Annotated in this window: 53 protein-coding genes, 1 tRNA gene and 1 riboswitch (1 of these 55 cut by a window edge); of the genes, 20 read left to right on the plus strand and 34 right to left on the minus strand. The window is 70.8% G+C overall.

The window, feature by feature from the left end; genetic code table 11:
- Positions 1–148 precede the first annotated feature (148 nt).
- A complete protein-coding gene (locus C1C97_RS05885; RefSeq protein ID WP_110918937.1) occupies positions 149–925 on the minus strand; it encodes a type 1 glutamine amidotransferase domain-containing protein in 777 nt (258 codons plus the stop codon).
- Between the two features lie 193 nt (positions 926–1,118).
- Between C1C97_RS05885 and C1C97_RS05890 the strand changes: the two genes are divergently transcribed.
- Both C1C97_RS05890 and C1C97_RS05895 read left to right on the plus strand, forming a co-directional pair.
- Positions 1,119–1,514 (plus strand): hypothetical protein, encoded by a 396-nt coding sequence (locus C1C97_RS05890; protein WP_110918936.1) that lies wholly within the window; start codon positions 1,119–1,121, stop codon positions 1,512–1,514.
- A gap of 159 nt (positions 1,515–1,673) precedes the next feature.
- Positions 1,674–3,200 carry an alanine/glycine:cation symporter family protein gene (locus tag C1C97_RS05895; RefSeq protein ID WP_121030623.1) on the plus strand — a complete coding sequence of 509 codons (1,527 nt, stop codon included), beginning with the start codon at positions 1,674–1,676 and terminating at the stop codon, positions 3,198–3,200.
- 201 nt (positions 3,201–3,401) lie between these two features.
- On the opposite strand, the gene C1C97_RS05900 is transcribed toward C1C97_RS05895, so the two are convergent.
- The 4 genes from C1C97_RS05900 to C1C97_RS05915 form a co-directional block, all read right to left on the minus strand.
- Positions 3,402–4,262, minus strand: coding sequence for a D-hexose-6-phosphate mutarotase (locus C1C97_RS05900; protein ID WP_121030625.1), 861 nt, complete (start codon positions 4,260–4,262; stop codon positions 3,402–3,404).
- Between the two features lie 51 nt (positions 4,263–4,313).
- A complete protein-coding gene (locus tag C1C97_RS05905; protein ID WP_110918933.1) occupies positions 4,314–5,774 on the minus strand; it encodes an amino acid permease in 1,461 nt (486 codons plus the stop codon).
- Positions 5,775–5,920: 146 nt separating this feature from the next.
- The gene (locus C1C97_RS05910; RefSeq protein WP_110918932.1) at positions 5,921–7,387 is read right to left on the minus strand and encodes an alanine/glycine:cation symporter family protein; all 1,467 of its coding nucleotides are present in this window, start codon (positions 7,385–7,387) and stop codon (positions 5,921–5,923) included.
- Between the two features lie 245 nt (positions 7,388–7,632).
- Complete coding sequence (locus C1C97_RS05915; RefSeq protein WP_121030627.1) at positions 7,633–8,853, minus strand: multidrug effflux MFS transporter; 1,221 nt, start codon at positions 8,851–8,853, stop codon at positions 7,633–7,635.
- A gap of 107 nt (positions 8,854–8,960) precedes the next feature.
- Here C1C97_RS05915 and trmB point away from each other — a divergent pair, with 107 nt between their 5' ends.
- Positions 8,961–9,806 carry a tRNA (guanosine(46)-N7)-methyltransferase TrmB gene (gene trmB, locus C1C97_RS05920; protein ID WP_121030629.1) on the plus strand — a complete coding sequence of 282 codons (846 nt, stop codon included), beginning with the start codon at positions 8,961–8,963 and terminating at the stop codon, positions 9,804–9,806.
- A 108-nt stretch (positions 9,807–9,914) separates the two neighbouring features.
- On the opposite strand, the gene C1C97_RS12710 is transcribed toward trmB, so the two are convergent.
- The 4 genes from C1C97_RS12710 to dnaK all read right to left on the minus strand — a co-directional run bounded on the left by C1C97_RS12710 (position 9,915) and on the right by dnaK (position 14,067).
- Positions 9,915–10,424 carry a heat shock protein transcriptional repressor HspR gene (locus C1C97_RS12710; protein WP_121030631.1) on the minus strand — a complete coding sequence of 170 codons (510 nt, stop codon included), beginning with the start codon at positions 10,422–10,424 and terminating at the stop codon, positions 9,915–9,917.
- Position 10,425: 1 nt separating this feature from the next.
- Positions 10,426–11,466: a DnaJ C-terminal domain-containing protein gene (locus tag C1C97_RS05930; protein WP_121030633.1), complete on the minus strand. Its 1,041-nt coding sequence runs from the start codon at positions 11,464–11,466 to the stop codon at positions 10,426–10,428.
- An 82-nt stretch (positions 11,467–11,548) separates the two neighbouring features.
- Positions 11,549–12,199 (minus strand): nucleotide exchange factor GrpE, encoded by a 651-nt coding sequence (locus C1C97_RS05935; RefSeq protein WP_233542776.1) that lies wholly within the window; start codon positions 12,197–12,199, stop codon positions 11,549–11,551.
- Positions 12,196–14,067, minus strand: a complete 1,872-nt coding sequence (dnaK, locus tag C1C97_RS05940; RefSeq protein WP_121030636.1) for a molecular chaperone DnaK — start codon at positions 14,065–14,067, stop codon at positions 12,196–12,198. Before dnaK ends, C1C97_RS05935 begins: the two co-directional genes overlap by 4 nt.
- 334 nt (positions 14,068–14,401) lie before the next feature.
- Between dnaK and C1C97_RS05945 the strand changes: the two genes are divergently transcribed.
- From C1C97_RS05945 to C1C97_RS05965, 5 genes are all read left to right on the plus strand, one after another.
- Entirely contained in the window at positions 14,402–16,393 is a 1,992-nt protein-coding gene (locus tag C1C97_RS05945; RefSeq protein ID WP_110918925.1) for a BCCT family transporter, read from the plus strand.
- A gap of 190 nt (positions 16,394–16,583) precedes the next feature.
- Positions 16,584–17,435, plus strand: a complete 852-nt coding sequence (locus tag C1C97_RS05950) for a TetR/AcrR family transcriptional regulator (protein ID WP_233542777.1) — start codon at positions 16,584–16,586, stop codon at positions 17,433–17,435.
- A 46-nt stretch (positions 17,436–17,481) separates the two neighbouring features.
- The gene (locus C1C97_RS05955) at positions 17,482–17,973 is read left to right on the plus strand and encodes a low molecular weight protein-tyrosine-phosphatase (protein WP_121030638.1); all 492 of its coding nucleotides are present in this window, start codon (positions 17,482–17,484) and stop codon (positions 17,971–17,973) included.
- On the plus strand, positions 17,970–18,593 hold the full coding sequence (locus C1C97_RS05960; RefSeq protein ID WP_110918923.1) for a uridine kinase family protein: 624 nt from the start codon (positions 17,970–17,972) through the stop codon (positions 18,591–18,593). The genes C1C97_RS05955 and C1C97_RS05960 overlap by 4 nt, the downstream gene beginning before the upstream one ends.
- Positions 18,594–18,634: 41 nt before the next feature.
- On the plus strand, positions 18,635–19,510 hold the full coding sequence (locus C1C97_RS05965; protein WP_233542778.1) for an aminotransferase class IV: 876 nt from the start codon (positions 18,635–18,637) through the stop codon (positions 19,508–19,510).
- 18 nt (positions 19,511–19,528) lie between these two features.
- Here C1C97_RS05965 and C1C97_RS05970 read toward each other — a convergent pair whose 3' ends face one another.
- From C1C97_RS05970 to C1C97_RS06015, 10 genes are all read right to left on the minus strand, one after another.
- Positions 19,529–20,332, minus strand: a complete 804-nt coding sequence (locus tag C1C97_RS05970) for an energy-coupling factor transporter transmembrane component T family protein (protein ID WP_110918921.1) — start codon at positions 20,330–20,332, stop codon at positions 19,529–19,531.
- Positions 20,329–22,002 carry an ABC transporter ATP-binding protein gene (locus C1C97_RS05975; protein WP_121030640.1) on the minus strand — a complete coding sequence of 558 codons (1,674 nt, stop codon included), beginning with the start codon at positions 22,000–22,002 and terminating at the stop codon, positions 20,329–20,331. The genes C1C97_RS05970 and C1C97_RS05975 overlap by 4 nt, the downstream gene beginning before the upstream one ends.
- Positions 21,999–22,625: an ECF transporter S component gene (locus tag C1C97_RS05980; protein ID WP_121030642.1), complete on the minus strand. Its 627-nt coding sequence runs from the start codon at positions 22,623–22,625 to the stop codon at positions 21,999–22,001. The genes C1C97_RS05975 and C1C97_RS05980 overlap by 4 nt, the downstream gene beginning before the upstream one ends.
- Positions 22,626–22,681: 56 nt before the next feature.
- Positions 22,682–22,788: riboswitch (TPP riboswitch) on the minus strand.
- Positions 22,789–22,890: 102 nt separating this feature from the next.
- Positions 22,891–23,163 (minus strand): DUF4235 domain-containing protein, encoded by a 273-nt coding sequence (locus C1C97_RS05985; RefSeq protein WP_110918918.1) that lies wholly within the window; start codon positions 23,161–23,163, stop codon positions 22,891–22,893.
- A 130-nt stretch (positions 23,164–23,293) separates the two neighbouring features.
- On the minus strand, positions 23,294–23,659 hold the full coding sequence (mnhG, locus tag C1C97_RS05990; protein WP_110918917.1) for a monovalent cation/H(+) antiporter subunit G: 366 nt from the start codon (positions 23,657–23,659) through the stop codon (positions 23,294–23,296).
- The gene (locus C1C97_RS05995) at positions 23,656–23,919 is read right to left on the minus strand and encodes a monovalent cation/H+ antiporter complex subunit F (RefSeq protein WP_407657265.1); all 264 of its coding nucleotides are present in this window, start codon (positions 23,917–23,919) and stop codon (positions 23,656–23,658) included. Before C1C97_RS05995 ends, mnhG begins: the two co-directional genes overlap by 4 nt.
- Before the next feature lie 2 nt (positions 23,920–23,921).
- On the minus strand, positions 23,922–24,569 hold the full coding sequence (locus C1C97_RS06000) for a Na+/H+ antiporter subunit E (protein ID WP_110918915.1): 648 nt from the start codon (positions 24,567–24,569) through the stop codon (positions 23,922–23,924).
- A complete protein-coding gene (locus C1C97_RS06005) occupies positions 24,566–26,203 on the minus strand; it encodes a Na+/H+ antiporter subunit D (protein WP_110918914.1) in 1,638 nt (545 codons plus the stop codon). The genes C1C97_RS06000 and C1C97_RS06005 overlap by 4 nt, the downstream gene beginning before the upstream one ends.
- Entirely contained in the window at positions 26,193–26,723 is a 531-nt protein-coding gene (locus tag C1C97_RS06010) for a Na(+)/H(+) antiporter subunit C (protein WP_121030644.1), read from the minus strand. The genes C1C97_RS06005 and C1C97_RS06010 overlap by 11 nt, the downstream gene beginning before the upstream one ends.
- Entirely contained in the window at positions 26,720–29,818 is a 3,099-nt protein-coding gene (locus tag C1C97_RS06015) for a Na+/H+ antiporter subunit A (protein WP_110918912.1), read from the minus strand. The genes C1C97_RS06010 and C1C97_RS06015 overlap by 4 nt, the downstream gene beginning before the upstream one ends.
- A 192-nt stretch (positions 29,819–30,010) precedes the next feature.
- Here C1C97_RS06015 and C1C97_RS06020 point away from each other — a divergent pair, with 192 nt between their 5' ends.
- The gene (locus tag C1C97_RS06020) at positions 30,011–31,432 is read left to right on the plus strand and encodes an MFS transporter (RefSeq protein ID WP_121030646.1); all 1,422 of its coding nucleotides are present in this window, start codon (positions 30,011–30,013) and stop codon (positions 31,430–31,432) included.
- A gap of 3 nt (positions 31,433–31,435) precedes the next feature.
- On the opposite strand, the gene dcd is transcribed toward C1C97_RS06020, so the two are convergent.
- The gene (dcd, locus tag C1C97_RS06025; protein WP_110918971.1) at positions 31,436–32,014 is read right to left on the minus strand and encodes a dCTP deaminase; all 579 of its coding nucleotides are present in this window, start codon (positions 32,012–32,014) and stop codon (positions 31,436–31,438) included.
- Positions 32,015–32,140: 126 nt separating this feature from the next.
- Between dcd and C1C97_RS06030 the strand changes: the two genes are divergently transcribed.
- The 7 genes from C1C97_RS06030 (at position 32,141) to C1C97_RS06060 (ending at position 38,413) form a co-directional block, all read left to right on the plus strand.
- Positions 32,141–32,211: transfer RNA gene (locus C1C97_RS06030), tRNA-Gly, on the plus strand.
- Between the two features lie 100 nt (positions 32,212–32,311).
- Positions 32,312–32,764, plus strand: a complete 453-nt coding sequence (gene panD, locus C1C97_RS06035; protein ID WP_110918910.1) for an aspartate 1-decarboxylase — start codon at positions 32,312–32,314, stop codon at positions 32,762–32,764.
- 43 nt (positions 32,765–32,807) lie between these two features.
- Positions 32,808–33,728: an AEC family transporter gene (locus C1C97_RS06040; RefSeq protein ID WP_121030648.1), complete on the plus strand. Its 921-nt coding sequence runs from the start codon at positions 32,808–32,810 to the stop codon at positions 33,726–33,728.
- A gap of 129 nt (positions 33,729–33,857) precedes the next feature.
- Positions 33,858–35,174, plus strand: coding sequence for an extracellular solute-binding protein (locus C1C97_RS06045; protein WP_199712203.1), 1,317 nt, complete (start codon positions 33,858–33,860; stop codon positions 35,172–35,174).
- Positions 35,171–36,142, plus strand: a complete 972-nt coding sequence (locus tag C1C97_RS06050; protein WP_110918908.1) for a carbohydrate ABC transporter permease — start codon at positions 35,171–35,173, stop codon at positions 36,140–36,142. The genes C1C97_RS06045 and C1C97_RS06050 overlap by 4 nt, the downstream gene beginning before the upstream one ends.
- 6 nt (positions 36,143–36,148) lie before the next feature.
- Entirely contained in the window at positions 36,149–36,985 is an 837-nt protein-coding gene (locus tag C1C97_RS06055) for a carbohydrate ABC transporter permease (RefSeq protein WP_110918907.1), read from the plus strand.
- Between the two features lie 48 nt (positions 36,986–37,033).
- Positions 37,034–38,413: an ABC transporter ATP-binding protein gene (locus tag C1C97_RS06060; protein ID WP_233542779.1), complete on the plus strand. Its 1,380-nt coding sequence runs from the start codon at positions 37,034–37,036 to the stop codon at positions 38,411–38,413.
- Between the two features lie 83 nt (positions 38,414–38,496).
- Here C1C97_RS06060 and C1C97_RS06065 read toward each other — a convergent pair whose 3' ends face one another.
- Entirely contained in the window at positions 38,497–39,147 is a 651-nt protein-coding gene (locus C1C97_RS06065) for a hypothetical protein (protein WP_121030650.1), read from the minus strand.
- Between the two features lie 111 nt (positions 39,148–39,258).
- Here C1C97_RS06065 and C1C97_RS06070 point away from each other — a divergent pair, with 111 nt between their 5' ends.
- Positions 39,259–40,239, plus strand: a complete 981-nt coding sequence (locus tag C1C97_RS06070; RefSeq protein ID WP_121030652.1) for a hypothetical protein — start codon at positions 39,259–39,261, stop codon at positions 40,237–40,239.
- A 231-nt stretch (positions 40,240–40,470) separates the two neighbouring features.
- Here the strand turns inward: C1C97_RS06070 and C1C97_RS06075 are convergent, their stop codons facing one another.
- From C1C97_RS06075 to malQ, 11 genes are all read right to left on the minus strand, one after another.
- Entirely contained in the window at positions 40,471–42,501 is a 2,031-nt protein-coding gene (locus C1C97_RS06075; RefSeq protein ID WP_233542780.1) for an NHL domain-containing thioredoxin family protein, read from the minus strand.
- 121 nt (positions 42,502–42,622) lie between these two features.
- Entirely contained in the window at positions 42,623–44,791 is a 2,169-nt protein-coding gene (locus tag C1C97_RS06080; RefSeq protein WP_121030656.1) for a cytochrome c oxidase assembly protein, read from the minus strand.
- Positions 44,792–44,882: 91 nt separating this feature from the next.
- Positions 44,883–46,151, minus strand: coding sequence for a Dyp-type peroxidase (locus C1C97_RS06085; protein ID WP_121030658.1), 1,269 nt, complete (start codon positions 46,149–46,151; stop codon positions 44,883–44,885).
- On the minus strand, positions 46,141–46,926 hold the full coding sequence (locus tag C1C97_RS06090; protein WP_110918901.1) for a copper chaperone PCu(A)C: 786 nt from the start codon (positions 46,924–46,926) through the stop codon (positions 46,141–46,143). Before C1C97_RS06090 ends, C1C97_RS06085 begins: the two co-directional genes overlap by 11 nt.
- 270 nt (positions 46,927–47,196) lie before the next feature.
- Positions 47,197–47,850: a copper resistance CopC family protein gene (locus C1C97_RS06095; protein WP_121030660.1), complete on the minus strand. Its 654-nt coding sequence runs from the start codon at positions 47,848–47,850 to the stop codon at positions 47,197–47,199.
- Positions 47,851–47,966: 116 nt separating this feature from the next.
- A complete protein-coding gene (locus C1C97_RS06100; RefSeq protein ID WP_121030662.1) occupies positions 47,967–48,563 on the minus strand; it encodes a PDZ domain-containing protein in 597 nt (198 codons plus the stop codon).
- A gap of 285 nt (positions 48,564–48,848) precedes the next feature.
- Positions 48,849–49,133 (minus strand): HU family DNA-binding protein, encoded by a 285-nt coding sequence (locus C1C97_RS06105; protein ID WP_055082754.1) that lies wholly within the window; start codon positions 49,131–49,133, stop codon positions 48,849–48,851.
- A 79-nt stretch (positions 49,134–49,212) separates the two neighbouring features.
- On the minus strand, positions 49,213–49,518 hold the full coding sequence (rpsN, locus tag C1C97_RS06110; RefSeq protein ID WP_012397436.1) for a 30S ribosomal protein S14: 306 nt from the start codon (positions 49,516–49,518) through the stop codon (positions 49,213–49,215).
- Between the two features lie 4 nt (positions 49,519–49,522).
- Positions 49,523–49,690, minus strand: coding sequence for a 50S ribosomal protein L33 (gene rpmG, locus C1C97_RS06115; RefSeq protein WP_012397435.1), 168 nt, complete (start codon positions 49,688–49,690; stop codon positions 49,523–49,525).
- Between the two features lies 1 nt (position 49,691).
- Positions 49,692–49,928: a 50S ribosomal protein L28 gene (gene rpmB, locus C1C97_RS06120; protein WP_012397434.1), complete on the minus strand. Its 237-nt coding sequence runs from the start codon at positions 49,926–49,928 to the stop codon at positions 49,692–49,694.
- Between the two features lie 500 nt (positions 49,929–50,428).
- Positions 50,429–52,660, minus strand: coding sequence for a 4-alpha-glucanotransferase (gene malQ, locus C1C97_RS06125; protein ID WP_121030664.1), 2,232 nt, complete (start codon positions 52,658–52,660; stop codon positions 50,429–50,431).
- Positions 52,661–52,764: 104 nt separating this feature from the next.
- Here malQ and C1C97_RS06130 point away from each other — a divergent pair, with 104 nt between their 5' ends.
- Entirely contained in the window at positions 52,765–53,475 is a 711-nt protein-coding gene (locus tag C1C97_RS06130) for an HAD family hydrolase (protein ID WP_121030666.1), read from the plus strand.
- Positions 53,476–53,566: 91 nt separating this feature from the next.
- Here the strand turns inward: C1C97_RS06130 and C1C97_RS06135 are convergent, their stop codons facing one another.
- Entirely contained in the window at positions 53,567–54,412 is an 846-nt protein-coding gene (locus C1C97_RS06135; RefSeq protein ID WP_110918896.1) for an HpcH/HpaI aldolase/citrate lyase family protein, read from the minus strand.
- Between the two features lie 379 nt (positions 54,413–54,791).
- On the opposite strand from C1C97_RS06135, the gene C1C97_RS06140 reads away from it, so the two are divergent.
- Both C1C97_RS06140 and C1C97_RS06145 read left to right on the plus strand, forming a co-directional pair.
- Positions 54,792–55,610, plus strand: coding sequence for a hypothetical protein (locus tag C1C97_RS06140; RefSeq protein WP_121030668.1), 819 nt, complete (start codon positions 54,792–54,794; stop codon positions 55,608–55,610).
- Between the two features lie 63 nt (positions 55,611–55,673).
- Positions 55,674–56,159, plus strand: a complete 486-nt coding sequence (locus C1C97_RS06145) for a MarR family winged helix-turn-helix transcriptional regulator (RefSeq protein WP_121030670.1) — start codon at positions 55,674–55,676, stop codon at positions 56,157–56,159.
- A gap of 397 nt (positions 56,160–56,556) precedes the next feature.
- Here the strand turns inward: C1C97_RS06145 and C1C97_RS06150 are convergent, their stop codons facing one another.
- Positions 56,557–56,629: the 3' end of a LysR family transcriptional regulator gene (locus C1C97_RS06150; protein WP_110920891.1), read on the minus strand. The gene runs 806 nt beyond the window's last position; only the last 73 of its 879 coding nucleotides appear in the window; the start codon falls outside the window, past its right edge; its stop codon occupies positions 56,557–56,559.

A 56,629-nucleotide genomic window follows, 5' to 3' on the forward strand; every position in this document is an offset into this window, starting at 1 on the left:
CAAGCAGACCGGTGTGGACTACGCCCAGCGGGGGATCCGCGTGAACGCCGTGGGCCCCGCGTACATCGACCCCCCGCCGGCGCGGAACCTCACCGCCGCAGGACGACGGGCAGGTGGTCCACGTGGCGAGCCACGCACCGGGGGGAGGTCAGTCCTCCTCGTCCGCCGCCTTCTCCGCGTCGTGCTCCGCGCGCAGCTCCTGGGCCGACTGCTCCTCCTGCGCCTTCTGCTCGCGGACCACCTCGGTGAGCAGCTTGGTCATCTCCTTGGCCACACCGGCCGCAGACTGCGGGTTCTGCCCGGTGACGAGGCGCTCGTCCACCTGGACGTTCTCCTCCCAGTTCTCCGCGACCTTGACGGTGGCACCCTGCTCCTCGAGCCTGTCCTGCAGCAGGTACGGCACCACGTCCTGTTTGCCCGCGGCGACCTCCTCGTCGTTGGTGAAGGCCGCCACCCTGCGCCCGGACAGCAGACCCACGCCGTTGGCAAGCTCCACGTCCAGCAGCCCGGAGGGGCCGTGGCACACGGCGCCCACCACGCCGCCGTCGTCGTAGACGGCGGCCACGAGCCGCTGCAGGTCCGCGTTGCCCGTGAAGTCCCACATGGTGCCGTGCCCGCCCACCAGGTACACGGCGTCGTACTGGGAGGGGTCCACCACCGAGACCTTGGGGGTGTTGTAGAGGGAGGCCTTGGCGGTCTCGTCCTGCGTGAACTCCACCTGGACGGGATCGTCCTGCTGCACCTCGTCCTGCGGGGGCTGCCCGCCGGCGATGGACGCGAAGTCCACGAAGTACCCGGCGTCGCGGAACACCTTCCACGGGTGGGAGGCCTCGGCCACGTTGTACCCGGTGGGCTCGCCCGTCTCACCCAGGGTGTCCTGGCTGGTCAGGACCAGGAGGATCTTCTTCATGGTGGTAATGTCCACGGGGCTCTCCTTTCATGAGCGCGCGGTGCGCGCAGCGTGGCACCACCCTAGGCACCGCGTTGCGCACCGGCCGGAGGCGTTCGCTGTGGGCATGGCGCACCGACGGGGCACCGGGAAAGGTGCCGCTGTTAGCATGAACGACGATCCGGACGGGTGCTCCGACCCCGTCCCACCACGACGAAAGGCTCTTCCCATGCGCATCTCCAACGCCGTCCTCCGCGGCATCCCCGGCGCCTACCTGCTGCAGTCCGGCTACGGCAAGCTCGGCATGGACGCCCAGGCGGCCGAGGGCCTCAAGCAGTTCGCCGCCACCGGTGTCCCCCAGTTCGCCGAGTGGGACTCCCGGACCTTCGCCACGTTCATCGCGGGCACCGAGCTGGCCGTGGGCGCCGCCCTGGTCACGCCGTTCGTGTCCAGGCGACTGGCCGGCGCTGGCCTGCTCGCGTTCAGCGCCGGGCTGCTCACCATGTACTTCCGCAACCCGGAGATGACCCAGGAGGACGGCATCCGCCCGTCCGAGCAGGGCATCCAGCTCTCCAAGGACGCCTTCCTCGCCGCGATCGGCGCGGCCCTCGTGGTGCAGAAGTAGCGCCCCACGCGCATCCCGTCACGACGACGCCGCAGGCCACCCTGCGGCGTCGTCGCCTTTTCCGCCCCGGGCGCAAAAGGCGGGGCACCGCGCCCCGAGGGGTACTGCTAGGTTTGGTCAGCAATCCGCATCACACCTCACGGAAAGCTCCGTACCCCCATGGACACCCTCCAAAGCACCTTGGACACCGTTCGCGATCTGATCTGGGGGCCGTGGCTGCTGCTGCCCCTCCTGTTCGGGACCGGCGTCTTCATGACGTTCCGACTGCGTGGCATCCAGATCCGATTCTTCACCAAGGCCATGAGCCTGGGCTTCGGGCGGCGATCCCGGGCCACCGGCGAGAAGGGTGACATCTCCTCGTTCGCCGCCATGTCCACCGCCCTGGCCGCCACCGTGGGAACGGGCAACATCGTGGGTGTGGCCGCGGCCATGTCGATCGGCGGCCCCGGTGCCCTGTTCTGGATGTGGATCACCGCGCTGTTCGGGATGGCCTCCAAGTACGCGGAGTGCTTCCTGGGCGTGCGCTTCCGCACCCGTGACACCGCCGGGCACCTCACGGGCGGCCCGCAGGTCTACCTGGCCCGCGGCATCCCCAACAAGTTCGGCCGCGCGCTGTCCGTGATCTTCGCGGTGTGCTGCGTGGTGGCCACCTTCGGCATCGGCAACATGACCCAGGGCAACGCGATCGCCTCCAACCTGGACCACACCTTCCACGTGGCGCCCATCATCACCGCCGTGGTGCTCGCCGTGGGAACGGGGCTCGCGCTGCTCGGCGGCATCCAGTCCATCGCCAAGATCACCACGTACATGGTGCCGCTGATGATCGTGCTCTACATCGGCTCCGGGCTGTACATCATCGGGGTCAACTTCCACGGCATCCCCGAGGCGCTGCGGCTCATATTCACGGGTGCCTTCACCCCCATGGGCGCCACCGGTGGTTTCGTGGGCTCCACGGTGCTGGTGGCCATGCGCATGGGTGCCGCGCGTTCGCTGTTCTCCAACGAGTCCGGCATGGGCACCGCCTCCATCGCCGCCTCCATCGCCCAGACCAGCCACCCCGTGCGGCAGGGCCTGGTGTCCATGACCCAGACGTTCGTGGACACCCTGGTGGTCATCTCCATCACGGGCTTCGTCATCCTCACCACCGGGATGTGGAACCAGGGCGACACCGCCACCATGACCTCCCGGGCCTTCGCCACCGGCCTGCCGGGTTCGTGGGGCGGCACCATCGTGACCATCTGCCTCGTGCTGCTGGGGTACTCCACCGTGCTCGGCTGGGCGTACTACGGCGAGCGCAACGTGGAGCGGCTCGCGGGCGCGCGGGCAGCCGTCGTCTACCGCGTGGTCTTCTCCATCGCCGCAGGACTGGGCGCCCTGGCCCCGCTGACGCTCGTGTGGACCTTCTCGGACATCATGAACGGGCTCATGGCCATCCCCAACCTGATCGGACTGATCATCCTGTCCGGCCTGGTGGTGCGGGAGACCAAGCTGTACCTGGAGCACGACCCCAAGTTCAATGCCACCACGGAGGAGATCGACGCCTTCATGGGCACCCACCCCGGGGCCCTGGACGCCCAGATCCACCACACGGTGGACCTCTCCTCCTCCACTCCCGCGCTCTCGGAGACCGGGTCCGCTCCCGCCCCGGCACCCGTCACGGGGCACGACGCCGCCGCGCGCTCCTGAGCCGCCCGGCCGCGCCCGGCCCGGTGTCCGCACACCGGCGGGGCGGACGCACGAGCACCGGCATGCCGGCCGGACCCCTCCGGGGGACAGTGCCGCCGGGGGACAGTGCCGCGGGGCGGTGGCACCGGGACACGATCCCGGCGCCACCGCGCCGCAGTTCGCGGCTCTTCCACTGCGGGCTGGAGAGCCGCTCCGGGCGGCTCAGGCCACCCCGGTCGGCAGCTCCCGCACCTCGATGACCTGGGCGATCGTGTGGCTCTCCCCCGCGGCGAGCCGGACCGGGGAGCCCATGACGTTGCCGGCCTCCACGCAGAGCATGCGCTGCCACTCGTCGTCCGCGAAGTCCGCCATGGCCACGGCCTCGTCCGCCCAGGGGTTCCACACCACGGTGCTGTCCGAGCCCTCCTTGGAGATCACCAGCTCGCGGCCCAGTGCGGGATCCGTGACGCGCACCTCTCCCCGGTGGGCGAAGACGGCGTCCGTCTCACCGGTGATCGTGAGCTCCCCGGACTGCGTGCGCTGCTCCTTGGAGACCTTGTCGAAGTAGGGGGCGCCCTCCAGGCCCGTGACGGTGACGCGCTGCGCATCCCCCACGTGCAGGTAGGTGTGCAGGGCCTCCTCGGCCTCGAAGGTCTCGGCGCCGGTGTTGGTGACCGTGAGCTCCAGACGCAGCCGCGAGCCCACGCTCATGCGCAGGCGCGCCTCGAACTCGTGGGGAAAGGACGCCCGCAGCTCCGCTGCCACGTCCGCGGGGGTCAGCGTGAACTGCGCGAAGGCGTTGCCCTCCCCGTCCTCACCCTGCTCCGTGAGCTGCCAGTCCGTGATGCGGGCGAAGCCGTGGGCGGGCTCCATGTCACCCGTGCGGCCCGGACCGAACCACGGGAAGCAGACGGGCACCCCGCCGCGGATGGCACGGCCCGTCTCGTTGTGGGCGCGCGAGGACAGCCACAGCACGGGCTCGTGTCCCTCGGGAGCCCAGGACACCGCGTGGGCACCGTAGCTCAGCACCGAGCCGGTGCCGTGGGGGCTGGTCAGGGTCAGGGGTTCGGGCAGTCGTGTCATGCCCCCACCTAAGCACGATCCCCGCCACGGGGCGGGGATCAGCGTGGCCGGTTACCGCCCGGTGTGTTCGTGCTCGACGGGCCGGGCCATCTCCTTCTTGAACCACTCGAAGGCCTGCCGGTGGGATGCGGTGCGCCGGACGAACGCCCACGAGATGCCCAGGAGCACCAGCCACACGGGCACCGCCACGAGTCCGGTGGCCGTCTCCGGCTCGGTGGTCAGCGTCCACACCACGAACGCGAAGAACGCCAGCACCACCACGCACATCACGATGCCCCCGGGCATCTTGTACTCGGACGCGGCGTGGCGCTCCGGGTGCCTGCGGCGGTAGCAGATGTAGGAGATCAGGATCATGGACCACACGAAGATGAACAGCATGGAGGCCACGGACGTGATGAGCGTGAACGCCTCGATGATCGAGTCCCCCGCGTAGAGCACCGGGACGGTCAGCAGCAGCACCAGGGCGGTGAGGAACAGCGCGCGCACCGGCACCCCCACCCGGTTGAGCCCGCGGAAGAACCGCGGGGCGCTGCCCTCGGCGGAGAGCCCGAACATCATGCGGGACGTGGAGAACACACCGGAGTTGGAGGAGGACATCGCGGAGGTGAGCACCACGAAGTTCACCACGGAGGCCGCACCGGCGAGCCCGGCCAGCGCGAACATGGCCACGAAGGGGGACTGCTCCGGATCGATCGACCGCCACGGCGTGACCACGAGGATGGCCAGCAGGGAGCCCACGTAGAAGATCAGGATGCGAACGGGCACGGAGTTGATGGCCCGGGGAAGGGTGGTGCGGGGGTCGCGCGCCTCGGCCGCCGTGGTCCCCACGAGCTCCACGCCCACGAAGGCGAACACGGCAATCTGGAATCCCGCGACCACTCCCATGGCGCCGTGGGGGAACCAGCCGCCGTCGTTCCAGAGATTGGAAACCTGCGCCACGTTCCCGTCCGGGGACGTGAAGTGCGTGATGGCCATGAAGGCGCCCACCGCGATCAGCGCGAGGATGGCCACGATCTTGATGAGTGCGAACCAGAACTCCATCTCGCCGAAGCTCTTCACGCTCGCCGCGTTCAGCAGGAACACCAGGGCCAGCACGATCACCGTGGGCAGCCACAGCGGCACCGCCGGCCACCAGAACTGCACGTACCCCGTGATGGCCACCAGTTCCGCGACCGCGGTGACGATCCAGCAGAACCAGTAGGACCAGCCCACGAAGAACCCGGCCCACGGCCCGATCAGGTCCGCGGCGAAGTCCGCGAACGTCTTGTAGTGCAGGTTCGAGAGCAGCAGCTCCCCCATGGCGCGCATCACGAAGAAGAGCATGAACCCGATGAGCATGTACACGAACACCACGGAGGGGCCCGCCAGCGAGATGGTGCGCCCAGATCCCATGAACAGCCCGGTGCCGATGGCACCGCCGATGGCGATCAGCTGGATGTGGCGGTTGCTCAGTCCCCGGGTGGGTCCCGAATGGACATGGGGCGGCGATACGGCGGTGGAGCTGTTGGTCATGGAGTCCGAGGGTACACGGCGACCACGGGAAATCGTGGTGTGGCACACACGTGCCGACAGCCCGCCGCTCACGTGGCGTGAGGGGCGGGCCGTCGGCATTCGTGCAGGTCAGTGCGGATCGAGGCGCCCGCGCGGTGGAACGCGGGTCAACGGGCGCGGGTGACGCGTGCCCGCTCCGGTGCCACGTAGCTGTCGATCGCCCCCGGGTGTCCTGCCATGAAACCGTCCACCTGCAGCCGGTCCGCGCGCAGGTGCGGATCGTTGCTCAGGTAGTGCCTGGTCTCGCGGGCGATCAGACCGGAGAGGATCAGCAGACCGATCAGGTTGGGGATGGCCATGAGCCCGTTCATCAGGTCCGCGAAGGACCACACCATGGCCAGCGGCACGCTGCAGCCCACGAACACGATGACCGAGAAGAACACGCGGTATGGCATCACCGCGGCCCGGCCGAAGAGCCGCTCCATGCAGCGCTCGCCGTAGTAGGCCCAGCCCAGGATGGTGGAGTAGGCGAACAGCACGAGCCCCAGGGTCACGATCAGGTGACCCCACCCACCGGGCAGGCCGTGGCTGAAGGCGTCACCGGTCATGGTCGCGGCGAAGTCCTCACCCTGGGTCCACACGCCGGTGGTGACGATCACGAGCCCCGTGCAGGTCACCACGATGATGGTGTCGATGAACGTCTGGGTCATGGACACGAGGCCCTGGCGCACGGGGTGCGTGGTCTGGGCCGCGGCCGCGGCGATGGCGGCCGAGCCCATGCCGGACTCGTTGGAGAAGATGCCGCGGGCCACGCCCATCTGCACCACCATGATGATGACCGAGCCGGTGAACCCGCCCACGGCAGAGTGGCCGGTGAACGCGGTGGAGAAGATGGCCCCGAACGCGGCCGGAACGGCGTCGATGTTGACCGCCAGGATGAACAGGGCACCCAGGACGTAGAAGACGATCATCACGGGGACGAGCGCCGAGGTGACCTTGCCGATGGACTTGATCCCGCCCACGAGCACGAGCAGCGTGAGCACGGCCAGGACGGCGCCGGTGAGCCACACGGGCACCCCGAACGAGGACTCCACGTTGGCGGAGATCGAGTTGCCCTGGGTCATGTTGCCAATCCCGAAGGACGCCAGCACGGCGGCCACGGCGAAGAACAGCGACAGGAACTTGCCGAACCCGTTGGGGATGCCGCGGAACAGGTAGTACTGGGGGCCGCCGGAGATCTCGCCCTTGGCGTCCCGGGTGCGGAAGCGCACGCCCAGGAACGCCTCCGAGTACTTGGACGCCATGCCCAGGATGCCGGTGACCCACATCCAGAACAGCGCGCCGGGCCCGCCGATGGAGATGGCCGTGGCCACACCCACGATGTTGCCGGTGCCCACGGTGGCCGCGAGCGCCGTGGTCAGCGCCTGGAACTGGGAGACGTCGCCGCCGGGGGCGTCCTTGTCCGCCCGCTCGAACAGCGCGAGACGCAGCGCGGGGATCAGCTTGGTGACCTGCAGCCCGGTCAGCCGGACGGTCAGGTAGATCCCCGTGCCCAGCAGCAGCGGCATCAGGATGAAGGGACCCCAGACGATGCCGTCGAGCGTGTCGAGGAGGGATTGGAGCGAATCGAGCATGGAGGTGTCTCTCGTTCGTGCGGGAGGCGGGACGCCACGGATCAACTGTGAACCACGTCATTGTTTGGGACAGTGAACCACATCGGGCCGTTCCCGCACGGCCCGGACGCTTGATTGCGCGGCGATGTCGCGCGCCTGCCCCGGACGACGTCGCCGCGCGGCCGGGCCGTCCCCGCCCAGGTGCGCACGGGCCCGCGACGAGCGCCCGGGGCCCACGGGATCAGCGGGGACCCGCGGGATCGCGACTACTTCCGCGCGGCCAGCGCCAGCAGCAGCGAGACCGCTGCGCACCCGGCCATGCACACCAGCATGGGCACCGCGGTGAACTCCCCGCCGAGCCCGGTCAGGGGCGTGACGAGCCCCGCCATGACGAACTGCGCCGTGCCCACGACCGCCGCACCCGTGCCCGAGAGCCCGCGGGCCTGCGCCCGGCGCTGCGCCAGGGCCACGGCGTTGCCCAGCACGAATCCCATGCAGGACTGAGCGAGGAAGATGAGCACGAGGGTGGGGATCCCCACGACCCCCAGCAGCACCAGGGCCAGGTTGAGCACGGAGAAGACCGCGAGTCCGGCCACCCCCGTGAGCAGCAGGGACTCCGGCGCCCTGGACCCCACCAGTTTGGTGTTGACCACGCCCGTGGTGATCGAGCCGCACGCGTTGAGCGCGAAGACCACCGAGTACCCCAGGGCACTGAACCCCAGGACGTTCCGGATCACGAACGAGGACGCCGAGATGTAGGAGAACAGCGCACCGAACGCGAACGCGAAGCTCAGCGCGTACAGCGTGAACGGCCGGTCGCCGACGACGCGCCCGGCGTTGCGCAGGATCCGGCCCACCCCGCCGGTGGAACGGGCCCCGCGGGGCAGGGTCTCGGGGATCACGAACACCGAGCAGGCGAGCATCACGGCCCCGAAGCCGGTGAGCACCACGAAGGCCGTGCGCCAGTCCGCCACGGTGGCGATCACCCCGCCGGCCAGGGGTGCCACCACGGGCGCCAGCGAGGTGATCAGGGAGAGCACGGAGTACAGCTGCGCCGCCCGGTGGCCGCGGGCGATGTCCGAGACCACCGCGCGCGCGATCACCACACCGGCCGCTCCCGCAATCCCCTGCAGCAGCCGCAGGGCCAGCACGAGGCCGATGCCCGGGGCCAGCACGATGCCCAGGGAGGCCAGCAGGAAGACCAGGTTGCCCCCGATCATGAGCCTGCGCCGCCCGAGCACGTCCGAGAGCGGCCCCAGCAGGAACTGCCCCAGCGCCATCCCCACCATGTAGGCGGTGAGGCTCAGCTGGACCATGCTCGCCGGGGTGTCGAACCACCGCGCCATCTCCGGCATGGACGGGAGGTACATGTCCGTGGCCAGGGGACTCACGGCGGAGAGCAGACCCAGGGCGCCCACGAGCACGATCCGGTCCGCGCGGGGACCGAGCCCCAGTCGGGTGCGGGCGGGCTCGGGGTTCTCGGACACGCGGGACCTCCTGATCACGCAGGGACGCGGCGGGCGGGCAGACCTTCATCGTAGGGCCGGGCCGGCCCGTCGTGACCTCCCATGACGGCCCACCTAGGATGGCCTCGATGGAATCCACCGATCAGAACCCAGATCCCGCCGCGCCCGACGCCGCCCTGCCGGACTCCCCCGCCGGAGCTCCCGCCGCCTCGCAGAACGCGGGTCCGGCGACTCCCGCGGCATTCCACCGGCAGCCCTTCTCCTTCGTGCGCCGCGGTGACCGGCTGTCCCCCAAGCGCCAGAAGGCGTGGGACGAGCACGCCGGGGACTGGGTCCTGGACATCCCCCGCGTCATGACGGACACCTCCGTGGACCCCTCGTACCGGCTGGACCACCGGGCGGCGTTCGGACGGGAGGCACCCCTGGTGGTGGAGATCGGCTCGGGACTGGGCGAGGCGATCGTCGCCCACGCCGCGGCCCACCCGGAGCTGGACCACCTGGCCGTGGAGGTCTACAAGCCCGGCATCGCGGACCTGCTCATGAAGGCCGCCCAGGCCGGGGTGGAGAACGTGCGCGTGGCACAGGCCAACGCCCCCGAGGTGCTGGAGCACATGCTCGAACCCGCATCCGTCCGGGAGCTGTGGGTGTTCTTCCCGGACCCGTGGCACAAGACCCGCCACCACAAGCGCCGCCTGGTCTCCCCCGGTTTCGCGGACCTCGCGGCCCGGGTGCTCGAACCGGGCGGGCTGTGGCGGCTGGCCACGGACTGGCAGGAGTACGCCGTGGTGATGCGCGAGGTGCTGGATGCCGCGGACGCGGACTTCGAGAACGTCCACCCCGGTCCCGCCGCGGACGAGGAGCATCCCGACGCCGGCTGGGCCCCGCGCTGGGACGGACGCGTTCTCACGAGCTTCGAGCGCAAGGCCACCGAGGCGGGGCGGGTGCCCCGGGACCTGACGTACCGGCGCCGCTGACCACGGCACGCCCGGGCCGGCAGCTCCCCTCCGGGCGCGCCGACGGGCCACCACGGCAACTGCTCCCCGCACCTCGTTCGTGGTGCGGGGAGCAGTTGTGCGAGGACGTCAACTTGCGGTGCGTCCGCGCGGCGCGCGTCGGGCGGAGGAGCTCGCAGGCTTCTCCTCGGCCCCCTGCGCTCCGGCGTCGGGCTTGGCCGGCCGGTACAGCATCAGTGCCTGGGACACCTTGCGCGGCGGACGGCGGGACCCGCGGGCGATCCGCACCACGTCCCCGCCGGAGCCGGCGGTGAAGATCATGTCCCGTTCCCGCCGGGCCCTCCGCTCCTGCTCCAGCTCCTCGGACAGCTCCGTGACACGGGACTGCAGTGCCTGCACCTGGTTCTCCAGCTGCATGATCCGCTTGATGCCCTCCAGTGAGACCCCCTCCTGGGAGAGCTCCTGGATCTGCCGCAGCTTCTGCACGTCCAGCTGCGAGTAGCGCCGCGCCCGCCCGGAGGCGCGGGACGGGGTCACGAGCCCCATGCGGTCGTACTGGCGCAGCGTCTGCGGGTGCATGTCCGCGAGTTCCGCGGCGACCGAGATCACGAACACGGGCTGGGTGAAGTCCAGTGGCATCTCAGACCGCCGCCTCCTCGTTCAGGGAACCGCGGGGGTCGAAGCCCTCCGTGGCCCGGGCGAAGGCGCGCAGGGCGTCCTGGGCGGCGTCGTCGAGGTCCGCGGGGAGCTGGATCTGCACGGTCACGATCATGTTCCCCGTGGTGGACCCGGACGTGAAGCCCTTGCCCTTGACACGCATCCGGTGCCCGGACGACGTCCCCGCGGGGACCCGCACGGTCACGTGGCCCTCGTCCAGCGTGGGCACCTGCACGGTGGTCCCGAGTCCGGCCTCCGCAGCGGTCACCGGGATGTCCACGTGCACGTCCTGGCCCTCGCGGGTGAAGAACGGGTGCTCCTTGACCTTGACGGTCACGAACAGGTCCCCGTGGCCACCGGGCCCCGAGTGTCCCTTGCCCGCGATCTTCAATCGCTGCCCATCCTTGACGCCCTTGGGCACGCGCACCGTGGTGGACTGGCCGTTGCCCCGGCGCAGTTTCACCGTGGTGCCGTTGTACGCGGAACGCAGCGGGATCGTGGTCGTGGTGTGGATGTCCTCACCCTTGGCGGGCGGTGCCTGGTAGCCACCGAATCCGCCCTGACCCCCACCGAAGCCGCCCTGGCCGCCACCGAAGCCCCCGCCGAACCGCGAATTGCCGCCCTGGCCGCCGAACTGCGCGAACAGGTCCTCGAACCCGCCACCCCCGGAGGTGGAGTAGCTCCTGCGGCCACCGCCGCCGTTGAACAGACCCCCGAAGAGGTCCTCGAACCCGGCGCCGCCAGCGTTGCTCGCGCCACCGGGGCCACCGGCGGTGAACCGCGCCCCGGAACCCATGGCCCGGATCGCGTCGTACTGTTTGCGTTCCTCGGGGTCCGACAGCACCGAATTGGCCTCGGTGATGTCCTTGAACTTCTTCTCCGCGGCCGCATCCCCCGGGTTCTGGTCCGGGTGGTACTTACGGGCCAGCTTGCGGTAAGCCTTCTTGATGTCCGCCTGGGATGCGTCCTTGGAGACGCCCAGGACAGTGTAGAAATCTTTGTCGATCCAGTCCTGACTGGCCATGACGCCTCCTTCCTCCTGGTACTTCCCTGTGGAACTCGGGGCGGGTCCCGTCATGCGGACCCGCCCCGAGGAATTTCTTGCGTTACGGCTTCGTGGCCACGGCCACCTGGGCCGCCCGGACCACTCGAGCGCCCACACGGAAGCCCGAGCGCAGCACCATGGACACGTGGTCCGGTTCCACCTCGTCGGTGGGTTGCTGCAGCACAGCCTCGTGGACGGTGGGGTCGAAGATCTCCCCCACCTCCCCGATCCGGGTGAGGCCCTTCTTGCCCAGGGCGTCCTCGAGCTTGGTCGCGATCGCGGCGAACGGGCCGTCCTCGAGGTCCCCGGCCTTGCGAGCGGCGTCGACGTCGTCCAGGACCGGCAGCAGCGCGGTGATCATCTCGCCGGAGACGAAGTCCCGCAGCTGATCCTTCTCACGCGCGGTGCGGTTCTTGAAGTTCACGAACTCCGCCTGCAGCCGACGCAGGTCCTCGAGTCGTTCGTCCGCGAGCTTATGCGCGGCGGACTGGCCCGCCGGGGCGGCGTCGTCCTGCGACGACGCCGCGTCCGAGGCCTGCGTGTCCCCGGCCTGGGCGTCCTGGGACTGAGGGGTGTCCAGGATGTCGTCCACGGTCAGCCCCTCCTGCTCCTGACCGGCACCGTCCTGCTGGGCGTCCTGCGCCGACCGGTCCGGGTCCTCCGGCACGGACTCGCCGTTGCCCTGGGGGTTCTCGGAGTCGCTCATGCTCACTTCTTCCCGTTGTTGTCGTCGTCCACGACCTCGGCGTCGACGATGTCGTCGTCGTCCTTAGCCTGGGCGCCCTCGGCTCCGGCCGCACCGGCCTGAGCACCGGCGGCACCCTCGTTCTGGGACTGGGCGTACAGCGCCTCACCGATCTTGGTCTGGGAGGCCTGCAGCTTCTCGAACGCGGCCTTCACGGCGTCGTCGTCGTCACCCTCGAGCGCGGCCTTGACGGCGTCGACGTCCGCCTGGACTTCGGTCTTGACGTCCTCGGGGATCTTCCCCTCGTCGTCCTTGAGCAGCTTCTCCACGGAGTAGGCCTGCTGCTCGGCGTTGTTGCGGCGGTCGGCGGCCTCACGGCGCTGCTTGTCCGCGTCCGCGTTCGCCTCGGCGTCCTTGACCATGCGGTCGATGTCGTCCTTGGACAGCGAGGTGCCGCCCGTGATGGTCATGGACTGCTCCTTGCCCGTCCCCTTGTCCTTGGCGGAGACGTGCACGATGCCGTTCGCGTCGATGTCGAAGGTGACCTCGATCTGCGGCATGCCGCGGGGAGCCGGGGCGATCCCGGTCAGCTCGAACGTGCCCAGGTTCTTGTTGTCCCGGGTGAACTCGCGCTCACCCTGGAAGACCTGGATGGACACGGACGGCTGGTTGTCCTCCGCCGTGGTGAACGTCTCGGAGCGCTTGGTGGGGATGGCCGTGTTGCGCTCGATGAGCTTGGTCATCACGCCGCCCTTGGTCTCGATGCCCAGCGACAGCGGGGTCACGTCGATCAGCAGCACGTCCTTGCGGTCGCCCTTGAGGACACCCGCCTGGATGGCGGCGCCGATGGCCACGACCTCGTCCGGGTTCACGCCCTTGTTGGGGGCCTTGCCGGCCAGCTCGGTGACCTTCTCCACCACGGCGGGCATGCGGGTGGAACCACCCACGAGCACCACGTGGTCGATGTCAGAGACGTTGATCCCGGCCTCGGCGATGACGTCCTTGAACGGCTTCTCCGTGCGGGCCAGCAGGTCCTTGGTGAGGTCCTCGAACTTGGCGCGGGAGAGCTTCTCGTCCAGGTGCACGGGACCCTCGGGGGTCACGGACAGGTACTGCAGGGAGATGGTGGTGGAGGTGGCCGAGGAGAGCTCCTTCTTGGCCTGCTCCGCCGACTCCTTCAGGCGCTGCAGGGCGATCTTGTCCTTGGACAGGTCCGCGCCGGACTTGGACTTCACCTGCTGCAGCAGCCAGTCCACGATGCGCTGGTCCCAGTCGTCGCCGCCCAGGCGGTTGTCGCCGGCGGTGGAGCGGACCTGGATGGTGGAGAAGTCGTCCTCGTCCTTGCCGACCTCCAGCAGGGAGACGTCGAAGGTGCCGCCACCGAGGTCGAAGACGAGGATGAGCTCGTCCTCCTTGCCCTTCTCCAGGCCGTAGGCCAGGGCCGCCGCGGTGGGCTCGTTGACGATGCGCAGCACGTTCATGCCCGCGACCTCACCGGCCTCCTTGGTGGCCTGACGCTCGGCGTCGTTGAAGTAGGCGGGAACGGTGATCACGGCGTCCGTGACCTTGTCGCCCAGGTAGGACTCCGCGTCCGCCTTGAGCTTCATGAGCGTGCGGGCGGAGATCTCCTGGGGGGTGTACTTCTTGCCGTCGATCTCGGTGGTCCAGTCCGTGCCCATGTGACGCTTCACGGATGCCACGGTGCGGTCCACGTTGGTCACGGCCTGACGCTTGGCCACGTCACCCACGAGGGTCTCGCCGTCCTTGGAGAACGCGACGACGGACGGGGTGGTGCGGTTGCCCTCGGCGTTGGCGATGACCACGGGCTCGCCGCCCTCCAGGACGGAGACCACGGAGTTGGTGGTGCCGAGGTCGATTCCTACTGCACGAGACATTGTCTATCCCTTCGTTGTTCCGACGTGGACCGGGGGTTCACCGCGGGGCGCGCCACCCGGCCCGTAAGCCTTGAGCTTTCAGGACTCAATTTTACACATTGAGCAGGGGCTGTCAAGCTAAGTTGAGCCGGGTCGACTCAGCCATGGTCCCTGAAGCGCCCAGAACCTGTTCCCGGGTTAGTCCCGCCACCGATACCGCGTTACAATCGTGAGTTTGTACGCCCAGGGCGAAACACCGCACGACGCCCGGGCCGGATCCGTCCACCACGTCCACGGGAGAAGCACCACCCAGTACGACATCGACCACTCCCCCACTGCCACCAGGAGAACTGCCCTGAGCACGCCACCCCATTCCTCGGACCGACAACCGTCGGACCAGCCGTCCACCCACCACGCCTCGACCGCCGGCTCCACCGCCCGCAGCAGGCCGCGCCAGATCATCGACGAGCTCACCTACCCCCACGGCATCCACCCCGCCCTGGTCCCGGGTGTGGGAGTGGAGGACCGCAGGGTCCGGTTCGGCACCGACAAGATGGTCTTCACGGTCACGGCACTGCTGATCGTCGCCTTCATCGCGTGGGGCATCCTGGGCACCGAGAGCCTCTCCTCGGTCTCCTCCACCGCGCTGTCCTGGGTGACCGCCAACACCGGGTGGTTCTTCATCCTGCTGTCCACCGCGGCGGTGTTCTTCATGCTGTTCATCGGCTTCACCCGCACGGGGCGCATCAAGCTGGGCCGTGACGACGAGGAGCCCGAGTACTCCTTCTTCTCGTGGCTCGCGATGCTCTTCGCGGCGGGCATGGGCATCGGTCTGATGTTCTACGGCGCCTTCGAGCCCATGACCTACTTCGAGACCGGGATCCCCGGGTTCTCCCACGTGGCCGAGGCGGGCAAGGACTCCATGGTGGTCTACGCCCTGGTGCAGTCCGCGTTCCACTGGGCCCTGAATCCCTGGGCCATCTACGCCGTGGTCGGTGTCTCCGTGGCCTACGGCGCCTACCGCCGCGGCCGCGCGCCCCTGATCTCCCGCGTGTTCACCGCGCTGCTCGGTCACAAGCGGGTGGACGGCACCCTGGGCAAGCTGATCGACGTGTTCGCGATCTTCGCGACCCTCTTCGGCACCGCCGCATCCCTCGGCGTGGGAGCCATGCAGATCGGCTCCGGCATCTCGATCGTGGGCGGGATCGGCGAGCTGGGCAACAACGCCCTGATCGTCATCATCGCCGTGCTGTCCGTGGGCTTCATCGTCTCCGCGGTCTCGGGTGTCTCCCGCGGCATCCGCTACCTGTCCAACATCAACCTGACGCTCGCCTTCGTGCTCGCGCTGTTCGTGTTCTTCGTGGGCCCCACCGTCTTCCTGCTGACGCTGATCCCGTCCACGTTCTCCACCTACCTCTCCGAGTACCTCTTCATGACCGGCCAGTCCGCCGCGTGGGGTCCGGAGAGCGCCACGTTCTCCAACACCTGGACCGTGTACTACTGGGCCTGGTGGCTGTCCTGGTCCCCGTTCGTGGGCATGTTCATCGCCAAGATCTCCCGCGGGCGCTCCATCCGCCAGTTCGTGACCGTGGTCCTCGTGGTCCCCGCCTCCGTGTGCGTGCTGTGGTTCATCGTCTTCGGCGGGTCCGCCATGTACTTCGCCAAGAACGGCGCGGACCTCTCCGTCGCGGACGGTTCCGAATCCATGCTGTTCGGACTCTTCGACCAGCTCCCGCTCACCGGTGCGACCTCGGTGCTCGCCATGGTGGTAATCGGCATCTTCTTCGTCACGAGTGCGGACTCCGCCTCCGTGGTGATGGGCACCATGACCCAGCGCGGGCGCCCGGATCCCAGCAAGTGGATCGTGATCTTCTGGGGTGTGTGCCTCGCGGGGATCGCGATCGTCATGCTCCTCGTGGGTGGTGACGACGCCCTGGCCGGGATGCAGAACCTGGTCATCGTCTCCGCGCTGCCGTTCGCGCTGATCCTGGCGCTGATGATGGTCGCCCTCTACCGCGACCTGCGCAGCGACCCGGCCACCCTGCGCACCCGGTTCGCGCTGTCCGCCGTGGAGAAGGCCGTGTCCACGGGGCTCGCCGAGCACGGCGACAACTTCGCCCTGCAGGTGGAGCACGCGGAGGGCCACCGCGCCGCCGGTGACTCCTTCGACTCCCACGACCCGGCCATCACCGAGTGGTACCGCCAGACGGACGAGAACGGCGACGAGACCGATTTCCGGTACAGGTCCCACTGGGTCTCCTCCGCCGTGGACGACATCGCCGCGGACACCCCCGAGGACGAAGCGCCGTGGGAGCAGACCACTCCCAAGAACGCCAACCAGAAGTAGCAGCAGCGGCCCTCGGGACCCCCGCACCGCACCCACGACGGGGTGCACGTCCACGGACGTGCACCCCGTCGTGCTGTCATCCCCGCAAGGGCGGCCGAAACGTGCCGCCCCCGGCCCCGGGACCACGAGCCACCAGCCACGCATGGAACAGTGTTTGATCCGGCACGGAGCCCTGCGTACGGTGAGCCGCATGGACCCCGCACCGCGCTACCCCGCCGCACCCACCGAGCGCCGCACCGACGCCCGCGACCCACGTCCCGGGGGGCGCGAACCGAGAACGCGCAGGGCGGGCGGGCGGCGTCGCGCGTCGTTGTCGGCGGACGCGATCGTGGACACCGCGATCGCCGTGCTGGACCGCGACGGCGCCCAGCGGCTCACCCTGCGCGGACTCGCCGCCGAGCTCGGCAGCGGCGTGGCCAGCCTCTACTGGTACGCGGCGGGCAAGGACGAGCTGATGGCCATGGTCGCGGACGAGGTGCTGGGGCGGGCCCTGCACGAGTTCCACGCGCTGCGGGACGCCGGGCGCACCGGACCGGAGCAGTTCGCCGACTTCCCCGCACCCGAACCCGACCCGCGGACCACCCGGGCCACGAGCGCCGCGCTGGCGGACCTGCGCCGCCTCTCCCTGTGCCTGTTCGCGCAGATGCTCGAGCACCGGTGGCTCGCCGGCCAGCTGATCAACGCCGGCCCGGACGAGGAGAACGCGCTGCGCACCTGGGAGTGCACGGGCCAGATCCTGCAGCAGATGGAACTGGACCCCACCCAGCAGTTCCACGCGTCCCTCGCGGTGACGAACTACGCCTCCGGCATGGGCGCGGAGATCTCCCAGCGCCAGGACCTGCGGGACGCGGAGGACGCCGAGCAGATGTTCCGCGAGCAGCTCGAGCGGTGGGACCGGGCCAGCACCCGCGAGTTCCCGTTCGTCCACTCGATCCTCGGGGAGTTCCGGCGCCACGACGACCGCTCCGAGTACATCGCGGGGCTGAACCTGCTGCTCTCTGGCATCGAGCGCCAGACCTGGGGTACAACCCCGGGTCCCTGACGGCCGCGCTCCTCGTTGCGAACGGATAGTCCGTACAGTGGAGACCATGTTCAACGTCGTCACCGTGTGCACCGGCAACATCTGCCGCTCCCCCATGGCCGAGGCCCTGCTGCGGGCCGAGGTGGAACGCGCGGGTCTCGCGCGGGAGGTCGAGGTCGCCTCAGCGGGTGTGAGCGACGAGGAGCACGGCAATCCCGTGGACCCCCGGGCCCGCACGGTGCTGGCACGCAACGACCTCGAGCTGCCGCAGCACAGTGCCCACCGCATCACGGACCGGGAGCTCGCCCAGGCCGACCTCCTGGTGGCCATGACGGCGTCCCACCAGGAGCAGCTGCGGCAGCGGCTGCCCGGTGCCGCTGCGGACAAGGTGCGCCTCATGCGCAGCTTCGACCCCGCCGTCGATCCCTCGGGTGAGGACCTGGACATCGCCGACCCCTGGTACGGCGGCGCCGAGGACTTCGACACCGCGTGGGAGCAGATCCGCGCCGCGACCCCCGGGCTCGTCACGTGGCTCGGCGAACGGGTGGCGACCCGGTGATCTCACCCGACGAGGGTTTCCACGACGACGAGATCACCCGGTTCCCGGACGGCCTCAACCTCGCGCGGCTGCTGCCTACCGTGAGCCGCAAGCCCTTCATCGTGGGCATCGACGGACGCTCCGGCGCGGGGAAGACCACCCTGAGCGATCAGCTCGCGGCGGTCCTGCGCCGTTCCCGCGACGTCGTGGTGTTCCGGCTCGAGGACGTCTACCCCGGCTGGAGCGGCCTGTCCGAGGGCATGGGAATGTACTACTCGCAGGTCCTCGAGCCGCTGCGCCGGGGGCAGGACGCGCACTGGACGGCCTGGGACTGGCTGACCAGCGAGCCGGGCACCCCGCGTCTGACCCGCCCCGCGGAGATCGTCCTCGTGGAGGGCGTGGGGGCGTGCCACCGTGAGGCCCGCACCCTGCTGGACACCTCCGTGTGGGTGGAGCTGCCCACCGCGCAGCGCAGGCAGCGGGCGCTGGAGCGCGACGGTGGCGCGTACGAGAGCCACTGGGAGCAGTGGGCCGCTCAGGAGGAGGAGTACCTCGCCGCCGACCCCGTGTGGGAGTGCGCGGACATCATCCACCCCGGCCCGTCGGCGGAACCCGCCGTGGAACAGCGGGAGACCCCGTGAGACCCGGCGCCGCGCGAATGGCGGCCGCGGTCATCGCCCCCGTGACGGGCGAGCCCCGTCTCGTGGACCCCGGACGGCCGCACGTGGGCCTGGAGGACCAGGCTCTCACGCGCGGCGACGGCGTCTTCGAGACCATGCACGTCCTGGACGGCCGGGCCTACAAGTTCGCCGCGCACCACGCCCGGCTGTGCACCTCCGCGGGCATCGCGGGGCTGCCCGCGCCGTCCGCGCAGACCTGCCGTGCCGCCCTCGCGATGGCCCTCGACGCCGCCGGGCCCGGTTCCCGGGACACCGCCCTGGATCTGGGCGCGGAGCACTCCGTGAAGCTCAGCATCAGCCGCGGTGAGCCCGGCGGCGAGCCCTGGGCGTGGCTCACCGTGTCCCCGGTGCCCGAGCAGGCCTTCGCCGCGCGGCGTGACGGCGTGAGCGTGCTGCTGCTGGACCGCGGCCACGACCCCGCCGAGGACGCCGAGCTGCCGTGGCTGCTCCCCGGCGTGAAGACCCTGTCCTACGCCGTGAACATGGCGGCCGTCCGGCACGCGCGCGCCCACGGCGCCCAGGACGCCGTGTTCACCACCTCCACGGACCGCAGGATCCTGGAGGGCGCCACGTCGTCGGTGGTCTGCGCCCGCACCCGCGACGACGCCGCACCCACCCTGCTCACACCCGAACCCTCCCGGGGCATCCTGCCCGGCACCTCCCAGGCCCGGATCTTCGACACCGCGCGGCGGCACGGCTGGGGCGTGGACCACGGTCCCCTGTACCCGGAGGATCTCTTGACGGCGGACGCCGTGTGGCTCACGTCGTCCGTGCGGCTGGCCGTTCCGGTGACCGCGGTGGACGGGCACGAGATCCCCACCGACCCGGTCCTGACCCGCACGCTCACGGACTTCCTGGTGGGCTCCCCGCGGGGCTGAGTCCCCAGCGCGCGGCTCTCACTGCCAGATGAAACGGTGGGTGCCCAGCGCGAGGGACACCGCGAGCGCCCCCGCCGCGATGGCCACGACCGCGACCCCCACGAGGACGTCCACCCGACCGTAGTGCGGTGTGCGCGCCCACGTGCGCGGCCCCGCCCCGAAGCCGCGGGCCTCCATGGTCATGGCCAGGCGGGTGGCACGGCGCAGCGACTGCACGAGCAGCGTGAACGCCTGGCCCCCGAACTCCACGAGCACACCCCACGGGCCGCGGCCGCCGCCGGCCCCGCGCGCACGCCGGGCGGCGGCGAGGACGCTCCACTCGGTGATCATGACCTCCACGAGCCGCATGGCCGCCAGCGCGGCGAGCACGAAGCGCGCCGGGAGCCCGAGGGTCTGGGCGAGCCCGTCCGCGAGGTCCGTGGGATCGGTGGTCAGCAGCACGGTGATTCCCGGCAGGGCGATGGCCAGACCGCGCAGCGCGATGGCCGCCCCCGCCCCCAGGGACCCGGTGGTGATGGTGATCCACCCGAGGTGCAGCAGCACGGGACCGCCCGCGTCCGAGAGCATGGCCGTGCCCCAGCCGCTGACCAGTGCGGCCAGCACCACCGGCCACAGCCTGGTGAGCAGGCGCCACGGGCCCAGCCCCACCCCGGCGAGCAGCACGAGCTGACCCGCGAGCGCCACACCGTTGGTCACGGGGTCCGCGCTGAGCACGATCACCAGGGTGATGAGCAGGGCGCCCAGCAGCTTCACCACGGGATTCGCGCGCGCCAGCAACCCGGAGCGGGGGCCGAACATGGTTGGTGCCGTCGTGGTGCTCATGTCCCCAGCCTCAGTTCCTCGGCCTCGAGTGCCGCGATCAGGTCCCGATCGTGCGTCACGGCCACCACGGCCGTCCCCCGGTCCAGCTCCGCGACGAGCAGGTCCACGAGTTCCCGCCAGGTCCGTGCGTCCTGCCCGAACGTGGGTTCGTCCAGGATCAGCACGCGGGGTGCCGCCGCGAGCACCGTGGCCACGGACAGCCGGCGCTTCTGGCCCCCGGACAGGGTGAACGGGTTGGCGTCCGCGAGGTCCGCGAGACGCAGGCGGCGCAGCAGGTCGGCCACGCGCGCGGCGTCGTCGGCCTCCGACGGCGTCCCACCGCGCGTGCGGGCGGAGCTGCGGCCCGCGCGGCGCCGCAGCTGCCGCGGTCCGAACTCCAGCTCCTCGCGCACCGTGGGTCGCAGGAACTGGTGCTCGGGGTGCTGGAACACGGTCCCCACACGGGAGACCAGTTCGCCGCCGTCCCACAGGGAGGGATCGGGCGCCGCGCCCGCCGCGAGGGCCTCGGCGGCCCGCACCGAGCCCTCCGCGGGGACCAGCAGTCCGGCGAGGGTGAGCGCGAGCGTGGACTTGCCGGCCCCGTTCACACCCGTCACGGCGAGGGCCCGCCCCGCGCGCACGTCCAGGTCGATGCCCGCGGCGACGGGTCGCAGCTGCGCGTCCGGCCCTGCCTCCGGCAGCGGCTCGCCGTGCCGCCAGGCCCTGAGCGCACGACGGCGCCTGCGGGCGATGGCGCGCCGCGGCGGCTGGACGCGGGAGACCGCAAGGCCCCGGGCGGACAGCAGCACCTCGCCGGCTCCCGGGGTGCTTCCCGCGGGGTCCGGTGCCCCGGCGTGGTCACGGGGAGAGGTTTCGGGCCCGGCCGGCCCCGCGCCGGTGCGCGCCGGCGGGCGTGTGGTGGGAACCCAGCCCGGGACCCACGTGCCCTGCTCCTGGAGCAGCTCACGGGCGTCGTGCAGGGTCTGCCGGGTGGGGCCGTCGAAGGCCACGCGCCCGTGGTCGTCCAGCACGATGACGCGCTCCACCACCGGTTCCCACAGCGCCACCCGGTGCTCCACGACCACCATGGTGATCCCGTCCGCACGGACGGCACCGGCCACGGCGGCGCACAGCTGCCGTGCGCCGTCGTGGTCCACGCTGGCCGTGGGCTCGTCCAGCAGCAGCAGGCGCGGCCGCATGGCCATGACTCCCGCGAGCGCCAGCCGCTGCTTCTGCCCGCCGGACAGTGCCGTGGTGGGGTGCTCGAGGGGCAGCTGCAGGTCCACGCGGTCGAGGGCCTGCCGCACGCGGGGCCAGATCTGCTCCCGGGGCACGGCGAGGTTCTCGAGCCCGAAGGCGACGTCGTCCCCCACCCGCGAGAGGATCACCTGGGTCTCCGGGTCCTGGTGCATGAAGCCCACCACGCCCCGCGCGTCGCGCGGATCCACGCCGTCCACGGTGACACGGCCCGAGCCGGACTGCCCGTCCGGGTCCTGCTCGACCCCCGCGAGCGCCTGCAGCAGGGTGGACTTGCCCGCACCGGACGGCCCGAGCAGCAGCACCCGCTCCCCCGGTGCGATGGTGGTGCTGATCCCGGTGAGACTGGGGTCCTGCCGGCCCGGGTAGTGCCAGCCGAAGTTCTCGAGCCCGACCGCGACACCCGTGGGCGCGGGATCCGCCCGTGGGGTCATCGACGCCGCGCGGCGCCGGACGCGAGCGCGCCGAGCACCCCGGTGGCCTGCAGGGCACGCATCACGAACCACATCAGTGCCCCGGCGATCACGGCGCCGGACAGGGTGGTGAACACGGCGTAGACGAGCTTCTGGTCCGTGGCCCACTCGTAGTTGTACATGAGGTTCTCGCCCACGGCGAGGAACAGGCCGGAGACGGCGCCCGCCACGGTGGCCGTGAGCAGCCCGAACCTGCGGTAGCGGGTCAGCAGGAACACGAGCTCCACGCCGAGGCCCTGGATCAGACCGGAGATCACCACGGTCCAGCCGAAGTGCGTGCCCAGGAAGCCCTCCAGCACGGCGGCCAGCAGCTCGCAGAACAGTGCCGCACCGGGCCGGCGGATGATGAGCGCGCCGAGGGTCCCGGCCACGAGCCAGCCACCGGCGACCAGGCCGCCCGAGGGCGGGTACGCCACCGCACTCGCCGAGACGAGCGGGTACAGCAGGTTGGACCACATCCAGAAGATCACCGCGCACACCGCGGCGAGGACCGCGGCCACCACGATGTCCACCACACGCCACGAGTTGCGCCGGGTGCCGCGCCCCTGCGACGTGCCGGCGGACGTGTTTCGGACCTGCGTCATGAGGAAACCTCCTGAAGATTCCAGGAGGGGAAGAGCGGCGCGCCGTTGCGCGCGAGCCCTTGAGATGCTCGACTCCCTAGCGCCGGTACGAGCCGGATCAGGTTCGAGGGTCTGCGCTCGCGCGCACTCTCAGCGCCGCTGCGGCGCTCCCCTGTCGTTGAGCCACCAGTCTAGACCACCGCGGCGGGTGGGCGGGCACGTTCCGTGCCCGCCCACCCGCCGCGGTGACGGTGCGAGGTGCCGCGCGCGACGGCGCGGTGGGACCTCAGATCTCGGACTGCGAGCTCTTGGTGGACTCGTTGTCGTCGGACTGCAGCTTGGAGACCTGGCGGGAGATGCCCACCTTGATGACGGTGCCGACCAGGCCCGTGAGCAGGGCCCAGAGGATGATGTCCCGCCAGGGCTCGTCCTCGTCCGGGTTCTTGGCGGGGGGCTCGTTGCCCGTGACCTTCTTCCACACCGCGGAGAGCGCCTTGTTGGACAGCGCCACACCGCCCAGGGAAGCGGCCGTGCCCAGCAGGTCCATCGCCTTGTTCATGATGTTCTCCTTCGGTTCTCGGGAAGTGCCGCCGGCACCGGTGGCCGACGGCGCAGTGTTTCCTCACCAGCATACGAACCCGAGCGCGTGCCCGGGAGCACGGGGGCGGGCAACGCCGGGAATTATGTCCTCAGCGAGATTCCTCGTCCCCCGCGCGGGCCACCACGTCCCGCAGCTCGTCCGTCACCAGGTTCTCCTCGTGCAGGTGCTTGGAGCGGTAGGCCGCCCGGCCCACCATGTGCGCCGAGACCGGGACGGTGAGCAGCTGGAAGATCCACGCCAGGACCAGCAGGGGGATCATCCTGGGTTCCCCGCTCTGCAGCGCCACCGCGGTGAGCAGCAGCAGCAGCCCGAAGACCTGGGGTTTGGTGCCCGCGTGCATGCGCGAGAGCAGGTCCGGGAAGCGCACCAGACCCACGGCCGCAGCCAGGGACATGAACGCCCCGGTTACGAGGCACACGAGGGACACGACGTCGAGCACGGTGTGCCAGTTCATGAGCGGTCCAGTCCCACGTTGCGAGCCACCGTGACCGAGCCCAGGAAGCCCACGAGGGACACGATGACGAGCAGCACGATGTTGTCGGTGTGGTGGTGGTACACCATGTCCACGGCCAGTGCCGCGCCCACGATCGCGAGCAGCACGTCCGTGGCGATCACCCGGTCCAGCAGGGACGGACCCTTGGCCAGGCGGTAGATGGTGCCCGTGGCCGCGAGCGCGAGGATTACGCCGCACGCCCACACGGCGACGTCGAACATCGTCATGACCGCTCCTGTCCGCGGCCGTCCTCGGCCGCCTCCATGTTCTCGGTGGGGGACTCCACGGCACCGGACACCTCGTTGTCGTCGGGATCCCCCCGGACCGGCAGCAGGGCCAGGTCGTCACGCGTTCCCATGATCCTGATCCAGGCCGCCTCCGTGTCCAGGACGGACCGGCGGAAGGACGCCGCCTGCTCCGGGGTGGCGACGTCCAGCACGTGGAAGTAGAGGATGCCGTTCTCCCGGTCCACCTCCACCACCAGCGACCCCGGGATCAGCGCCATGGTGTGACCCACCGCCGTCATCAGCAGGTCGTTGTTCTGCCGCAGCCGCACCCCGAGCACCGCGTTGTGCACGCGGGGACCCTGGACCACCGCCACCCGGAACACGTGGAAGCTGGCACTGGCCACCTGCCGGACGAACGTGGCCAGGAAGAGCGCGAAGTGCAGGACGTTGAAGCGCCCGGAGAGCCGCACCGGGGGCAGGATCAGGGTGCGGGTCACCGCGAGCGCCAGGAGCAGCCCGAAGACCAGGTTCCCCGGGCGCCAGTCACCCCACAGCGCACCCCACACCACCACGAGCCACAGGACGAGGGGCAGCTCCGCCCGCAGGGAGTTGCGGGACTGCCGCCGGATCGCGGACGTGCTCACTGGTCCTCCTCACTGACGCCGCCCTGGCCCACCGGGGCCAGCACGGCGCGGACGTACCGGTCCGGGTGCGTCAGGTTGTCCGCCGCGCTGCCGGCGAGGTCGAACAGCGGGCCCGCGAAGACGGTGAGGAGGACACCCACCCCCACGAGGGCCGTGGTGGCGCCCACCATCGTCTTGGGCAGTAGGACCACGGGAGCCGTCCCGGAGAACGTGCTTCCCGGTTTGCCCGACACCACGCGCGAGGTGCGGGGGCGGTGGCCCTGGGCCGTGGTGGCCCGCAGGACGGGGTCCGGGTACTCGGCGTCCTCCACACGGCGCAGGAACACGCGGTTCCACACGCGGACCATGGCCATGAGGGTCAGCAGGGACACGAACACGGACACCCCCACCAGCAGGTAGTCCAGCCACGTGCCCGCCGCCACGCCCGCCTCGATCAGCCCGACCTTGCCCAGGAACCCGGAGAACGGCGGGATCCCACCGAGGTTCAGCGCCGGGACCAGGTACAGCACGCCCAGCACGGGCGAGATCCGGTACAGCCCCGCGAGCCGGTCCACGTTCGTGGAGCCGCCGCGGCGCTCGATCAGCCCCGCCACCAGGAACAGGCTGGTCTGGATCACGATGTGGTGGGCGATGTAGTAGACGACCGCCGCCAGCGCCTGGGGCGAGCCCACGGCGATGCCGAAGATCATGTATCCGATGTGGCTGATGAGCGTGAACGAGAGCATGCGCTTGACGTCGATCTGGGCGAGGGCGCCCAGGATCCCCACGAGCATGGTCAGCAGGGCCACCCACATCAGGAGGCCGTTGATCTGACGGCCGGGGAAGAGCAGGGTCTCGGTGCGGATGATCGAGTAGACGCCCACCTTGGTGAGCAGCCCGGCGAAGACCGCGGTGACCGGCGCCGAGGCCGTGGGATAGGAGTCCGGCAGCCAGAGGGACAGCGGGAAGATGGCGGCCTTGACCCCGAACGCGACGAGCAGCATGAGGTGCAGCTGCAGCTGGGTGCCCTGGGGCAGGTCCGCGAGCTTCACGGAGAGGTCCGCCATGTTCACGGTGCCCGTGGCGCCGTAGATCATGCCCAGGGAGATCAGGAACAGGATCGAGGAGATCACGGACACCACCACGTACGTGACGCCCGCCCGGATGCGCTGCGCGGAGCCGCCCATGGTGAGCAGCACGTACGAGGCGGTGAGCAGGATCTCGAAGCCCACGTACAGGTTGAAGAGGTCCCCGGCCAGGAACGCGTTGGACACGCCCGCCACCAGGAGCAGGAAGGTGGGGTAGAAGATCGAGATGGGGCCCTCGTCGTCGCCGCCGGCCACGCCCTCGCTCACCGCGTAGACGAGCACCGCGAGCGAGACGACCACCGAGACCACGAGCATCAGCGCGGAGAGCTGGTCCACCACCATGACGATGCCGTACGGGGCCGCCCACCCGCCCAGGTGCACCACCTGCGGACCCTGCTGCCACACGTCCACGAGCATCAGCGCGTTCAGCACCAGGGTGAGCACCATGGCCCCCACCGTCACGCCGCGCTGCAGCCTGTTGCGGTGCACGACCACGAAGTTCACGGCCGCCCCCAGGAACGGGATCAGGACCGCCAGGGGCGCCAGCTGCGCCAGCTCAGAACTCATGCCTGTGCCTCCTCTCGTCCCGGTGCAGCTTCTCGACCCTGTGGTGACCCGGTGATTCCGCGGCCTCTTCCTCGTTGTGGCGGGACGGCGTGAAGCGCGCGTCCGCGTGGTCGAACTCGGACGTGTCCTGCGGCATGGCGTCGTCGTCCTCGGCGTCGTACGAGGACTGCTGGGCCACGCGGCGGTCCTCGAGGTCGTCCTGGATCTCGTCCCGGCGGGCCAGGACCCACGAACGCCAGATCATGCTGAGCACGAAGGCCGTGGTGGCCAGGGAGATCACGATGGACGTGAGCACGAGCGCCTGCGGCAGCGGGTCCGAGTACTCGGAGCCGTCCAGGGACTTGTCATGGAGCGGGGCGGCGCCGGGCACCCCGCTGGTGTGCAGGATGAGCAGGTTCGCGCCGTTGGTCAGCAGCATGAGACCCAGCAGCACGCGGGTCAGCGAGCGCTCCAGCAGGAGGTACACCCCCACGGAGAACAGCACCCCCATGACCACGAGCAGGGTGAGATTCACGGTCATTGCCGCACCTCCGAGGCTTCGTCGCCGGAGACCATGGAGCCCGTGGGCACATCGGGGTCGTCGGAACGGGTGGCGGACATCGTGCGCCCGTTGCGGGTCAGGCGGATCCGCGAGCCGCGCCCGGAACGCTGCTTCCGGGCCTCCGCGGCGGAGCGCTCGATCCGCTCGTCGATCCGGCCGCCGAGCGAGCGCAGGACGTCCAGGACGAGGCCCACCACGATCAGGTACACGCCCACGTCGAAGATCACGGCGGTCACGAACTTCACGTGGCCGAAGACCCACATGTCCCACTCGAACGTGTAGCTCTCCATCACCGCGCCGCCGAAGAACACGGGTGCCACGGCGTACAGGGACGCGACGGCCAGACCGGCCCCCAGCATCCATCCCGCATTGACCGGGGTGGCGCGCTCGAGCTCGTACCGGCCGCCGGCGAGGTAGCGCAGGGTCAGGGCGAGGGACGCCATGAGACCGCCCGCGAAGCCGCCGCCGGGATCGTTGTGCCCGGCGACCAGCAGGTACAGGGACACCAGCATGAAGGTGTGGAACAGCAGCCGTGTGATCACCTCGAAGATGATCGAGCGCCGCTCCGGGGCCAGTGTGCGACCGGCCAGCAGGAACGGGTCCGCGTCCGGGCGGGACGTGAACCGGCGCGCCACCTCGAGCTGCTGCGTGACGGCCTGTGGCGAGTGCGCCGCGGAGTCCGCGCCGCGCAGGGCCTGCAGCTGCCGGGTGTCGAGCTGGTGGCGTTCGCTGCGCAGCCGGTCCCCGCGTCCCTTGACGAAGATCAGGGACGCGATGCCCGTGGCCGCCACCGTGAGCACGGAGATCTCGCCCATGGTGTCCCACGCCCGGATGTCCACCAGGATCACGTTGACCACGTTCGCACCGTGGCCCATCTCGTATGCCATGTCGGGCATGTCCAGGGAGATCCGCTCGGTGCCGCGGGAGGAGATGGAGAACACCGCGAGCGCCATCATGAACACCCCGAAGACCACCGCGAACACGGCGCGGAACACGCGGTGCCCGGCCTTGCGCCGGTTCCAGAGGGGTCCCGGCAGGGAGCGCAGGGCCAGCACGAAGGCCACGAGGGAGATGGTCTCCACGAGCATCTGCGTGAGCGCCAGGTCCGGGGCGCCGTGCAGCGCGAAGGTGAGGGCGAGGCCGTACCCGGTGACGGACACCAGCAGTACGGCCAGGAAGCGCTTGCCCGCGGTGAGCACGAGCAGCGCGGCCACGACCATGGCGATCCCGGTGACCAGCTGGGCCGGCGAGTCCGAGAGCCGGAACCCGGCCAGGGGCGGGGTCTCGAACCAGAACAGGGCCACGAGCGGCACCACGATGGCCGTCACGAGGATCACCGAGAGGTAGAACATCAGTGAACCGCGCTGGGTGCGCCCGGTCAGCCACACAGCCACGATGTCCAGCACGTTGATGGTCCGCCGGTACACGTAGTCGCCGGTGGGCAGGGCGGGCAGCCGCCTCTGGAACCCGGCCACCGGGCGGCGCGCCGCGTGCAGCAGCAGTCCGGCCGCGATGACCAGCACCGACAGACCCAGGGCCGGGGTCAGCCCGTGCCACAGCTCCAGGTGCACGTGGGACTCGGCGGCGTGCGGGAACAGCTGCCGGTAGGGCTCGATCCCGGCCTCCAGCGGCGCCGGGAACACCCCCAGCACCACGGTGGCCGCCGCCAGCACGATGGGCGCCATCAGGAACGCCCAGGACGCGGGTGTGAACTCGCTGATCACCGACTGCCCGTCCGGGGCGGCGTCGAGCTCCGAGAACCCGGCGGACTTGCGGGCGAATCCCCCCCACAGGAAACGTGCGCTGTAGCCGACCGTGAGCACGGAGCCCAGCACCACACCCACCAGGGCGACGAGAGCCAGGGGCTCCGGGAGGTGCTCCACGAACGCCGTGAGCACCGCCTCCTTGGACACGAAGCCCAGCAGCGGCGGGAGCCCCGCCATGGAGGCGGCACCGATCACGGACACCGTGAAGAGCTTCGGCGCCATCCGGCCCACCCCCGAGAGCCGCCGGATGTCACGCGTGCCGGCCTGGTGGTCGATGATGCCCACGCTCAGGAACAGGGTGGCCTTGAAGAGGCCGTGCGCCATGACCATGGCCATGCCGGCCATGGCGGTGTCCGCCGTGCCGAAGGCCACCACGGCGGTGATGAACCCGAGCTGGCTCACGGTGCCGTAGGCGAGGATCAGCTTGAGGTCGTACTGCTTCAGGGCCACCCACCCGCCGAAGACCATGGTCCCGAGCCCCAGGGTGAGGGTCACGGGCAGCCACCACTGGGTCTGCGCGAACCCGGGGGCCAGGCGGGCCACGAGGTAGATGCCCGCCTTGACCATGGCGGCGGCGTGCAGGTAGGCGGAGACCGGGGTGGGCGCGGCCATGGCGGCGGGCAGCCAGAAGTGGGTGGGGAACAGTGCGGACTTGGAGACCACACCGGCCAGCACCAGCACCACGGCGACGTCCACCGTGGTGGATCCCAGCATCCCGGGAGCGGCCGCCAGCACACCGGAGATCCGGTAGGTGCCCGCGGCGTGGCCCAGCATCAGCAGTCCCACGAGCATGGCCAGCCCGCCCGCGGTGGTGATGATCAGCGCCTGCAGGGCCGCGCGGCGGGCGGCCAGCTTGGTGCGGGAGTAGGAGATCAGCAGGAAGGAGAGCACGGACGTGATCTCCCAGAAGACGAACAGGACCATGAGGTCGTCCGCGGTGACCAGCCCGAACATGGCCCCCGCGAAGGCCACGAGCTGCGCCGCGAACTGCCCGATGTCCCGGGCGTCCGCCTTGAAGTACCGGGCGCAGTACGCCAGCACCAGGGCGCCCACGCCCAGCACCAGCAGGGACATCATATAGGAGAGGGCGTCCATGCGGAAGGACAGCGTGATCTCCAACTGCGGGATCCACTGCAGGGTGGTGGACCAGCCGCCGCCGTGGTACACCCGGGGTGCCTGGGTGCAGAGCCAGCCGAAACCCGCCAGCGGGGCCAGTGCCACCGCGTAGAAGCCCGAGCGTCCGGCACGCCCCACGATCGCGGGTGCGCACAGGGCCATGAGCCCGTGGAGGAGCAGCACCGGGACCATGGAACCTTGCCTTTCGGGCCGCGCACGACCCACGGGTGCCCCTGGCGGCGACACCGCCGAACGGGGTGGTGGGGAGGAAGGATGGGGAGTCCATCCTACCAAGGCGTGCTGTTGACGCGTGCCCGCACCGTCATGATCGACACACACCCGCCCGGCCCCGCCGCACGTGACCCGCGCCGTAGGGTGAACCCCATGACCGGTGAGCACTCGTCCACGGCCGCGCGCGACAGCCCCCGCACCGCGGCGCCGCCCGAGGGCGGCTCCCGCGCGCGCGTGCTGATGTGGTGCCTGTGGGACACCGGCACCACCGCCTACAACTCCGTGATGCTCACCTTCGTCTTCACGGTGTACCTCACCAGTGCACCCTTCGGCTCCTCCGAGCACACCTCCACCGTGCTGAGCGCGGCAATGACGGTGGCCGGTTTCGCCATCGCCCTGACGGCCCCGATCATCGGCCAGCGCAGCGACACACCCCACTCCCGCGCCACGTTCCTCACCGGGAACACGTGGGTGCTCGTCGCGTGCACCGCACTGGCGTTCTTCGCCCGTCCCGAACCCGCGTTCCTGTACCTGGGAGTGGGTCTCGTGGCCGCGGGCAGCGTGGCCCAGGAGTTCTCCACGGTCAGCTACAACGCGATGCTCCCCGCGCTGGCCGGGCCGCACCGCATGGGCAAGGTCTCCGGATGGGGCTGGGGCGCCGGGTACGTGGGCGGGATCTTCGCCCTGGCCTTCGTCCTGTTCGGCTTCGTGACCCCGGGCTTCCTGGGCATCCCCACGCACGACGCCCTGAACTACCGCGCCGTGGCCCTGTTCAGCGCGGCGTGGATCCTCGTGTTCTGCCTCCCGCTCATGCTCAGGTCCCGGTCCATGCCGTTCCGCTCCCACGACGGCGCCGTCCACGGTCCCTCCCCGGCCGCGACCCCCACGCTGGGCGGGCTGGCCGGGCCCCCGGTCCCCGAACCGGACGCCCCGCGGCACCGCCACGGGGTCCTGGGCGCCTACCGGGAGCTGTTCGCCACGATCGCCGGGCTGTGGCGAGTCTCCCGCGCCACGGTGTTCTTCCTGCTGTCCTCCGCGGTCTACCGGGACGGGCTGGCCGGGGTGTTCACGTTCGGCGGGGTGCTCGCGGCGGGCTCCTTCGGCTTCTCCCTCACCGAGGTCATCCTCTTCGCCATCGCCGCCAACCTGATCGCCGCGCTCGGCGCGTTCGTGGGCGGCTCGCTCGACGACGCCCTGGGGCCCCGCACGGTCATCACCGGGTCGCTCGTGGGCGTGATGCTCGCGGGCACCGTGCTGCTGTTCTGGACGGGCAAGCCGGCCTTCTGGGTGTGCGGGCTGGCGCTGTGCCTGTTCGTGGGGCCGGCCCAGGCGGCGTCGCGCACGTACCTGGGCCGACTCATCCCGCCCGGGCACGACGGTGAGATCTACGGGCTCTACGCCACCACCGGCCGCGCCGTGAGCTTCATGGCACCGGGGCTGTTCGGGATGTTCGTGTCCCTGCTGGGCGCGCAGATCTGGGGCATCCTGGGGATCCTCGTGGTGGTGGCGGTGGGCCTCGCCCTGCTGCTGCTCACGCCCAAGCCCCCGGAGGGGTTCACCACGGCGCACGTGTGAGGGCTACTCCATGGCCGTGCGGTGGAAGTTCACGTGGCTGCGCGATGCCGTGGGGCCGCGCTGACCCTGGTAGCGGTTGTCGTAGGCGCCGCTGCCGTACGGGTGCTCGGTGGCGGAGGAGAGCTGGAAGAAGCACAGCTGCCCCACCTTGGACCCGGGCCACAGCGTGATGGGCAGTGTGGCCATGTTGGACAGCTCGAGCGTCACGTGACCGGAGAACCCGGGGTCGATGAAACCCGCCGTGGAGTGGGTGAGCAGCCCCAGCCGCCCCAGGGAGGACTTGCCCTCGAGGCGCGCCGCGACGTCGTCCGGCAGCGTGACCTTCTCGTACGTGGCACCCAGGACGAACTCCCCGGGGTGCAGCACGAACGGCTCCTCCGGGCCCACCTCCACCAGGCGGGTGAGCTCCGGCTGCTCCTGCGCGGGGTCGATGTGCGCGTACTTGTGGTTGTCGAACAGGCGGAACCAGCGGTCCAGGCGCACGTCCACGCTCGCGGGCTGGACCATGGCGGGATCGTACGGCTCCAGGCGCACGCGCCCGGAGTCCAGCTGGCGGCGGATGTCGCGGTCGGAGATGAGCACGTGCTCCACGGTAGTCCACGGACTCGTGCGCCGGCGGTCCGCGTGAAGAACCCCGGCACGGGAAAGGTGTTGTACAGTGGTGGGCGTTCGATCGACAGCCGGGGAAGCCCGGCACGGCCGGACGATGCGGCTGTAGCTCAATGGTAGAGCGCACGCTTCCCAAGCCTGATACGCGGGTTCGATTCCCGTCAGCCGCTCCGCATCGCCACAGACGCCCCGGGCAGCCGCAACGGTCCCGGGGCGTCTCGCTTCGGGGGACCGCACCGGGCCGCCTCAATGACCGCGTCAGGAGCACTCATGCTGCGCACCATGTTCACCGGCAAGATCCACCGGGCCACCGTCACGCAGGCGGACCTGCACTACGTGGGATCCGTGACCGTGGACCAGGACCTGCTGGACGCCGCGAACATCCTCCCCGGGGAACTCGTGGCCGTCGTGGACATCACCAACGGCGCGCGCCTGGAGACCTACACCATCGCGGGTGAGCGCGGCAGCGGGGTCCTGGGCATCAACGGCGCCGCGGCGCACCTGGTCCACCCCGGGGATCTCGTGATCCTGATCGCCTACGGACTCATGGACACCGCGGAGGCGCGCAGCTACCGGCCCCGCGTGGTGCACGTGGACGAGCGCAACCGGATCGTGGCGCTGGGCTCGGATCCCGCGGATGCGGTGGTCGGGGACATGGTGCGCCCGCCCCGGTCCCGGGAGCACGAGCGGGCCCGGGAGGACGCCGCCGTCACCGGCCCGTGAGCCCGCCGGCCTCTCGAACCCTCCCCCGGCCGGAACCGCGCGCATGAGCGCGGTGGCCTCGGGGTTCTTCGTCGTGTGGGCCGTGATCGGGGTGGGCTACCTCGTCGGGCGGCTGCGGCTGCTCGGGCCCGACGGTCAGCGGGTGCTATCCGGACTCGCGTTCTACGTGGCGTCCCCGCCGCTGCTGTTCACCACGCTCTCCCGCGCGGACATCCACCACGTCTTCTCCGTGCCGCTGCTCGTGGCGGCGGCCTCCGCCTGGCTCACGATGCTCGGCTACGGCCTGGTCTCACGCCTCGCCCTCCGCAGGGATGCCTCCACCGTGGTCATGGGCTCCCAGGCGGCGGGGCAGGTCAACGCCGCGAACCTGGGCATCCCGGTTGCCATGTTCGTCCTGGGGGACGCCTCCCAGGTGGCGCCCGTGATGCTGTTCCAGCTCGCGCTGAACACCCCCCTGTACCTCACCGTGATGGACACCCTCACGGGTGGTGGGCGCCCCACGGCCGGATCCGTGCTGAAGAACATCATGACGAACCCGCTCATCATGGGCTCGGCCCTGGGCATCGCGTCCTCGGCCACGGGCACCGCCCTGCCGGACCTCGTGATTCAGCCCGTGCAGATCGTCGCGGGGGCCGCCGTTCCCGCCATGCTCATGGCGTTCGGCATCTCCCTGGTGGGTTCACGCCCGCTGTCCGATCCGGGCGCACGGTGGGACACGCTGCTCGCAGCAGTCGCCAAGGTGGTGGTCCACCCCGCCCTGGCGCTGCTGCTCGCGTGGGCCCTCGGCCTCACGGGCCCGGCACTGTACGCGGCGGTCATCATGGCCGCGCTGCCCACGGCCCAGAACCTCTACGTGGCGGCCGTGCGCTACGACCGCGCCACCACGGTCTGCCGGGACTCGGTGCTGGTCACCACCGTGGTCTCCATGCTCACGATGGCCGTGGCCGCCGGCTTCCTCGCCTGAGCCCGAGTCACACGCCCCATGTGACCCACGACACCCGTAGACTGTGCGAATGCTGAGTCGGTCACCGTCCCCGACGGGGCACCCGGACCGGATCCACCAGCACATGCGCTCGCCAGGGGAGGAACCACTGTGAAGTCCACTCACCACTCACGCAGGACCGGGAAACCGCGTGCCGTCCGCAGCGTCGCGGCCGCCGCGGCCGCGTCCGCCATGCTGCTCACGGGGTGCAGCAGCGGGGAGTCCGGCCCGCCCACCCTCACGTGGTACGTCAACCCGGACGACGGCGGTCAGGCCGTCCTCGCGAAGGAGTGCTCCGACGCCTCGGGCGGCAAGTACCAGATCCAGACGTCCCTGCTCCCGCGTGACGCCTCCTCGCAGCGCGAGCAGCTGGCACGCCGCCTGGCCGCCGGTGACGCGTCCATGGACATCATGAGCCTGGACCCGCCCTTCGTCCCCGAGCTCGCGGAGCCCGGCTTCCTGGCCAAGCCCCCGAAGGACGTCGCCGAGGCCACCACCGAGGACACCCTCGAGGGCCCCCTCAAGGGCGCCACGTGGAACGGCGAGCTCGTGGCCGTCCCGTTCTGGGCCAACACGCAGCTGCTGTGGTACCGGGAGTCCGCAGCCAAGGCCGCGGGCCTGGACATGTCCAAGCCCATCACGTGGGACCAGATCGTCAAGGCCGCGAAGTCCCAGGACAAGTACCTGGGCGTGCAGGGCACCCGGGGCGAGTCCATGTCCGTGTGGGTCAACGGTCTCGTGGAGTCCGGCGGCGGCCAGATCGTCACGGACGGTGAGGCCGGCCAGGACGCGAAGGTCAGCCTGGACTCCGAGGCGGGCAGGAAGGCCGCGGAGGTCATCGGAACCATCGGCAAAGAGGGTCTGGGCGGACCGGGTCTCGCCACCCAGGACGAGAACGCCTCCATGATCCAGTTCCAGGGGGACAAGGGGTCCTTCATGGTCAACTGGCCCTTCATCTACTCGGCGTCCAAGGCCGCGGTCAAGGAGGGTTCGCTCAAGCAGTCCGTGGTGGACGACATCAAGTGGACCACGTGGCCCCGTGTGGCCGCGGACAAGGAGTCCGCTCCCCCGCTCGGCGGGATCAACCTGGGTGTGGGCAAGGCGTCCCAGCACCAGGACCTCGCGTGGGACGCCGTGCAGTGCATCGTCTCCTCCGAGCACCAGGCCCAGTACTTCGCGACCAACGGCAACCCGCCGTCCTCCGCCAAGGCCTTCGACGACCCCGAGGTGAAGAAGGCATACCCCATGGCGGACACCATCCGGAAGTCGCTGGACGCCGCCAAGCCCCGTGCGCAGACCCCGTACTACAACGAGATCTCCAGCGCGATCCAGCAGAACTGGACCCCGCCCAGCGAGGTCACCGAGGACACGCCTCGTGAGACCACCGAATTCATCCAGGAAGTCCTGAAGGGAGATGCGCTGCTGTGAGCACCACCGTCGATTCGCGCGCTCGCGCGGCCGCGCCCGAGAAGCCCCGCAAGAAGAAGGCGCAGCTCTCGGACCGGGCCCGCTCCGAGCGGAAACTGGGGTGGCTGCTGGCCGGCCCCGCATTCGTGATCATGCTCCTGGTCACCCTGTACCCGATCGTCCAGGCCCTGTGGGACTCCCTGTTCTCCTTCCGGCTCACCGCCCCCGGTGACAAGGAGTTCGTGTTCCTGGGCAACTACGCCACGGTGCTCTCGGACATCGTGTTCTGGCGGGACCTCGGCGTCACGCTGCTGATCACCGTGGTGACCGTGCTCGTGGAACTCGTCCTCGGTCTCGCGCTCGCCCTGGTGATGCACAGCGCCATCAAGGCCACGCGCGGGCTGCTGCGCACCGCCATCCTGGTGCCCTACGGCATCATCACGGTGGTCTCCGCGTTCGCGTGGTTCTACGCCTTCGACATCACCACCGGCTACGTGAACCACTGGCTGTCGTGGCTTCCCATGATCGGTCCCGACTTCAACTGGTTCGCCTCCGCCGGGCCGTCCCTGTTCGTGATCATGGCCTCCGAGATCTGGAAGACCACCCCGTTCATCTCCCTGCTGCTGCTCTCCGGCCTCGCCCAGGTCCCCGGTGAGCTCTCCGAGGCGGCCCGCGTGGACGGCGCGTCCTCGTGGCAGCGTCTGGTCCGGGTGATCCTGCCGAACATGAAGGCCGCCATCATGGTGGCCGTGGTGTTCCGCGCGCTGGACGCCTTCCGGATCTTCGACAACGTCTTCATCATGACCCAGGGGCAGTACGGCACCGAGACGCTCTCGCTGCTCGCGTACCGCACGTCCATCGGTCGGCTCGAGATCGGCCTGGGCTCGGCCATCTCGGTGATCCTGTTCATTTGCGTGATGATCATTGCGCTCGTGGCCATCAAGGTCTTCAAGGTGGACCTCACCGGTGGCTCCGGAGAGGGGAAGTAACCCGCCATGTTGAGCACGAAACAGAAAATCGGCTGGACCGTCGTCTCGGTCCTGGTGCTGGTGTACGCACTGTTCCCGGTGCTGTCCATCCTGATGACCTCGTTCAAGTCCCCCGCGGACCTGAACGCCGGGACGTTCCTGCCCAGCAAGTTCGTCACCGAGAACTACGAGCAGATCTTCGTGGGTGACGCCAAGGAGCTCTTCCTCCCGGCGCTGCGCAACTCGATCGGCATCTCGCTGATCGCCACGTTCATCGCCGTGGTGCTCGCGACGCTGTGCGCCTACGCGATCGCCCGCCTGGACTTCCCGGGCAAGAAGCTCGTGCTGACCACCGCGCTTATGGTCTCCATGTTCCCGGTGATCTCCATCGTCACGCCGCTGTTCAACCTGTGGCGCCAGGTGGGTCTGTACGACACCTGGCTCGGCCTGATCATCCCCTACCTCTCGCTGACCCTGCCCATCTCCATCTGGACACTGGCGGCCTTCTTCCAGCAGATCCCGTGGGACCTGGAGCGGGCCGCCCAGGTGGACGGCGCCACCACGTGGCAGGCGTTCCGCAAGGTGATCGTCCCGCTGACCCTGCCGGGTGTGTTCACCACGGCGATCATCGCGTTCTTCATCGCGTGGAACGACTTCGTGTACGGGATCGGCCTGACCTCCACCTCGGCGGCCCGCCCGGTGCCCGCCGCGCTCGCGTTCTTCACGGGAGCCTCGCAGTTCGAGGACCCAGCCGGCGCCATCTCCGCGGCGGCGATCATCGTGACCATCCCGGTGGTGCTCCTCGTGCTGGCGTTCCAGCGCCAGATCGTCTCCGGTCTGACCCAGGGCGCGGTCAAGGGCTGAGCCCGGCCCTGCCCATTCCCGCTTAGACACAGTTAGGACTGACTCAACATGGCAGCAATCACCATGGAGCACCTCGTCAAGAAGTACGACGACGGCTTCCCCGCGGTCAACGACATCTCCATCGACATCGCCGACGGCGAGTTCCTGATCCTCGTGGGCCCCTCGGGCTGCGGCAAGTCCACGCTCCTGCGCATGGTCGTGGGCCTCGAGGACATCACCAGCGGCGACCTGCTGATCAACGGCGAGCGCGTGAACGAACGCCAGCCGCGCGATCGCAACCTGTCCATGGTGTTCCAGAACTACGCGCTGTACCCGCACCTGTCCGTGTACGAGAACATCGCGTTCCCCCTCCGGCTGGCCAAGGGCCAGTTCAGCGAGGACGAGATCGACCGCAAGGTGCGCGAGGCCTCCGCGACCCTCGACCTCGACGAGCACCTCGAGCGCAAGCCGGCCAACCTCTCCGGCGGTCAGCGCCAGCGCGTGGCCATGGGCCGGGCGATCGTGCGGGACGCGGACGCGTTCCTCTTCGACGAGCCGCTGTCCAACCTGGACGCCAAGCTGCGCGGCCAGATGCGCACCGAGATCGCCCAGCTGCAGCGCCGGATGGGGATCACCTCCCTCTACGTGACCCACGACCAGACCGAGGCCATGACCCTGGGGGACCGTGTGGCGGTGCTCAAGCGCGGTCAGCTGCAGCAGATCGCCTCACCGCGGGAGCTCTACGAACAGCCCGTCAACCTCTTCGTGGCGGGGTTCATCGGCGCACCGTCCATGAACTTCATCCCGGCGCGGGTCGACGGCGCGGTGTTCCAGACGCCCATCGGGGACATCGAGATCCCGGAGCGTGTGCGGGAGCGGATGGGCGGCGCCCCGGAGATCGTGCTGCTGGGGCTGCGCCCGGAGCACTTCGAGGACGCCAAGTTCGTGGACGAGGCCAAGGCGGGTCACGGCACCGTGTTCGAGGCCGAGTTCACGCACACCGAGTGGCTGGGCAACCAGCAGTACGGGTACATCCACTACCAGCAGGACGAGACCGTCCAGCACAAGCTCAACGAGCTGGCCCAGGAGCTGGACGCGGACGAGATGCCCGCCCAGGTCATCGTGTCCCTGGACGCCTCCTCCCGGATCCGCGGCGGGTCCACCTCCAAGATCTGGCTGGACAGCCGCCGGATGCACGTCTTCAACCCGGAGACCGGTGAGAACCTCACGCGCGACGCCGAGGCCGGCGCCGAGCTGACCCGCGAGGCCAACGAGGAGCGCAAGTCCGAGATCGAGCGCGCGCGGCAGCGCGACGGCGCCCGGACCTCGGAGCGCCGCTCGGGTCAGACGACGCGGACGGGCACCGCCGACCGCGACCGGGCGGGCGCCGTCGGCCACGACCGGGCGGGCACCGCGGACGGCGCGGGCGGCAGCAGCTCGGTGCGCTGACGGGCGGACCCGGCACGGAACGGAATGGCGGCCGGTTCCCCCGAGGGGGAGCCGGCCGTCGTCGTCCGCACGGGCGCCGCACCTCAGGGGGCGGTCGAGGCGAACGCCCACCACCCCAGCAGCCCGATGACCGCGACCAGAGCCAGGGAGGACACGGCGTAGCGCACCCGCGGGTAGCGCACGCGCCACGACACGAGCCGCGGCCAGTGCTCGCCGACCTGGGCTGGCGTGGCACGCTTGAAGTTCACGTGCTGCGCCCCGCTCGCACGGGCCAGCTCCTGGAGGGACTTCCCGTCCCACACGGTCCCGTCCAGGACCAGGGCGCAGCGGCCCTCGGCGGTCGCGAACCACAGCTGGGGGCGGCCCCGCGTCCGTCCCTCGCGGGGACGCGGCGGCAGCAGCGTCTCGACCGTGACCACCCGGGCGATCCGCTCGCGGGGCACCGCACGGAAGCCCACCCACCGGGAGACGAGCACGTGGTGGGCGGTGAGCACCGCGAGCGCGGGGCGCAGGTAGGCGTAGGACGCCACGAGACCCACGAGTGCCAGGAACCCCAGCACCGCCGTGGCGGGCCCCGCCGGGCGGCGGTAGTAGACGGCGGCCACGGCCAGCACCACCATGAGCAGCGGGGGCAGCGCCGCACCGATCCGGCGTCCGTACGAGCCGATGCGGGGGTGGAACACGTACTGTGGTTCCCCGTACCGGGGTGGGATCTGTCGGACGGTCTCTGCCATGCGCTGCCTTCGCGTTCTCCGGTGGGGGCGGGGCGGTCTCCGCCCGGTTCAGCCTACCCACCGCCGGATCCGGCGCGGGCCCGTCCCGAGCAGCAACCAACGTGAGGACCCATGGAACGCAGTGATCGCATCGTCAGGGCCGTGGGCGCGTGGTTCTTCCTGATCGTGCTGGCCGTGGCGGCCGCGGCGGTGACCATTGCGCTCGTGAACAAGTACCAGTACGGACCGGAGACGGACGTCCGCGAGTACTTCCGTGCGTTGCAGGACGGGGACGGCGGCAAGGCCCTGGGACTGCTCAACGCCCGGGTCCCCGACTCCAACGCGGCGCTGCTGGACGGGGAGCCCCTCGCGGAGGCGGGCCGGCACCTCGAGGACGTCTCGGTGTCCACGGTCTCCTCGGACGGCGACCGCGCGGTGGTGCGGGCGAACTACCTGCTGGACGGCAAGGCCGCCTCCTCCGAGTTCACCCTGCACCCCGCCGAGACCCAGTGGGGCTTCTTCACGGTGTGGGACTTCGATCCCTCCACCCTGCCCACCATGACCGTCTCCATGCCGGGGTCCACCGCGGTGGACATCAACGGCGCGTCCGTGGCGCTGCCGGGATCCGCACGGGACTTCGCGGTCTTCTACCCCGGGATCTACACGGGCTCCTACAGCTCCCCCATGATCACCGCGGACGCCACGGAGGTGGCCGTGAGCGACGAGGACGCGCGCACCACCATGAAGCTCACGGCCGTCCCGTCCGAGCAGCTGAAGCAGCAGGTGGCGCGGCAGATCCACGCCCGCCTGGACTCGTGCGCGTCCAAGGACAGCCGCTACCCCGCCGGGTGCCCCTTCTCCTACGACTTCCCGGGGCGCATTCAGGGCAGGGTCTCCTGGAGCATCACGGACTACCCGACGCCGCGGCCGCGCCTGGGCGGGCCCCGCGCGGACCAGTGGTCCCTCCCGGACGCCGGCGGCACGGCCCACATCGAGTTCACCGCGGTGGACCTGTACGACGGCAGGACCAGCAAGGTCTCCCGGGACGTCCCGTTCACCTTCTCCGCGGACCTCGAGGTCACCGGGGACAGGGCCACGGTCACCCCGAAGTGACGCGCGGGGGCACCACGTGCCGGGTCCTCCGGAGCCCTGACGTCCGAGGCCCCGGCGCCCGAGGTCCCTGGTACCGGGGGTCCCAGCCACCGGGGGCCACAGCGTCAGGGGTCCCCGGTGCCGGGGATCGCAGCGCCAGGGGTCTCAGCGCCAGGGGTCGCACCGCCGGGGTCTTGTCCGCTGGAACGGCCGCGGCCCGGAGCTGCGCGGCCGGGGTCCCGGCTCCGGGACTCAGTCCAGTCCGCGCAGCTCCAGGGTCAGCGAGGCTGCGGCCGCGGGATCCACGGTGAAGGGGATCCCCCAGTCCTGCTGGTAGAGGTGGCACGCGGCGTGCTCAGGGATCTCACCGTCCGGGGAACCGTCGCAGGCCGCGGCGCGGGCGGTGACGTGCAGGACGCCCTCCGTGACGCCGTCGGCGATCCGCAGCGTGCGGGAGAGCCCCTGTGCCGTGCCGCCGCCCGCCACCAGGGCGTCCTCGGGCGAGGACGAGATCTTCAGCTGCGTGGGGTCCCCCCACCGGGTGTCGAGCTTCTGGCCCGCAGGGGCCGCGAAGCGCACCGCGAGCTCCACCTCGCCGGGTGCCACCGGGGTGCGCTTGCGCTGCATCCGCGCCGCGCCCTCGTCCACCGTCTGGGCCTGCTTCGGGACGGCCACCCGCACCAGCCGGTGGGCGTTCGTCTCCACGACCACCAGCACGGGCTCCTCGTGGCTCGTGTCCAGCAGCACGTCCGAGGGCTCGGCCAGTCCGCGGGTGAGCGTGGTGACCTCACGGGTCACCGGGTCGTAGCGGCGCACGGCCCCGTTGTAGGTGTCGGCCACGGCCACGGAGCCGTCCGGGAGCACGGTGACACCGAGGCAGTGCTGGAAGCGCGCCTCCTGCGCCGGACCGTCACGGAAGCCGAAGTCGAACAGGCCCAGGCCCACGGCGGATTCCACGGAGACCTCGCGGGCAGCATCCTGCGCGGAACCGGTGCCCCCCGCTGAAGACGCCGCCGCAGCGGTCTCCGCCGTGACGTCCGTGGCCGCGACGTCCCAGGCGGGGGCGGCCGCGGCGCGGGGCGCACCGGGTCCGGAGGGCGACGCCGCGGCGTCGTTCCCCGGGAAGCTCACCCTGCGCAGCGCGGAGGACTCGGAGTCCGCGACCCACACGGCGCCGTGGGCGTCCTGGACCAGCCCCGAGGGCTGGGCGAACCAGGACTCGCGGGCCGCACCGTCGCGCAGCCCCTCGTCCCCCGTGCCGGCGAGGACGGCCAGCGCCCCGGTGCGCGGGTCGAAGGAGAACAGCTGGTGCGTGCCGGCCATGGCGACCACGAGGGCGTCCGCGGCGTCGGACCACACCAGGTCCCACGGCGAGGACAGCGCCACCTCCGTGGGATCGGTCCCGGTGATGGCGTTCGGGTCCACCCCGCGGGCGCGTGCGTCGTCGAGCAGCCGCTGGACCCCGCTGCCCGCCAGGGTGCGCACGGAGCCGGCGCCGAGGTCCACGCCCCGCAGCCGGTGGTTGACGGTGTCCGCGACCACGAGGTCGTAGCCCACCGCCGAGCGCACGTGCCCGGGCAGCACAGCGATGCCCTGCGGCTCGTTGAACCGTGCGACGTCGCGGGGTCCGTCCGCCCAGCCGCGGGTGCCGGAGCCGATCGTGCGACGCACGGTCGTGAGGTCCGACTCGAGCTGCACGAGGCGGTGGTGGCCGGTGTCGCTGACCATGAACGAGCCGTCCGGCAGGGCGACCACCTTGCCGGGGAAGCGCAGGTCCCCCTCGGGCTGCGGGCGGGGCACGTAGGGGCCGTCCCCGCGGTGCAGGGTGCCCTTGGCGTCGTGCTCGGCCACGAGCTCCGCCACGAGTGACACGAGACCGGGCACGTGACCCTCCCCGGAGAGGTGCGCCACGATGTAGCCCTCCGGGTCCACGACCACCAGGGTGGGCCACGCCCGCGCGGTGTAGGCGTCCCAGGTCTGCAGCCGGGGGTCGTCCAGCACGGGGTGCGTGATCTCGTAGCGGTCCACGGCGGCGGCCAGGGCGTCCGGGTCTGCCTCGTGCTCGAACTTGGGCGAGTGCACGCCCACGGTCACCACCACGTCGCCGTACTCCTCCTCGAGCGGACGCAGCTCGTCGAGCACGTGCAGGCAGTTGATGCAGCAGAAGGACCAGAAGTCCAGGATCACGATCTTCCCGCGCAGGGCCTGCAGGTCCAGCTGCTCACCACCGGTGTTGAGCCAGGCCCGCCCCGTCAGTTCCGAGGCGCGAACGGGGGTCTTCATGCGTGCAGCTGTCACTGGGGTCCTTCCAGGGGGGTCAGAGTCGTCCACCTCGTCCAACACCGACCGCTCGGCTGTGCTTCCCATCGCGCGCATGACACCCCGCACACTGCGCGGGAGAGGATCAGCGGCGGGTCTCCTCCTGCTCCGCGAGCCGGGCCATCATCTCGTTGTAGGCGCGCAGCTCGGCGTCGTCCGTGCGCTCGGCCTGCCGGTCCACGCGGCGGTTCTCCTTGCTGCCCTCCATGGCCCACAGCACGGCCATGATGACCGCCAGCAGGAACGTGGGGAACTCCCCGATGCCCCACATCAGCATGCCGCCCAGCTGCTGGTCGTCCAGGGCGTTCGGCCCCCAGGGACGGCCCATGTTGCCGAACCACGAGGCCTGCAGCACCGAGGTCAGGCTCATGATGCTGATGCCGATGAACGCGTGCGCTGCCATGGTCACGAGCAGCAGCACGAGGCGCATGGGGTAGGCGGGCCGCCGCGGGATGGGGTCGATGCCGATCAGCACGAGCGCGAACATGTACCCGGTGAACAGGAAGTGCATCATCATGAACTCGTGGCCCACGTGGTAGCGCAGCGTGAACCGGAAGAGGTCCGTGAAGTAGAACAGCACGATCGAGAACGCGAAGTTGGCCGCCGCGAAGATCGGGTGGGTCACGATCTTGCCCCACGTGGAGTGCACCAGGCGCAGGATCCACTCACGCGGTCCGCGGGTGCCGTCACGGCGGGGTTCCAGGGCCTTGAGGATCACCGTCACGGGCGCCCCGGAGACCAGGAACAGCGGCACGATCATGGTCAGCGACATGTGCTCCACCATGTGCGCCGAGAACAGCACCCGCGCGTAGACGGAGACGCCGCCGCACGTGGCGTAGAGCAGCGCGCCCAGTCCCACGAGCCACGACGCGGTGCGCAGCGGGGACCAGGTGTCCCCGCGCCGCCACACCTTGACAGCGGCCCACAGGTACACGATCGCCAGGAACGCGATCACGGCCACCCAGAACCAGTCCCAGCGCCACGTGGTGAACCAGCGGGCGAGGGTGGGCTCCGGGGGCAGCTCGTACCAGGTGAGGATCCGCGCGGGGGAGGCGTCCGGCTCGAGCTCCTCCGGGACGGGCGGGGCGGTGCGGCTCAGGGCTGTGGCGATCCCCATGAGCAGCCCCATGAGGACCACTTCCACCACGATGACGCGCCAGAAGGTCGCGGCGCGGGAGCGGGAGCCGTCCGCCACACCGGGGATCAGCCACTGCCGGTGCGCGAAGCCCACCGCCGCCAGCACGAGGGTCAGGACGAGCTTGGTCAGCGCCAGCAGCCCGTAGGAGGACGTCAGCTGCTCCCACGAGCCGATGCGCACGGCGGCGTTGACCACCCCGGACAGCAGCACCAGCACGTAGCACCCCAGCGCGAGCACCGAGTAGCGGCGCAGCACCACCGCGAGCAGCGGCTCACTGTGGGTGGTGCCGCCCCGGCGGCTGATCACGGTGGACTCGCGGGACAGCAGCGGCCCCACCCACACGAGCACGATGATCCCGCCCACCCACAGGCTCACACCCAGCAGGTGCAGGCCCAGGGAGTTCACCGCTCCCATGTGGTCCGCTCCCCCGGCCGCGTGCCCGTTCAGAGCGAGCGCCACGAGGGCCACGAAGGACAGCGCCAGCGTGCAGAGCAGCCCGAGCAGCGCGCGCACCCCGAACACCAGGGTGGTCACCACGGCGGCGACCATCACGAGCACGGCCTGGGACTGCCCCGTGGAGATCCCGGTGATGTAGTGCAGCAGCTGCTGGGTGTAGTTGCCCCCGGTCCCGATGCCCGAGCCGGAGACGTCCGAGTACGTGAACACCAGCACCGCCACTGCGGAGACCGTCCACACCACGGCGGCCGCCTCCACGAGCTGCAGCACGGCGCGGAAGACCGGGTGCTCCGGCTCCCCCGCCTGGTCCCTGCTGTTGCGGGGCGGGCGCCTGCGTGCGGGGTCCGCGTACCGCGGGACCACGCCGATGGCCAGCAGCAGCCCGCCCATGACCACGGTCATGGCGATGTTGTGCACGGTCTCCACCAGGGGCAGACCCCAGCGCACGAACGTCCCCGGGTCCGCCACCTGCCGGGGAGCCGCGGCCCCACCGAAGAGCAGCGCCGCGGTCATCCCGATCAGCGCCGCGACCAGCACCACGGACACGGTCCACGGGCTCACGCTCACGCCGGGCGACGGCGCGGTCCCCCGCCCGGAGGGGCCGGCGGGCCCGCTCGTCCGGTCCGGGTGGCTGCCCCTGGTCCGTGCGGTGGTGCTCATCGTGGTGTTCCTCCGGCCCGTCGACTGCTCGCTGTGGTGTGCCCGCGCGGTTCGCGACCGGACGCGTGCGGGGTGGTGCTGCTGCTGGGGATCACGTGAACAGCGCGTCCCCGATGAATCCTCCCGGGCGGCAGCCCGGCGGGATGGCGAACACCGCGGAACCGATCGGGACGGTCCACGTGTTGAGCATGTCCAGCTCGTCCAGCCGCTTCTGGATGGGCACGAACTGCTTCTCGGGGTCCGACTGGTAGGACGCGAAGATCAGTCCCGTGTTGGACACACCGCCGCCGACGTCCCCGGAGCGGCTCCGCCCGGACGCGTCGCTCACCGCCAGATCATAGTTGTAGACCCTGCGGAAGATCTTCTCGTCCGGGTTGTCGCTGCGGGAGCGCCGCACATGACTGTAGGAGGAGATCACGGGGAAGCCCAGGGGGCCCTTGGCCGCGAAGTCCGGCTCGTCGTGCTCCTGCCGGCCGGTCAGCGGGGCGCCGTCGGAGAGTTTGCGCCCCACGGCGTCCTCGCGGGCGGGGGTGTCCGCCTCGTCCCACGTGTCCAGGTTCATGTGGATGCGCCGGATCACCACGGATGTGCCGTCCTGGACCCACGGGGTGAACCCGCCCTGGCCGTACACCACGCGGTCGTGGTCCGCCTCCCCCGGGTACGGGTTGACCGTGCCGTCCACCTGCCCGAACAGGTTCCGCATGGTCTGGCCGTCCTCGGTGGCCCCCACCGTGTTGCGGAACCCGTCCTGCACCCACCGCACGGCCGCGAACGAGCGGACGTCCTTGAGCAGCACCCGTTGCGCGTGGGCCAGGGTCAGCTTGTCGTCGCAGCACAGCTGCAGCAGCAGGTCCGCCTGGCCCCACTTCTCCTGCAGCCTGTCGATCCCGAACGCCGGCAGCGGCCGCAGCCACCGCGGCGCCCGGCTCCGGTCGACGAGCCGCACCGCGCGCGGACCGAAGCCCACGGTCACGGTCAGCCGGGACGGGTTGCGGGCGAGCCAGGGCTCCTGGTCGTTGAGGGGTGCCTCCCCCTGGGTCAGCGCGGCGGCGTCGTCGGTGAGGATCCGCAGCAGGCGCCGCAGGGACTCCCGGGTGGCGGACGCGTTCAGGTCCAGCCCGATGAACGCACTGAACGCCTGGGGCAGCGTGGCCACGCCCGCCTGCCGCGCGCCGTGGAACGGCTCGGTCCTGAGACCGGGCCGGGGTCCGTCCTGCGCCGCGGACAGCCGGGGGTCGGTGGCGCCCAGGGCCGCGGCGGACACCGCGCCGATGCCCGTGGCGCCGGCGCCGGCGACCGCTCCCGCGAGGAGCGATCGCCGGCTCCACCCCGTGGGTGAGGGGTCGTGGTCAGCGGCCATGACATTCCGGCAGGGCCGAGGCGGACGGCGAGTCGGCGTGTCCGCCGTGGGAGGCGTGCTCGTGGGCGGGCGCGGAGGAGGACATGTCCATCCCCTCGTGGGAGGAGTGCTCGCCGTGCTCGTGGGACCCGTGCGAGGAGTGCTCGTCCGAGGACCCGCTGGCACCGTCCCCGGGTGCGTAGTTCTCCTTGGCGCCGGAGTAGTCCCGCACCGGGACCGTCACGTCCTGCGCACCGGCGTCGGTACTCAGCCGCAGCGTCAGGTCGCTGCCCGGCTGCAGGGAGCACGTGAGGCCCATGAGCATGATGTGGTTCCCACCCGGTTCGAGCGTGATGCTCTGCCCCGCGGGAATGGTGAACCCGCCCTTCTTCTCCTTCATCCGCGTGGAACCGCTCTGTCCGTCCTTGGCGGTCTCGTGCAGCTGGACCGAGTCCGCGGTGCCGTCGGCCGCGGCCCCGGTGAGGGTGACGTCCTTGTCGGACGTGTTCGTGACCTTGCCGAACACGGCCGTCATGCCCGAGTCCGCGGCCTTGGCCCAGCCGTCTCCGAGTTCGAGGGGCGCGGCCGCCGCGGTCTGCGACGCCGAGCTCTCACCCCCGTTCGACGCCGCCTGCTCACCGTTCTGGGAGGAGCAGCCGGTCAGGGCGGCCATGCCCAGGCCCAGCGCCGCCACGGCGGCCAGGGCCCGGTGCGCGGGCCGCACCGCGCGAGGGAGGGACCGCGGCTCGGTGGTGTGCGGCGCGGTGCGGTCGGTGGTGTGGCTGTGGTTGTTCATGGTGTGAATCCTTCGGAACGTTGCTGGTCCGGCCGCGTGGCGGTGCCCCGGGAGCCGCAGGACGTGCCCCGCGGCGTCGAACCCGGTGGCCCGGCGCGCAGTGTGCGCGTGTGGACATTCACCGGGTCGTGCCCGGGAGGTGGTCCGTACCGTCGGCACCGGCCGCGGTCGTCGGCCGGTGGGTCCGGACGGTCACGGGAGCCTCGTGGCGCGGACCGGAATGGGCGTGTGCCGGTCTCCGCGTGCGCGGTGCCTCGCGGGACCGGAGGTTCAGCGCTGCTTCGGCCGGGTGGCGAACGCGAGGACCACGAGAAGCAGGACGAGCGCGACCACGCCGCCGACGACCGGCAGCACCCAGCTGGGGATGCCCGTGCCGCTCACGTTCTGGCGGCCGTCCTCGGACTTCTCCGCGCTGCCGCTCCCCTGGGACGCCTCGGCCACGGGTGCGGGGGAGGCCGTGGTCCCGGAGCCCTCACCCACGGAGTAGGTGAAGGTTCCCTCGATGGGGTGGCCGTCCTGGGACACCACCCGCCACGTCACGGTGTAGGTCTCGTCGGTGTCCCCGCCCTCGCGCAGGGGCTGGGAGACCTTCGTGTTCTGCACCGCGAGCGTGCCGCGCGTGACGTCCGTGCCCCGCGAGTCCGTGACCCGCACCTCGCTGCCGATGTCCTGGATACTGCCCGAGAACGTGAGCTCGAGCGTCGTGGGGGCCTTCGCGATGGTGGCCCCGGCCTCCGGATTCATGCGCACGAGTTCGTCGTGGGCCCGGGCGGGCCCGGCCGTGGACAGCAGCAGCGTCAGCGCGCACAGCGCCGCGATCAGGGCCGGAAGCACGGCTCGCACGGGGACGGCCCGGTGGGGGACGTCGCCGGCCACCGCGCGGATGCGGGCGCCGGGGACCGAGGGTGTGGTGATGTGGGACATGGAACTTCTCTCCTGCGCTCCGTGGCGCGGACGTGCCGCAGTGGTCGCGGCGAAGTGGATGCGATGGATGCTGTCAGCGGCATCGGATCCACGGAATGCTCCACTCCGGGCGATGCCTAGGCGATGGCCGGTGGCCCGCGGTAGGCGCAGACGGAGGAGAGCAGCAGCTGGTCCGCGAGGGAACGAGGAGAGGTCCACGAGATCCGCCGGGGCACCACCGCGGTCACGGGGCGCACCACGGCCGTGAGCAGCCGCAGGACGCGCAGTGACAGGGCGTCCAGCAGCCGGAACACCGCCATCTCGCCGTGCCGCAGCAGGAGGTAGGTGGCCAGGGCGGCCACCCCGTGCGCCACGAGCATCCCGGTCCCGTGGTGGGCGCTGCCGGGCAGCACCGAGACCACGACGGCGGGTCCGTCCGCCGCGGCCGCGAGCTGGTGGTGGGAGTGGTCCACGGCGTGCGCCACGCCGCCGGACTGCGCGAACAGGGTGTGCAGCAGCGTCTGGGAGACCACCACCGCGCAGACCACGCTGCCGCGGGACAGCACGCGCCCCGCGAGCAGCATGCACACCGGTGCGGCCAGGCACGTGGACAGCGCCACAATTATCGGGGAGGGCCAGGTCCCGTCCATGGCCGCGTGCGAACCGGCGGCGAGGGTGGTGGCCACGAGGGCCGCCACCCAGCCCCGGGCGAGCCGGCGGGCACGAGGGGACACCGAACACCTCCGAGGCAGACGCGATGGGACTGGGCTTCTATTATGCGCCACCGCGCGTTCCGCGGCGACCCGTGACGGCCGGCGCGCCCCGGGGCCGGCACGTCCCGGGGCGGGGCCGCCGTGACCGCACCCGCGTCACGGCTGTCCCACGAGGGCACCGGGGCCCCCGGGGTGGGCGCCGGAAGGACCGCCCGGAATCACCCCGGACATGCAGAGGGACCGCTCACGCGATGCGTGAACGGTCCCTCGAGCGGTGCCGGGTGCTGTGACCCGGTCAGACCCATCTCACTTGGAGGAGACAGCAGCCTTGAGCTTGGAGCCCGCGGTGAGCTTGACACCGTGGCCGGCCGGGATCTGGATGGCCTCGCCGGTCTGCGGATTGCGGCCCTGACGAGCGGCACGGTCGGTGCGCTCCACGGACAGCCATCCGGGGATCGTGATCTTCTCGCCCTTGGAGACGGAGCTCTCGAAGACCTCGAAGAGGGAATCCAGCACGCCGTTGACGGCGGCCTGGGTGTTGCCGGACTTCTCGGCAACCTCGGCAACGAGTTCGCTGCGGTTCATAGCCATGTGCTTGTCCTCCTGGACTCGGGTGGCGTTCGCTGGGGAAGGCGTGACCGGGAGTCACACGGGCCTTCCGGTGCAGAAATTACCAGCTGGACTTGTAGATGCCGGGCAATTCGCCGCGGTGAGCCATGTCGCGGAAGCGCACGCGGGAGATGCCGAAGCGCTGGAAAGTGCCGCGGGGCCGACCGTCGATCTGGTCGCGGTTGCGCACGCGGATGGGGGATGCGTCGCGGGGGAGCTTCTGCAGACCCAGACGGGCCTCCTCGCGGGCCTCGGGGGACGCGTTCTCGTCCACGAGGGTCTTCTTCAGCTCGGCACGCTTGGCCGCGTAGCGCTCGACGATGACCTTGCGCTGCTCGTTCTTGGCGATCTTGGACTTCTTGGCCATGGTTTCAGCGCTCCTCGCGGAAATCGACGTGCTTGCGGACCACCGGGTCGTACTTCTTCATGACCAGGCGATCGGGGTTGTTGCGGCGGTTCTTGCGGGTGACGTAGGTGAACCCGGTGCCGGCCGTGGACTTGAGCTTGATGATGGGACGTACGTCCTTGTCCTTTGCCATCTCAGATCTTCTCCCCACGTGCGATGAGTTCATTGACCACGGCGTCGATGCCGCGGGCGTCGATGACCTTGATGCCCTTGGCGCTCAGGTTGAGCGTCACGTTGCGGCGCAACGAGGGTACCCAGTAGCGCTTCTTCTGGATGTTCGGGTTCCAGCGCCGCTTGGTGCGGCGGTGCGAGTGCGAGATGCTGTGGCCAAAGCCCGGCTGGGCCCCGGTCACCTGGCAGTGCGCTGCCATAGTGTTCTCCTCCAATGTCCAATGTCGACGAAATGACGGCACGCATGGTGGCCGCCGGGCAGTGTCCTGCCGGCAGCCGCAGCCAAGAGTGATCCGCCACCTCAAGAAAATGCCACCGTTCGCGCGCCGGGCGTGATGGGTATTTACCCCGCGGCAGTACCGGTCAGGGCACTCGCTACGACGAAGACGGTGAAGATCAAGGCGCCGGTAGATGGACTCCACCACACGACAGCCTTAGATTCTAGGCTTCTACGAACTCTCTCGCAAATGTGAAATGACAGACAATGCGATCGAGCGCCCCTCGATCCTAGCCGTTGCCGCGCGCTGGGCCAATTCAGCGGCCGCCGGGGCCGGGGCGGTGTGCATCGGGGTGACGGCCCGCCCATGACCCGGCCCGTCACCCCGATGCAGCTTCCTCGGCCCCATCTCCTCACCCTGGAGATTAGGGAAGAGCAGTCTGACCTAATTCGTCCGGGAGGGCAACCCCGGCCCGGCACCGCTCACGAGGCGCCCCCGAACGGGTCCGCGAGGTCACGGCGCTCGGGCTGCTTGGGTGCCGTGACGGTGGACGTTCTGCGCCGGGTCCCCAGGGCGCCGTTGACCACGTCCACCAGGGAGTTGACCCGCTCCGACGTGGGGAGCGACTCGAGCATCACGGGCCGACCGTCCGAGTCCGCGAGGGGCACCCGCCAGTTGGGGTACTCGTCGCTGGTGCCGGGCTGGTTCTGGATCCGCTTCTCCCCCACGGCGTCCACGAGGGCCACGTTCAGCAGCAGGGACGGTGCATCGCACAGGTAGCGGTAGAGCGCCTCGATCTTCTGCTCCTGCGTGGACTCCTCGCCGTGCGGAAGATAGCCGGCATCCGCCACGGCGGTCAAGAACGTGTCCAGCTGCCTGCGGGCGTCCGCCCGTTCCTCCTCCGGGGAACGCGCCAGCAGCCCGAGGTCCTCGCGCAGCTGCAGCTGCACGCCCTCGAGGTACCCGGGTGTGGGCGGCAGGTCGTGGGTGTTGACGGAGGCCATGCAGAGTTCGCGGTACCGGGAGGGGTCCAGGGGGTGGTCCCCGTCCATCTCGAACCACAGGATGGACGTGCCCAGCACCCCCTTGCTCTCCAGGTGGTCCCGCACGCTGTCCTCCACTGTGCCGAGGTCCTCACCCACGACCACCACCCCGGCGAGCTCCGCCTCCAGGGCGAGCACTCCCACCATGGCCTCGTGGTCGTAGTAGACGTAGGTGCCGTCCGAGGCATCGTTGCCCTCGGGGATCCACCACAGCCGGAACAGCCCCGCCACGTGGTCGATCCGCACGCCCCCGGAGTGCCGGAAGATGGTGCGCATCATCTGCCGCCACGGCTGGTACCCGGCCGCCGCGAGCTTCCGCGGATCCCACGGGGGCTGGCTCCAGTCCTGACCGAGCTGGTTGTACATGTCCGCCGGGGCACCCACGCTCACACCGGACGCCAGGACGTCCTGCAGCGCCCAGGCGTCCGCCCCGGTCCCGTGCACACCCACCGCGAGGTCGTGCATCACGCCGATGTCCATCCCGGCCCGGTGGGCGGCGCGCTGCGCCGCTTCGAGCTGTTCGTCCAGCAGCCACTGCAGCCAGACGTGGAAGCTGATGCGGTGGCTCAGCCGGGAGCGGGCCTCCTGCGCGTACGGGGACTCCGGCGAGCGCGCCTCGTCCTGCCACAGCGGGGAGTCCTCACCCAGCTCCTCGCGCAGGGCGCACCACAGGGCGAAGTCCTGCAGGGGCTGACCCGCCTGCGCCACGAACGCCTCGAGCTGCTGCTGGCGATAGGGCGAGCGCCGGACCGTGAACAGCAGCTCGAGACTCTTGAGCTTGGCGGCGAACGCGGCGTCGCGGTCGATCGTGGAGGGGTCCAGCACCGCCTTGCGCTGGATCGCGGCCAGCCGCGCCACGACCTCCCGGTCCGCGGGGCGCAGGTAGGGGAACTCGGCGACGTCCCCGATCCGCAGGTAGAGGGGGTTGAAGAACCGACGGCTGGACGGCAGGTACGGCGAGGGCTCCACGGGCGGTTCGGGTTCCGCGGCGTGCAGTGGATTGACGAGCACGTAGTCCGCGCCCTGGACGCCGCTGATGGCCGCGAGCGACGCGAGGTCCGAGAGGTCCCCCACCCCCCAGGACCGCGAGGACATCACGGAGTAGAGCTGCGCCATGTACCCCCACCTCCGGTGGTCCCGCAGCCGGTCCGTGGTGCTGAGCCGGCGCGGGGTCACCGCCACATCGATGGTCCGCTCCTCACCGGAGTCCGTGCGCGCCTGCAGCCGGTACCACCCGAGGGGCAGGTCGCCGGGCAGTTCGTACTGCACGCGTCGCCGCCGCTCGCCCGCCACCTCCCGGGTCTCGGGCTCGGCGTCCTGGACGGGATGCAGCTCGCGGGCCGCCCCGGGCTCGTCCTCGGGCCACAGCCGCACGCGCACCGCGTCCCCCTCGGACAGCGTGAGCGCCACGGTGGCGCCACGCCGCGTCTCGGTGATCACCACGGGGGGCAGCAGCTCGCGCCACGGGGCGAGGTCGCGCTCCTGCAGGGCGCGGTGGACGGCGGCGTCGTCCGAGACGTCGGCACCGAGGGCCGTGAGCACGCTGCGGAGGGTCTGCTCCGGCACGGTGACCAGCTCGCCGTCGAAGCCCTCGTACTCGGTGGCCACCCCGTACTCGGCGGCCAGGCGCTGCACCGCGGTCTCCCCTGAAGTTCCTGCGTTCTCTGCCATGCTCCCACTCTAGCCAGCGCGCGCCCGCTCCCCGGGCCCCGGACGACGCCGCCGTCCCCCCGCCCGCGGGCACCGGGGACCGGCGCGCGTGGTTGACTGGAGGCATGGAAGCAACCCTGCCCGGGCCGGGCCCGCAGTGGCGCCCGAGCGCCGTCGTCTTCGACTGTGACGGGGTCCTGATGGACACCGAGAGAGCGTGGAAGGACGTGCAGGCCCGGGTGGCCGGGACGTTCGGGGTGGAGATCCCCGAACGCACGGCGATCGAGCTCATGGGGCTGTCCGCCACGGACGTCGCGGAGCACATCGCGGCTCGCGCGCAGGACACGGCCGGGCGCGACGGACGCAGCGCCCCGGGGTTCGAGACCGTGTACCGGAGCCTGGTGGACACCGAGGCCGACGTGGTCGGCTCGGTCCTCGAACCGCTCCCGGGCGCGGTGGAGACCGTGAAGGCCGTGGCCAGGCACGTCCCCGTGGCGGTGGCGAGCAACTCCACGAGCACCATCCTGGACCGGAAGATGCATGCCGTGGGGCTCGCGGACACCCTGCGGACGTGGGTCAGCGCCGAGGACGTCCCGCGCGGCAAGCCCGCACCGGACATCTACCGGGAGGCGGTGCGCCGCCTGGGCGTGGCACCCGAGGACGCGCTCGCGGTGGAGGACTCCCCCGCGGGCACCACGGCCGCGGTCGCCGCGGGACTGTGGGTGCTGGGCGCACCCCACGGCCACGACGAGCCCCTCGCGAGCCACTACCTGGTGGGATCGCTGGCGGATCCCGCCGTGGCAGAGCTACTGCGCGGCTGGGACATGCCGCTCTGACGCGGCCGGTGCCCCGTCCGCCGCGGCGGTTTCCCGGCACCCGGGCACGGGGCGGTGCGCGGCGCGCCCGCCCGGCGCGTTCCGGCGCGGCTCAGCTGTTCCAGAGACCGTAGGTCTCGGCGAGCTCGGAGACCTTCCTGGCGCGCGCCAGCCGCGGCAGGTACGAGCCGTCCGCGCCACCGTGACCCGAGTTCGCCCGCTCGATCATCTCCCTGGCCCAGTGGATCTCCTGCTCGCTCGGGGCCAGAGCGCGGTTGATGCCGTCCGTCTGATCGGGGTCCAGACACAGTTTGCCGGTCATGCCCATGGACTGGGTGACCTGGCAGGCCGACGCGAGCTCCTCCCCGAGGACCCCGTTGCTGGGGCCGTCCACGGGCCCGGGCAGCTCACCCACGCGCGAGGCCGTCACCAGGGTGGAGCGGGCGAAGGCCAGCGCCATGGGGTCCGCGGAGGCCCCGGTGTCCTTGCGGAAGTCCCCCACGCCGAACGCCAGGCGGAACACGCCGGGGGCGCGGGCGATGTCGTAGGCGTTCATGAGCCCCACCGCAGACTCGATGAGCGCGACCACGGGCGTTCCCGCGCGGCTCATCATGGCGGTCTTGGTGATGTGGTCCGGGTGCTCGGTCTTGGCCAGCACGATGCCGCGCAGGTTGCGGACCTCGCTCAGGGCGGCGAGGTCCTTCTCCCAGTGCGGGGTGGTGATGTCGTTGACCCGCACCCACGCGCTCACGCCGTCCTGCATGGCCCGGACCAGCTCCGCACGCGCACGGTCCTTGTCCTCCTCCGGCACGGCGTCCTCGATGTCCAGGACCACGGAGTCCGCCTCCGACGCCAGGGCCGGGGCGAACAGCGAGGTGTCCGCCGCGGAGGTGAGCAGCCACGACCGGGACAGTCGTGCGGGGAGCGCTGCTGCGCGCTGGTTGCGGTACGGGGCCATGGCTCTCCTCGGGGCGTGGTGACATCGGATCGGTGCGACGGCGCACCCGCTCGCCCGGGCCTCCTCGGCCCGCGTGCGGGCACCGCGCGGACGGCGGCACGCACACGACTGTGACGGCGCAGCGTCAACCCTATTCCCCGGACCCCGGGTGCCGCGCCCCTCCCGCCCACCACGGTCCGAAAGCGGCTCGTCCCCACGGGCCCGTCCGGTGGTGGGCGCCGGGGTGCCGCCCCCGGCACGTGTCCCAGCACGGTGCGCATCCCCGCGGTCCGGGCAGCTCCCGGGCGAGGGCCCACCGGGAGGGCTACAGTGGCCCTGTCCAGGCCGTTCGCGGCAGCGACCGCGCGGCACCGTTGACCATTGCCTCTGGATCCCCACCATGAATCCCGTTCAGCACCCACGGGGCGAGCACGACTCGTCGGACCACCACTCCCAGGACACCCCGCGCGGGGACCGCGCCCCGGAAGGCCACGCCCCCGGGGGCTCCCGCTCCGACACCCCGCCCCGGTACGGCATCCGGACCGGCTCCGCCGCTCCCGGTGACGCCGCCCGCTCCGGTGCGCCCACGACGTCGCCCGCCGAGCCGCCGCGCGACGGGCACCGGCCCGGCCCCGCGGGGACCGACGCGCGCTCCCCCGAGGCGCGCACCGCGGCCACCCGCGCCGCGCGGCGGATGGGGCGTGGTCTCTCCTTCACCGTGGTCATGATGGGGTTCCTGGTGGGTCTGGCCCTCGTGGCCATGGACCTGCCCGTCGGGTGGGTCATCGGCGCCGCACTGGTGCTCCTGGGAGTGCTGGGGTTCGCGACCGTGCAGACGCGCGCGCTGCCCGTGTTCCAGGACCCGGAGGAACCGCAGCGTCGTCCGTGGTCGAAGCTGTGGCTGATTCCCGCCGCCCTGCTGCTCCTGGGCCTCGGGTGCCTCGGCACGGCATTCGTGGTGCCCGCGTGGCTGGGACCGTCCGTTCCCGCGGATCTGCTGGACGACTACGTGCTGGCCTTCATCGTGGGCGGGATGACCATGGTCGTGGGTGCGGGTCTCGGTTTCGGGCTCGTGGCCACCTCGCGCTTCACCCGCCCGGACGACGACGACTCCCCCCTCCGCCCCACGGACTACGCCGAGCGGGTGGGTCGGCGCGAACGCCGGGACGCGGAGGGCTACTACGATTCGGACTGGATCCGCAGGGATCCCCGCGACTGAGGGGCGTGCCCTGAACCCCTCCGTCCACTGGCCTGCCACGCACCACGGAGGAGACATCGACGCATGAGCAGCTCATCGAACGAACCTCCCGTCCCGTGGCTCAGCGCCGCCGAGCAGGAGGTGTGGCGCAACTTCCTCCGCCTCAGCCGAGGCATGGAACGCGCCGTGGACCGGCAGCTGCAACGCGACAGCGAGCTCTCCGGGTCCGAGTACGACATCCTGGTCCCCCTGTCCGAGGCGGCGTCCGGGGAGCTGCCCTCGCGAGAGCTGCTGCGCGGGCTCGGGTGGGAGCGCTCCCGGCTGTCCCACATGCTGTCGCGCATGGAGCGGCGGGACATGCTCCGCCGCTCTCCTAGCCCCACGGACGGCCGAGGACTGGTGGTGGCGATCACCGACCACGGTCGGGAGGCTATCGGGCGGGCGGCGCCGGCGCATCTGGCCATGGTGCGCGAGGCGCTCGTGGACCATCTGAGCCAGGACGAGAAGTCCGCCCTGCTGAGCATCGCGCGCAAGGTGCTGCCCCGCCTGGCGGCAATGGGCCTCGCATGACGCGGGCGTGGCCCCGCCGCGGCTGTGGAATCCACTACGGTCCGCAAAAGACCCGTTAACAGGGGACGGGTCCTGCCACTTGGGGGATCGGCAGGACCCGTCGGACATCCCGAATCTGGGGGAGATCGGGACGCCGGCCAACCGGGGGATCATCCGGGCGCGTATTTGGGGGGATGCGCCCGGGCCACTTCGGCCGACACCATCACTTTATGCGGCAACTCCATCGAGACGCAAGTAAACCGGCTGTCGATCCGAGAATCGCCCTCTGACCTAGGGCAATGGGGTCCCGCGTGATTCCCGCCATGACTTTTTCGTCACATTTCCGGCTGCCGCTGGTGACGTGCTTGTCCCCAGGGTGCACCACACGGGGGTTGGCGCCGCCATGGCATCGCTCACGTCACGGGCCCTCCATGACGTCCAGCACCAGGTGCAGGAAACTGCGCAGCAGGGCCGAGCGGTCGTTCCTGCGC

The organism is Kocuria tytonis (genome assembly GCF_003226895.2).
Lineage (GTDB): Bacteria > Actinomycetota > Actinomycetes > Actinomycetales > Micrococcaceae > Kocuria > Kocuria tytonis.

Excerpts from the sequence above, each read along its gene's own strand:
- C1C97_RS05890 (WP_110918936.1), top strand. The coding sequence starts at position 1,119 with ATGCGCATCTCCAACGCCGTCCTCCGCGGCATCCCCGGCGCCTACCTG.
- C1C97_RS05895 (WP_121030623.1), top strand. The coding sequence starts at position 1,674 with ATGGACACCCTCCAAAGCACCTTGGACACCGTTCGCGATCTGATCTGG.
- C1C97_RS05900 (WP_121030625.1), bottom strand. The coding sequence starts at position 4,262 with ATGACACGACTGCCCGAACCCCTGACCCTGACCAGCCCCCACGGCACC.
- C1C97_RS05905 (WP_110918933.1), bottom strand. The coding sequence starts at position 5,774 with ATGACCAACAGCTCCACCGCCGTATCGCCGCCCCATGTCCATTCGGGA.
- C1C97_RS05910 (WP_110918932.1), bottom strand. The coding sequence starts at position 7,387 with ATGCTCGATTCGCTCCAATCCCTCCTCGACACGCTCGACGGCATCGTC.
- trmB (WP_121030629.1), top strand. The coding sequence starts at position 8,961 with ATGGAATCCACCGATCAGAACCCAGATCCCGCCGCGCCCGACGCCGCC.
- C1C97_RS12710 (WP_121030631.1), bottom strand. The coding sequence starts at position 10,424 with ATGCCACTGGACTTCACCCAGCCCGTGTTCGTGATCTCGGTCGCCGCG.
- C1C97_RS05930 (WP_121030633.1), bottom strand. The coding sequence starts at position 11,466 with ATGGCCAGTCAGGACTGGATCGACAAAGATTTCTACACTGTCCTGGGC.
- dnaK (WP_121030636.1), bottom strand. The coding sequence starts at position 14,067 with ATGTCTCGTGCAGTAGGAATCGACCTCGGCACCACCAACTCCGTGGTC.
- C1C97_RS05950 (WP_233542777.1), top strand. The coding sequence starts at position 16,584 with ATGGACCCCGCACCGCGCTACCCCGCCGCACCCACCGAGCGCCGCACC.
- C1C97_RS05955 (WP_121030638.1), top strand. The coding sequence starts at position 17,482 with ATGTTCAACGTCGTCACCGTGTGCACCGGCAACATCTGCCGCTCCCCC.
- C1C97_RS05970 (WP_110918921.1), bottom strand. The coding sequence starts at position 20,332 with ATGAGCACCACGACGGCACCAACCATGTTCGGCCCCCGCTCCGGGTTG.
- C1C97_RS05975 (WP_121030640.1), bottom strand. The coding sequence starts at position 22,002 with ATGACCCCACGGGCGGATCCCGCGCCCACGGGTGTCGCGGTCGGGCTC.
- C1C97_RS05980 (WP_121030642.1), bottom strand. The coding sequence starts at position 22,625 with ATGACGCAGGTCCGAAACACGTCCGCCGGCACGTCGCAGGGGCGCGGC.
- C1C97_RS05985 (WP_110918918.1), bottom strand. The coding sequence starts at position 23,163 with ATGAACAAGGCGATGGACCTGCTGGGCACGGCCGCTTCCCTGGGCGGT.
- mnhG (WP_110918917.1), bottom strand. The coding sequence starts at position 23,659 with ATGAACTGGCACACCGTGCTCGACGTCGTGTCCCTCGTGTGCCTCGTA.
- C1C97_RS05995 (WP_407657265.1), bottom strand. The coding sequence starts at position 23,919 with ATGTTCGACGTCGCCGTGTGGGCGTGCGGCGTAATCCTCGCGCTCGCG.
- C1C97_RS06005 (WP_110918914.1), bottom strand. The coding sequence starts at position 26,203 with ATGAGTTCTGAGCTGGCGCAGCTGGCGCCCCTGGCGGTCCTGATCCCG.
- C1C97_RS06010 (WP_121030644.1), bottom strand. The coding sequence starts at position 26,723 with ATGACCGTGAATCTCACCCTGCTCGTGGTCATGGGGGTGCTGTTCTCC.
- C1C97_RS06015 (WP_110918912.1), bottom strand. The coding sequence starts at position 29,818 with ATGGTCCCGGTGCTGCTCCTCCACGGGCTCATGGCCCTGTGCGCACCC.
- C1C97_RS06020 (WP_121030646.1), top strand. The coding sequence starts at position 30,011 with ATGACCGGTGAGCACTCGTCCACGGCCGCGCGCGACAGCCCCCGCACC.
- panD (WP_110918910.1), top strand. The coding sequence starts at position 32,312 with ATGCTGCGCACCATGTTCACCGGCAAGATCCACCGGGCCACCGTCACG.
- C1C97_RS06040 (WP_121030648.1), top strand. The coding sequence starts at position 32,808 with ATGAGCGCGGTGGCCTCGGGGTTCTTCGTCGTGTGGGCCGTGATCGGG.
- C1C97_RS06055 (WP_110918907.1), top strand. The coding sequence starts at position 36,149 with ATGTTGAGCACGAAACAGAAAATCGGCTGGACCGTCGTCTCGGTCCTG.
- C1C97_RS06060 (WP_233542779.1), top strand. The coding sequence starts at position 37,034 with ATGGCAGCAATCACCATGGAGCACCTCGTCAAGAAGTACGACGACGGC.
- C1C97_RS06065 (WP_121030650.1), bottom strand. The coding sequence starts at position 39,147 with ATGGCAGAGACCGTCCGACAGATCCCACCCCGGTACGGGGAACCACAG.
- C1C97_RS06070 (WP_121030652.1), top strand. The coding sequence starts at position 39,259 with ATGGAACGCAGTGATCGCATCGTCAGGGCCGTGGGCGCGTGGTTCTTC.
- C1C97_RS06075 (WP_233542780.1), bottom strand. The coding sequence starts at position 42,501 with ATGAAGACCCCCGTTCGCGCCTCGGAACTGACGGGGCGGGCCTGGCTC.
- C1C97_RS06080 (WP_121030656.1), bottom strand. The coding sequence starts at position 44,791 with ATGAGCACCACCGCACGGACCAGGGGCAGCCACCCGGACCGGACGAGC.
- C1C97_RS06085 (WP_121030658.1), bottom strand. The coding sequence starts at position 46,151 with ATGGCCGCTGACCACGACCCCTCACCCACGGGGTGGAGCCGGCGATCG.
- C1C97_RS06090 (WP_110918901.1), bottom strand. The coding sequence starts at position 46,926 with ATGAACAACCACAGCCACACCACCGACCGCACCGCGCCGCACACCACC.
- C1C97_RS06095 (WP_121030660.1), bottom strand. The coding sequence starts at position 47,850 with ATGTCCCACATCACCACACCCTCGGTCCCCGGCGCCCGCATCCGCGCG.
- C1C97_RS06105 (WP_055082754.1), bottom strand. The coding sequence starts at position 49,133 with ATGGCTATGAACCGCAGCGAACTCGTTGCCGAGGTTGCCGAGAAGTCC.
- rpsN (WP_012397436.1), bottom strand. The coding sequence starts at position 49,518 with ATGGCCAAGAAGTCCAAGATCGCCAAGAACGAGCAGCGCAAGGTCATC.
- rpmG (WP_012397435.1), bottom strand. The coding sequence starts at position 49,690 with ATGGCAAAGGACAAGGACGTACGTCCCATCATCAAGCTCAAGTCCACG.
- rpmB (WP_012397434.1), bottom strand. The coding sequence starts at position 49,928 with ATGGCAGCGCACTGCCAGGTGACCGGGGCCCAGCCGGGCTTTGGCCAC.
- malQ (WP_121030664.1), bottom strand. The coding sequence starts at position 52,660 with ATGGCAGAGAACGCAGGAACTTCAGGGGAGACCGCGGTGCAGCGCCTG.
- C1C97_RS06130 (WP_121030666.1), top strand. The coding sequence starts at position 52,765 with ATGGAAGCAACCCTGCCCGGGCCGGGCCCGCAGTGGCGCCCGAGCGCC.
- C1C97_RS06135 (WP_110918896.1), bottom strand. The coding sequence starts at position 54,412 with ATGGCCCCGTACCGCAACCAGCGCGCAGCAGCGCTCCCCGCACGACTG.
- C1C97_RS06140 (WP_121030668.1), top strand. The coding sequence starts at position 54,792 with ATGAATCCCGTTCAGCACCCACGGGGCGAGCACGACTCGTCGGACCAC.
- C1C97_RS06145 (WP_121030670.1), top strand. The coding sequence starts at position 55,674 with ATGAGCAGCTCATCGAACGAACCTCCCGTCCCGTGGCTCAGCGCCGCC.